Annotated in this window: 47 protein-coding genes and 1 pseudogene (2 of these 48 cut by a window edge); 21 read left to right on the top strand and 27 right to left on the bottom strand. The window is 64.8% G+C overall.

Translation table 11 applies throughout. From position 1 onward, the window contains the following. The 3 genes from ACM43_RS09390 to ACM43_RS09380 all read right to left on the bottom strand — a co-directional run. Positions 1 to 307: the start of a pyridoxal-phosphate-dependent aminotransferase family protein gene (locus ACM43_RS09390; RefSeq protein ID WP_271539804.1), read on the bottom strand. Its footprint begins 881 nt before the window's first position; only the first 307 of its 1188 coding nucleotides appear in the window; its start codon is at positions 305 to 307; the stop codon falls past the left edge of the window. 106 nt (positions 308 to 413) lie between these two features. After that, entirely contained in the window at positions 414 to 1139 is a 726-nt protein-coding gene (locus ACM43_RS09385) for a thermonuclease family protein (RefSeq protein ID WP_271539803.1), read from the bottom strand. Positions 1140 to 1297: 158 nt separating this feature from the next. Further along, positions 1298 to 3028 (bottom strand): hypothetical protein, encoded by a 1731-nt coding sequence (locus ACM43_RS09380; protein WP_271539802.1) that lies wholly within the window; start codon positions 3026 to 3028, stop codon positions 1298 to 1300. Positions 3029 to 3448: 420 nt separating this feature from the next. Between ACM43_RS09380 and ACM43_RS09375 the strand changes: the two genes are divergently transcribed. Then, on the top strand, positions 3449 to 4297 hold the full coding sequence (locus tag ACM43_RS09375; RefSeq protein WP_157287219.1) for a caspase family protein: 849 nt from the start codon (positions 3449 to 3451) through the stop codon (positions 4295 to 4297). 117 nt (positions 4298 to 4414) lie between these two features. On the opposite strand, the gene ACM43_RS09370 is transcribed toward ACM43_RS09375, so the two are convergent. From ACM43_RS09370 to ACM43_RS09355, 4 genes are all read right to left on the bottom strand, one after another. Then, positions 4415 to 5308, bottom strand: a complete 894-nt coding sequence (locus tag ACM43_RS09370) for an efflux RND transporter periplasmic adaptor subunit (protein WP_271539801.1) — start codon at positions 5306 to 5308, stop codon at positions 4415 to 4417. A 200-nt stretch (positions 5309 to 5508) separates the two neighbouring features. Then, complete coding sequence (locus ACM43_RS09365; RefSeq protein ID WP_271539800.1) at positions 5509 to 5679, bottom strand: hypothetical protein; 171 nt, start codon at positions 5677 to 5679, stop codon at positions 5509 to 5511. A gap of 68 nt (positions 5680 to 5747) precedes the next feature. After that, complete coding sequence (locus tag ACM43_RS09360) at positions 5748 to 6875, bottom strand: lactonase family protein (protein ID WP_271539834.1); 1128 nt, start codon at positions 6873 to 6875, stop codon at positions 5748 to 5750. Positions 6876 to 7016: 141 nt separating this feature from the next. Continuing rightward, entirely contained in the window at positions 7017 to 7148 is a 132-nt protein-coding gene (locus ACM43_RS09355) for a hypothetical protein (protein WP_271539799.1), read from the bottom strand. A gap of 147 nt (positions 7149 to 7295) precedes the next feature. Here ACM43_RS09355 and ACM43_RS09350 point away from each other — a divergent pair, with 147 nt between their 5' ends. The 3 genes from ACM43_RS09350 to ACM43_RS09340 all read left to right on the top strand — a co-directional run bounded on the left by ACM43_RS09350 (position 7296) and on the right by ACM43_RS09340 (position 10193). Beyond that, on the top strand, positions 7296 to 7472 hold the full coding sequence (locus ACM43_RS09350) for a hypothetical protein (RefSeq protein ID WP_271539798.1): 177 nt from the start codon (positions 7296 to 7298) through the stop codon (positions 7470 to 7472). 98 nt (positions 7473 to 7570) lie between these two features. Next, entirely contained in the window at positions 7571 to 7693 is a 123-nt protein-coding gene (locus ACM43_RS09345; RefSeq protein WP_256375387.1) for a hypothetical protein, read from the top strand. 319 nt (positions 7694 to 8012) lie between these two features. Then, on the top strand, positions 8013 to 10193 hold the full coding sequence (locus tag ACM43_RS09340) for a PAS domain-containing sensor histidine kinase (protein ID WP_271539797.1): 2181 nt from the start codon (positions 8013 to 8015) through the stop codon (positions 10191 to 10193). On the opposite strand, the gene ACM43_RS09335 is transcribed toward ACM43_RS09340, so the two are convergent. Together ACM43_RS09335 and ACM43_RS09330 are read right to left on the bottom strand one after the other, a co-directional pair. Then, complete coding sequence (locus tag ACM43_RS09335) at positions 10168 to 13632, bottom strand: ATP-binding protein (RefSeq protein WP_271539796.1); 3465 nt, start codon at positions 13630 to 13632, stop codon at positions 10168 to 10170. The genes ACM43_RS09340 and ACM43_RS09335 overlap by 26 nt on opposite strands. A 315-nt stretch (positions 13633 to 13947) precedes the next feature. Next, positions 13948 to 16611: a bifunctional diguanylate cyclase/phosphodiesterase gene (locus tag ACM43_RS09330; RefSeq protein WP_271539795.1), complete on the bottom strand. Its 2664-nt coding sequence runs from the start codon at positions 16609 to 16611 to the stop codon at positions 13948 to 13950. Positions 16612 to 17217: 606 nt separating this feature from the next. Here ACM43_RS09330 and ACM43_RS09325 point away from each other — a divergent pair. Together ACM43_RS09325 and ACM43_RS09320 are read left to right on the top strand one after the other, a co-directional pair. Beyond that, entirely contained in the window at positions 17218 to 18279 is a 1062-nt protein-coding gene (locus ACM43_RS09325; RefSeq protein WP_271539794.1) for a LysM peptidoglycan-binding domain-containing protein, read from the top strand. Between the two features lie 179 nt (positions 18280 to 18458). Beyond that, positions 18459 to 19787: a Spy/CpxP family protein refolding chaperone gene (locus ACM43_RS09320; protein ID WP_271539833.1), complete on the top strand. Its 1329-nt coding sequence runs from the start codon at positions 18459 to 18461 to the stop codon at positions 19785 to 19787. Here ACM43_RS09320 and ACM43_RS09315 read toward each other — a convergent pair whose 3' ends face one another. The 3 genes from ACM43_RS09315 to ACM43_RS09305 all read right to left on the bottom strand — a co-directional run bounded on the left by ACM43_RS09315 (position 19788) and on the right by ACM43_RS09305 (position 25569). After that, positions 19788 to 20654 (bottom strand): hypothetical protein, encoded by an 867-nt coding sequence (locus ACM43_RS09315; RefSeq protein ID WP_271539793.1) that lies wholly within the window; start codon positions 20652 to 20654, stop codon positions 19788 to 19790. A 216-nt stretch (positions 20655 to 20870) separates the two neighbouring features. Next, a complete protein-coding gene (locus ACM43_RS09310; protein WP_271539792.1) occupies positions 20871 to 23318 on the bottom strand; it encodes an adenylate/guanylate cyclase domain-containing protein in 2448 nt (815 codons plus the stop codon). A 193-nt stretch (positions 23319 to 23511) separates the two neighbouring features. Beyond that, the gene (locus ACM43_RS09305) at positions 23512 to 25569 is read right to left on the bottom strand and encodes an AsmA family protein (RefSeq protein ID WP_271539791.1); all 2058 of its coding nucleotides are present in this window, start codon (positions 25567 to 25569) and stop codon (positions 23512 to 23514) included. 250 nt (positions 25570 to 25819) lie between these two features. Here ACM43_RS09305 and ACM43_RS09300 point away from each other — a divergent pair, with 250 nt between their 5' ends. Further along, positions 25820 to 26494, top strand: a complete 675-nt coding sequence (locus ACM43_RS09300; RefSeq protein WP_036044931.1) for a Crp/Fnr family transcriptional regulator — start codon at positions 25820 to 25822, stop codon at positions 26492 to 26494. A 71-nt stretch (positions 26495 to 26565) separates the two neighbouring features. Here the strand turns inward: ACM43_RS09300 and ACM43_RS09295 are convergent, their stop codons facing one another. The 4 genes from ACM43_RS09295 to ACM43_RS09280 form a co-directional block, all read right to left on the bottom strand. After that, positions 26566 to 29709 (bottom strand): efflux RND transporter permease subunit, encoded by a 3144-nt coding sequence (locus tag ACM43_RS09295; protein ID WP_271539790.1) that lies wholly within the window; start codon positions 29707 to 29709, stop codon positions 26566 to 26568. Next, entirely contained in the window at positions 29709 to 30638 is a 930-nt protein-coding gene (locus tag ACM43_RS09290; protein ID WP_157287231.1) for an efflux RND transporter periplasmic adaptor subunit, read from the bottom strand. Before ACM43_RS09290 ends, ACM43_RS09295 begins: the two co-directional genes overlap by 1 nt. Positions 30639 to 30796: 158 nt before the next feature. Next, positions 30797 to 31468, bottom strand: a complete 672-nt coding sequence (locus ACM43_RS09285; protein ID WP_157287232.1) for an OmpA family protein — start codon at positions 31466 to 31468, stop codon at positions 30797 to 30799. A gap of 147 nt (positions 31469 to 31615) precedes the next feature. Further along, positions 31616 to 33178: a caspase family protein gene (locus ACM43_RS09280; protein ID WP_271539789.1), complete on the bottom strand. Its 1563-nt coding sequence runs from the start codon at positions 33176 to 33178 to the stop codon at positions 31616 to 31618. Positions 33179 to 33524: 346 nt separating this feature from the next. Here ACM43_RS09280 and ACM43_RS09275 point away from each other — a divergent pair, with 346 nt between their 5' ends. The 4 genes from ACM43_RS09275 (at position 33525) to ACM43_RS09260 (ending at position 36919) form a co-directional block, all read left to right on the top strand. After that, on the top strand, positions 33525 to 34331 hold the full coding sequence (locus tag ACM43_RS09275) for an N-acyl homoserine lactonase family protein (protein WP_271539788.1): 807 nt from the start codon (positions 33525 to 33527) through the stop codon (positions 34329 to 34331). A 180-nt stretch (positions 34332 to 34511) separates the two neighbouring features. Beyond that, on the top strand, positions 34512 to 35348 hold the full coding sequence (locus ACM43_RS09270) for a hypothetical protein (RefSeq protein WP_271539787.1): 837 nt from the start codon (positions 34512 to 34514) through the stop codon (positions 35346 to 35348). Positions 35349 to 35455: 107 nt separating this feature from the next. Then, positions 35456 to 35635, top strand: a complete 180-nt coding sequence (locus ACM43_RS09265; RefSeq protein WP_271539786.1) for a hypothetical protein — start codon at positions 35456 to 35458, stop codon at positions 35633 to 35635. A 270-nt stretch (positions 35636 to 35905) separates the two neighbouring features. Beyond that, on the top strand, positions 35906 to 36919 hold the full coding sequence (locus ACM43_RS09260) for an adenylate/guanylate cyclase domain-containing protein (RefSeq protein WP_271539785.1): 1014 nt from the start codon (positions 35906 to 35908) through the stop codon (positions 36917 to 36919). A gap of 41 nt (positions 36920 to 36960) precedes the next feature. On the opposite strand, the gene ACM43_RS09255 is transcribed toward ACM43_RS09260, so the two are convergent. Then, positions 36961 to 37236, bottom strand: coding sequence for a hypothetical protein (locus tag ACM43_RS09255; protein ID WP_271539784.1), 276 nt, complete (start codon positions 37234 to 37236; stop codon positions 36961 to 36963). Positions 37237 to 37451: 215 nt separating this feature from the next. On the opposite strand from ACM43_RS09255, the gene ACM43_RS09250 reads away from it, so the two are divergent. After that, positions 37452 to 37856 carry a VOC family protein gene (locus ACM43_RS09250; RefSeq protein WP_157287005.1) on the top strand — a complete coding sequence of 135 codons (405 nt, stop codon included), beginning with the start codon at positions 37452 to 37454 and terminating at the stop codon, positions 37854 to 37856. Positions 37857 to 38030: 174 nt separating this feature from the next. Here ACM43_RS09250 and ACM43_RS09245 read toward each other — a convergent pair whose 3' ends face one another. From ACM43_RS09245 to ACM43_RS09230, 4 genes and pseudogenes are all read right to left on the bottom strand, one after another. Further along, the gene (locus tag ACM43_RS09245) at positions 38031 to 38387 is read right to left on the bottom strand and encodes a hypothetical protein (protein ID WP_244941474.1); all 357 of its coding nucleotides are present in this window, start codon (positions 38385 to 38387) and stop codon (positions 38031 to 38033) included. Positions 38388 to 38468: 81 nt separating this feature from the next. Further along, positions 38469 to 38552, bottom strand: a pseudogene (locus tag ACM43_RS38575) (MarR family winged helix-turn-helix transcriptional regulator); the annotation flags it as partial. A 107-nt stretch (positions 38553 to 38659) separates the two neighbouring features. Next, complete coding sequence (locus ACM43_RS09235) at positions 38660 to 39379, bottom strand: class I SAM-dependent methyltransferase (RefSeq protein WP_404546385.1); 720 nt, start codon at positions 39377 to 39379, stop codon at positions 38660 to 38662. A 90-nt stretch (positions 39380 to 39469) separates the two neighbouring features. Continuing rightward, entirely contained in the window at positions 39470 to 40012 is a 543-nt protein-coding gene (locus ACM43_RS09230; RefSeq protein ID WP_271539781.1) for a MarR family winged helix-turn-helix transcriptional regulator, read from the bottom strand. A gap of 111 nt (positions 40013 to 40123) precedes the next feature. On the opposite strand from ACM43_RS09230, the gene ACM43_RS09225 reads away from it, so the two are divergent. The 5 genes from ACM43_RS09225 to fahA all read left to right on the top strand — a co-directional run bounded on the left by ACM43_RS09225 (position 40124) and on the right by fahA (position 45853). Then, positions 40124 to 41782 carry an FAD-dependent oxidoreductase gene (locus ACM43_RS09225; RefSeq protein WP_271539780.1) on the top strand — a complete coding sequence of 553 codons (1659 nt, stop codon included), beginning with the start codon at positions 40124 to 40126 and terminating at the stop codon, positions 41780 to 41782. Positions 41783 to 41789: 7 nt separating this feature from the next. After that, positions 41790 to 42050, top strand: a complete 261-nt coding sequence (locus ACM43_RS09220; RefSeq protein ID WP_271539779.1) for a DUF2783 domain-containing protein — start codon at positions 41790 to 41792, stop codon at positions 42048 to 42050. Between the two features lie 18 nt (positions 42051 to 42068). Beyond that, entirely contained in the window at positions 42069 to 43025 is a 957-nt protein-coding gene (locus ACM43_RS09215; protein WP_271539778.1) for an MBL fold metallo-hydrolase, read from the top strand. A 2-nt stretch (positions 43026 to 43027) separates the two neighbouring features. Further along, a complete protein-coding gene (gene hmgA, locus ACM43_RS09210; RefSeq protein WP_271539777.1) occupies positions 43028 to 44374 on the top strand; it encodes a homogentisate 1,2-dioxygenase in 1347 nt (448 codons plus the stop codon). 210 nt (positions 44375 to 44584) lie between these two features. Continuing rightward, positions 44585 to 45853 carry a fumarylacetoacetase gene (fahA, locus tag ACM43_RS09205; RefSeq protein ID WP_271539776.1) on the top strand — a complete coding sequence of 423 codons (1269 nt, stop codon included), beginning with the start codon at positions 44585 to 44587 and terminating at the stop codon, positions 45851 to 45853. A gap of 116 nt (positions 45854 to 45969) precedes the next feature. Here the strand turns inward: fahA and ACM43_RS09200 are convergent, their stop codons facing one another. Further along, complete coding sequence (locus ACM43_RS09200; RefSeq protein WP_271539775.1) at positions 45970 to 46281, bottom strand: DUF1272 domain-containing protein; 312 nt, start codon at positions 46279 to 46281, stop codon at positions 45970 to 45972. Between the two features lie 74 nt (positions 46282 to 46355). Then, the gene (locus ACM43_RS09195; RefSeq protein ID WP_036016121.1) at positions 46356 to 46835 is read right to left on the bottom strand and encodes an Lrp/AsnC family transcriptional regulator; all 480 of its coding nucleotides are present in this window, start codon (positions 46833 to 46835) and stop codon (positions 46356 to 46358) included. 121 nt (positions 46836 to 46956) lie between these two features. On the opposite strand from ACM43_RS09195, the gene hppD reads away from it, so the two are divergent. Further along, on the top strand, positions 46957 to 48075 hold the full coding sequence (gene hppD / locus ACM43_RS09190; RefSeq protein ID WP_271539774.1) for a 4-hydroxyphenylpyruvate dioxygenase: 1119 nt from the start codon (positions 46957 to 46959) through the stop codon (positions 48073 to 48075). Positions 48076 to 48244: 169 nt separating this feature from the next. Here the strand turns inward: hppD and ACM43_RS09185 are convergent, their stop codons facing one another. The 4 genes from ACM43_RS09185 to ACM43_RS09170 all read right to left on the bottom strand — a co-directional run bounded on the left by ACM43_RS09185 (position 48245) and on the right by ACM43_RS09170 (position 53391). Next, a complete protein-coding gene (locus ACM43_RS09185) occupies positions 48245 to 49357 on the bottom strand; it encodes a CaiB/BaiF CoA transferase family protein (RefSeq protein ID WP_271539773.1) in 1113 nt (370 codons plus the stop codon). A 307-nt stretch (positions 49358 to 49664) separates the two neighbouring features. Then, on the bottom strand, positions 49665 to 50465 hold the full coding sequence (locus ACM43_RS09180; protein WP_271539772.1) for an FAD binding domain-containing protein: 801 nt from the start codon (positions 50463 to 50465) through the stop codon (positions 49665 to 49667). 13 nt (positions 50466 to 50478) lie between these two features. Beyond that, positions 50479 to 52821, bottom strand: a complete 2343-nt coding sequence (locus tag ACM43_RS09175; RefSeq protein WP_157287013.1) for a xanthine dehydrogenase family protein molybdopterin-binding subunit — start codon at positions 52819 to 52821, stop codon at positions 50479 to 50481. A gap of 84 nt (positions 52822 to 52905) precedes the next feature. Continuing rightward, positions 52906 to 53391 carry a (2Fe-2S)-binding protein gene (locus tag ACM43_RS09170; protein WP_225143293.1) on the bottom strand — a complete coding sequence of 162 codons (486 nt, stop codon included), beginning with the start codon at positions 53389 to 53391 and terminating at the stop codon, positions 52906 to 52908. Between the two features lie 691 nt (positions 53392 to 54082). Between ACM43_RS09170 and ACM43_RS09165 the strand changes: the two genes are divergently transcribed. The 3 genes from ACM43_RS09165 to ACM43_RS09155 form a co-directional block, all read left to right on the top strand. After that, positions 54083 to 54532 (top strand): SRPBCC family protein, encoded by a 450-nt coding sequence (locus ACM43_RS09165; RefSeq protein WP_271539771.1) that lies wholly within the window; start codon positions 54083 to 54085, stop codon positions 54530 to 54532. A 413-nt stretch (positions 54533 to 54945) separates the two neighbouring features. Next, complete coding sequence (locus ACM43_RS09160; RefSeq protein WP_063822491.1) at positions 54946 to 56661, top strand: PQQ-dependent methanol/ethanol family dehydrogenase; 1716 nt, start codon at positions 54946 to 54948, stop codon at positions 56659 to 56661. Between the two features lie 167 nt (positions 56662 to 56828). Then, positions 56829 to 57671, top strand: partial view of a c-type cytochrome gene (locus ACM43_RS09155; protein WP_271539770.1) — the 5' portion only. It continues 345 nt past the right edge of the window; 843 of the gene's 1188 nt are visible here — the first part of the coding sequence; the start codon lies at positions 56829 to 56831; its stop codon lies beyond the right edge, outside the window.

Raw genomic sequence — 57671 nt, 5'->3', positions numbered from 1 at the left:
TCAGCGCCGCCGCGTTGCCCCAGCCGATCGCAAAGCGTCCGCTCTCCAGCACCAGCACCTTGTCGCCGCGCGACAGCACGTTGCTCAGCGCCGCTTCCCAGGCGCCGTGACCGTTGGCGATGTAGATGTAGGACTTGCCCTTGGTCGCGAACAGCTTGGAGATGTCGCTGAGCAAGCTCTCGGTGAGATCCAGCATCTCCTTGGCGTAGATGTCGATCGCCGGACGGTGCATTGCCCGCAGCACCTCGTCGGGCATCGTGGTGGGCCCGGGGATGGCCAGAAACTCCCGGCCCGCGCGAACGGTCATTGCTGTCGGTCCTTATTGCCAGAGAACAGGATGGTGGGTCGCTGAATCATGGTTCTACGCGGCGTCGCGCCTCGAGAAAAGCGCGCAAAACGCAGGTTCGGGGCTCTTATCTCTTGGTCTCCCGGCATCCGGCCGCTTCGGCCTCTTCAACCGAGCAGAACCAGCGGGTGCCCTTGCTGATTTTCATCTTGATCTGGGTGTACCAGCGGCTGGTCGGCTGGTGATAGATGCACTCGCCGGCGCTGTTCACGTTGCCCTTGATGGTGCAGTCCGGCGACGGCGCGACCGGCCCCGAGGCCGAAGCGAGCAGCACCGCGTGCGCGCCGTCCGGCGGCTTGGTCGCGCCGAGGATCGCGGTCTTCTTGTTGCGCTCGCGCCAGTCCCACGGCGCGATGAAGGCACCCTGCCACATGCCGGCTTTTGCCTCGCGCGCGGCCTTTTCATCCGCCTCATAGTCGCGCGACATGCGGGTGTAGGCCAGCGCCCAGCCGTTGCGCACCAGCCATTTCTGGATGTCCTCGCCGCCAACCTCGCAGCGCGCCACGGCGCGGCCGCGTCGGTCGACCGATCTCGGGTGGCAGATCCAAGTCTTGCCCTCGGCGTATCTGGCGAGCTCATCGCGGGCCGCAACGCCGCAAGTCCAGCGCTCGGTCTTGGTGTTGAGGCAGAGCTGATCGATTGCAGGCGCGTCGATACCGCCGAGCCGGATCCGCGTGGTGCCGATCACCACGGCATCGCCAGCGCGGACCTTTGCCGTGCCGGTGATCTCGGCGGCATCCGCCAGCGAAGGGATGGCGAACAAAGACAGCGCAATCAGGACCTTTCGCAACATTCCCCGTCCAGTTGTGATGAAAATCTCGATAGACGGCGCAATTGTGGTCGGCTTTTGGCCGCGCGGCCAGCGCATGCCGAACAGATAGGCTTTCAACTTCCTGTCATTGGGCGGGCGAGTTGCGAAGGGTGAGTGGCAAATAGGGCGAGTGCCATTCGCTATTCGCCATTCACCATTCGCCTTCGGGCCACCGCCAGCCCCATCAGCACGAACGCCGAGGTCACCTCGGGCCCACCGACCAGGATCCGCGTCGGCGTCTTCATCTTGTTCCATTCATAGGCGCGGAACGGGCCGCGGCGGCCGCCTTCGCCGAGCCCGGCGACGATCACGTTCAGCGCCGGTGCGAAGGCGCGCGGGTCGGCGCCGAGATGGCCGAGCGCGATCAGCGCCAGCGCGGCGTCGAACACGTTCATCTCGGCCGCCATCAGCTCGCCCTTGACGTAGGACAGCACGCGGTGGCGGATGAAATCGAAATCGCCGGCGGGATCGATCGCGGCCTGCGCCGCCAGCGGCAGCGCCAGGAAGGCGGCATAGCAGCGGCCGAAATAGGCGCTGTAGAGCTCCGGCAGATAATAGATGTGCGAGCGCGGATTGGCGAAGGCGCCGCTCGCGGCGAGGCGCTTCTGGAATCCGATGATGCGATGAACGGTGGCGAGCCGCGACGGCGTCTCCAAAACCTTCCAGCGCTCAAGGTTGCGGAAGCTGACCTCGAGAATGTCGAGATTGAGCGTCGGATCGAGATCGTTGCCGTAAGGGCGCTCGCCCTTAAGATTGTCGATCCAGGTCGCAACCCCGCCCTCATAGTCGATATTGTCGTTGAGCGGCACGGTCACGCGCGGTTCGTTGACGCCGGCGCGCACCTGATAGCCCGCATAGAAGTCCAGGAGCGGCTGGTCGATGATGGCGTCGGTACAGCCGGCCTGCGTCGCCGCGGAGATCGAGCACGCCGTGGTGTCGCAATCCGGCACGTAGATGCCGAAGCCGAGATCCTGCTTGATCTGCGCGAAGTAACGGGAGAAGCGCGGATGCGGCGCCGGCGCCAGTGCGGTGACGACGTTGAAGCGCGCGCCGCCCAAGCCCTCGACCTCCTCGCGACTGATGTTGACGCAGAAATCGACCATGTCGGCGATCGCGCGCTCCGCCGCGACCTTGTCGGCCGGGGAGGCGAGCCCGGTCTCGACGAAGCCGAGCAGGGCCTCGATGAAGAACGCGTCGTAATAGGCCGAGCGGTGGCGGATCTGCACCGGCTCCCACATCGGCTCGGCAATGCCTTTCCAGGGCGGATTGACCACGGCGCGCGCGGGCGAGCGCGCGATGAAGACGCGGGCGAGGTTGAACAGCAGCGAGGAATTCTTGTAGCCGCGCGCGTTGAGGCCCGTGAGCGCCATGATCAGCTCGCGGCCGCGGACATCAGGATCGCCGACCAGGTTGAAGGCGGCGTAGGTCGGCAGGAAGCCGTTGCGGCGGTACGAGCCGAGCAGATGCTGCGCGCAATCGCGGATCACGCCGTCGATCTCAGCGCTCTGCGGCATGGTGGCGGTGAACGGCACCGGCGGCGGCCTGGGATGGTCGAGCGCGATGCTGTCGACGAGATCGGCGATCGGTCGCCCGACCGCCGCCCAGTCGGGCTCGGCCTCGTCGCGGGCTTGGGCGAGGGCCGCGCGCAGCCGCGTCAGCGTCCCCTCGTCGCGCAGTTCGGGCAGGCCGGCGCGGCGGAGCAGGATCCGCAGCGCGGGATTGCCGAGCGCGGTCCTGTAGAATTTGGCCAGATGCGGATCGCCGCGGGCCGTATCCGACAATACGGGATCGCAGACGTCGTAAAGCGAGGGGCCGTCCTTCCGCGCCGTCAGCGCCCGGCAGGCGGCGCCGGCAAAATAATGAAAGCTCATGAAATACCTGGTCGCGGGGGCCTTGGTCGGGGACATCAGGCACGCTGGCATCTGCGCGCCACCCCCTGCAAGTCGTTGAAAAGGCTACTCGGATTCGCAGGAAATACAAATGTGACGAACGTCACGGAAAAGCCGGCGCGAGGGCTGCATGGTCGATCCCCGGAATGCTACCGGGAAGCCATCAAAGCAGGACTTGAGCTAGGAGAATTAGCTAACACATTCAGCTACTTAGTTCAAATTTTGGGCAATCTATTGCCCCAGGGCCTATATCCGGTTAAGGGTTTGTTTGGTGCGGCGCCGCAAATTGCGCGCAATTCGGGGGCACTTCCCCGGCCAATCCCTCAAACCTAAAGACGCTATCGCGCTACTCAAACAGTGTGCGCGCGCTTGGATGGTCTTTGGCACAGGAAACGAAGCGAGATGAATGTAAAGCAGCTCGACCTTTCCAGACGTACGATCGCCCTCGCCGCGGCCCTCATCGGCACGGTGTCGCTGGTGATCGGCGCCCATGCTGCTCTCAACATGCGTGCGATCGATGCCGCCAAGGCGGTCTCGACCGACCAGATCACCGGTTCGATCGGCCAGACCTCGCGCCTCGCGCTCGTCATCGGCAATGGACATTATCCCGACGCCAGCGCGCCGCTGACGCAGTCGATCAACGACGCCCGTGCGTTGTCCTCGTCGCTGCGCAAGAACGGCTTCGACGTCGACATGGTGGAAGATGCGACCCGCGACGACATGGTCCGGGCCGTCAACCGCCTGAAGTCCCGGATCACCCGCGACAGCGTCGTCATGCTGTTCTTCGGCGGCTACGGCGTGCAGGCCGGCCGCGAGAGCTACATGCTGCCGGTCGATGCCGTGATCTGGAAGGAAAACGACGTCCGCCGCCATGGCGTCTCCATCGACGGCGTGCTCGACATGATGAAGGAGCAGGGTGCCAAGGCCAAGCTGGTCGTGGTCGATGCCTCCCGCCGCAATCCTTACGAGCGCCGCTTCCGCTCCTACAGCCACGGTCTCGCGCCGATCAGCGCGTCCGACAATGCGCTCATCCTCACCTCCGCCTCGCCCGGCAAGGTCGTCGACGACGGCAAGGGCGAGCACAGCGTGCTGGTCAGCGAGTTCCTCAACAACCTCAGCAAGCCCGGCAGCGCCGAGAGCGTCTTCAACAAGACCCGTCTCGCCATCTCCCGCGCCAGCGAAGGCGACCAGGTCCCGACCGTATCGTCGTCGCTGCTCGAAGACGTCCGTTTCGGCGAAGCCGGCGGTTAGTTTTCGGCTCTTGTAGGGTGGATTAGCCGAAGGCGTAATCCACCGCTTCTCTCTCGTCAGCTTGGAAAGCAAAGAGGTGGGTTACGCCTTCGGCTAACCCACCCTACGACGTGGCCGCTACTTCGCCGCTTCCGCGCTCGCCATCACGGGACGCACCGGATCGCCTTCGCGCAGCAATGCGCCGGCGCGGGCGACGACGACATCGCCCTCGTTGAGGCCGTCGCGGACCTCGATATTGCCGCCCGACATCAAGCCGACCTCGACACGCTTGGTCTCGACCCGGTTGCGGCGGATCACCTGCACCACGGTGCCGGCGGACGAATATTGCACGGCCGTCAGCGGCACCGCCACGTTGCAGCTCTGCCCGGTCTTGATCAGCGCGCGCCCACTCCCATTCAGCAGCAGCCGCTTCTGCGAGGAGATGCCGATATAGACCATGCCCTGCTGGATGTTCGGCTCGACGGTCGGTCCGATGCGGCGCACCTTGCCGCTGATGTCGCCGCCACCTGGGATCCGCACGGTGGCCTGCTGATTGACCGCGAGCTTGCGCACATCGGTGGTGGCGACGAGGCCGACGAGGTCGTACTCGCTGCGCGCCACGATCGTGAACAGCGCCTCGCCCTTGGCCGAGGCGAAGTTGCCGATCTGCGCGGTCGAGGTCGCGATCACCCCCGCCACGGGCGCGGTGACCTGAAGCGTGCCGCCTTCGGGCAGCGCCAGCCGGGCCAGCACCTGGCCCGCGGTGGTGGTGTCGCCGGCTTCCGCCAGCACGTCCGTGACCTTCAGGCCGGGCCGCTCGGGCCGCACCGAGGTTTCCTCGCGCGCGATGATCGTGCCGGTGGCTTCGACGACGTCGGAGAAGCAGGATTTCGCGACCTTCAGCACCGTGACCGCCGGCCCCTTCGGCGCGTCGTCATCGGCGGCGCCGGCCGGATGGGGGCTGAGGACGAGCAGGCCGGCGACGGCTGCGGGGCACAGGTTTCGAACGACGGCGCGGGGCAAATGACGCATCGGAAATTCCAATTGGGTAAATTCCACTTGGGCTACGCCTCCAATCGATAGCAGATGGCCGCCGCCTGCACTACGGCCGCGTCGTCCCGAAACAGGACGCTGCGCCGCCGCAGGCATCGCGGCAAGTCCTTGATGACAAGTCTTTGATGAGTCGCGGGATTGGAGAACAGGTTCGCTCCGAAGAGCTCGCGCGGGGGCCGTCAGCGGCGCCGGTCACCCACCGGCTTGCCACTGGCCCGCTCGATCAGATGCAGCCGCGTGCAGGCCGGACAGGACACCGACACGTGCGTGCGATCGCTCGGCTCGTCGGTAAGCCGATGCTGCACGTTCAGGCCCGTCTGGGGGCATTTGAAGACAATCTGCCGGTCCATGACCGAGATATGACGTCAAGCTGGACCGCGCGAAATTACGGATGTTTACGTAGGTCGACGGCCGCCCCTCACGGCAGTTTCAGGAATTCGACCCAGTTCGGCTTCTTGCCGGTGGGGTAGGATTTCAGCTTGGCCAGCGCGCCGCTGCCCTGGTCGATGGCATGGACCGTCATGCTGTCGGAGAGTTCGCCGACCGCGGCGAGGTAGCGGCCGCTGGGATCGACCTGGAAGCCGCGCGGTTGCTTCTCGGTCGGCACGCTGCCGATCGTGGTCAGCTTGCCGCTCGAGCCGTCGACCTTGTAGGCGGTGAGCGTGCTGGTGGTGCGCTCGGAAGCGTAGAGGAAGCGGCCGTCCGGCGTGATGTGGATGTCGGCCGCCCAAGGTTTTCCCGAAAACCCTTCCGGCAGCGCGGTGGTGCGCTGGATCTCGTCCCACACGCCGTCCCTGGCTTCATAAGTGAAGGCCGCGACGTCGCCGTTCAGCTCGTGGAGGAGATAGACGAACTTGCCGCCGGGGTGAAACACGAAGTGCCGCGGCCCCGATTTCTCCGGCACCTTGTACGCCGGCGGATCGTTCGGCGTCAGGGTGCCGGCCGTGGCATCGAATGCGAAGGCCAGCACCTGATCGGAGCCGAGATTGGTCGCGAATGCGAAGCGGTTGTCGGGCGATGGCAGGAAGGCGTGGGCATTCAGCCCGGTCGGGATCACCTGCTTGGGCTCGCCGGCAACGCCGTTGCCAAGCAGCGGATTCAGCGCGACCTTGTTGCCGCCATAGGAGGCGCTGAACAGGTACTTGCCGCTGCGATCGATGGCGATATGGGCCATGCTGTCGGCGAGCGGTCCGTTGCCGAGATGGCTGAGCTGGCCCGTCTTGGGATCGATCGCAAAGCTCACTGCGAGATAAGGCTGCGAGCGGATTCCGGCAATCAGCGTACGGTGATCGGGCGTGATCGCGAGCGGTGTCGAGGAGCCCGGCTTTTCGACGCCCTTGAAGGCGGCCGTCTGCACGAGCGTCATCTCGCCGCTCTCGCTCATCTTGAACACGCTGATGTCGTTGCTGTCGGCGTTGCCGACATAGACGAAGGTTTCGGCCATACCGGCACAGACTCCAGAAATGAGGGTAAGAGAAGCGAGCAGGGCGGCGGCGATCGCAGCGCGTGGCGCGCGCCATGCGATGGGTCGGATCGGTCTCGGCATGGATCTCATCATGGGCTCCTCCTGAACGCCGGCTCACGGCATTGTCGTTTTTGCCACGAGGATAGCCGGCGGAGCGCCGCCGCACCAAAATCCAGTTGGGATCGATCGATGCCGAAATCGTATCGGTAGCGGGATGCCGGGTCAGCGCACCGCCACGGTTCGGGAGGGCAGATGCAATCCGGACGGCTGGTCCGGTGGGCCGAGCATGGTCCACACGGTGACCGCGACCAGGGCGGACGTCATGAGGGTCCAGAGGATGAGTCGTTTTCGCATAAGGCCAATCCATCGGTGCAAGCCGCGAGGCCAAGGGCCGCGTCAGCGATCCTGCACTGCAAAGAGCGGCGGTTCTATGAGGCCGTTCACAGGGCGAGACAGCCGATGCCGTCGCGAACCAATGCCGTGCGAACGCATTGAACCGGCATGCCCCGCGCCAACGATCTCGAAGGCAAGCCCGACATGGGCGGCAAGCATGGCGGTCAAGCCGGCCAGCCCAAGCCTCCGCCGCGCCCGCACGAGGGCGAGCGCGACGCGGACATCGTGGCAAAGCGCCACACCGGCCAAACCGATCGGGCGGCGCCGCCGACCAAACCAAAATAGTACCTTGCCGCCGCCCTCGCGGCAGGCCCCGCGCCGGGAACGGCGGCATCGCTCTGCCGTTAGCTCGGGGCGTCAGAGAGGGAAAGGGAGGCTGGCTCGTGTTTTGGATCTGTTGGAACACCGCCTGGTCGCTGATCATCAGCGGCATCTGGGTCGCCACGATCGTCAGCCACCCCGATTCCGAATTCGTCGAAGTGCAGGCCGCCAGACGGCAGATGTGAGCGTGCCGCCCTTGTCCAGGCGCGTCCCGGTTCACGTCATGCTGCCGGGCATTGCGGTGCGCGTGATGCAATGTTGACCAGGGTCCGTCGGCCGGAGTTCCCGACCGTCTCAGCGAGGCGATGACCGCGAGCTCCGAGGTTTGATCCTATCTGTCCCTCGGGGGAGGCCCGACTGTCGAAGCGCCGTCTCGCGGACGCTTTGACGGCATTCGGCGCCGCCAGGTCTCAACCAGCAGTTGGCAGGCCTTGGAACGCTCCGGGCTTCCATGCGTTCAAGCTCATTGCGTAGGCGCCCGCCTGCGGCACGTCGGGGCTAAGTATGTCGAATGTCGAAGAATTTCCGCTTTCTGCCCGCAAGCTGACTGAATTCGAGGCCCTCGTGACCGCGGCTCCTGCAGCGCTCGAGGCCATCCCCGGCGCCGTCTATGTCTGCGATAGCGAAGGCTGGATCGTGACCTATAATGGCGCAGCCGCGGAATTGTGGGGAAGGACTCCCGAGCTTGGCTCGGTCGAGAAGTTCTGCGGGTCGCACCGTCTCTACAAGATGGACGGTACCCTGCTTCCCCATTCCGAGTGCCCGATGGCCACGGCGATCCGGCTCGGGCTCCCTACACGCAACACGGAGGTCACGGTCGAACGACCTGACGGCTCGCAGATCACCGCGCTCGTGAACATCCGTCCCCTGCGCGATCATGCCGGCCGCATCCAGGGCGCAATCAACTGCTTTCAGGATGTTTCAGATCGCAAGAAGATCGAACAAGAGGTCCGCGCGAAGACCAAGGATCTCGAGGACTTCTTCGAGAACAGTGCGGTTGGGCTCCACATCGTGGGTGGCGATGGCATCATTCGCCGGGCCAATCAGGCCGAGCTCGATCTGCTGGGCTACAGCGCCGAAGAATATATCGGTCACCACGTGGCCGAATTTCACGCGGACGCCCCCATCATCGGCGACATTCTTCACCGGCTGTCCTGTGGCGAAAGGCTCGACCGCTATCCCGCCCGCCTGCGCGCGAAGGATGGCTCGATCAAGCACGTACTGATCACCTCGAACAGTCGTGTCGAGGACGGCAAGTTCGTCAGCACGCGCTGCTTCACGACTGACGTCACCGAGCTGCACGTGGCCGAGCTGGCGCGCGAGGCGAGCGAGACTCGCCTCGCTGCAACCTACCAGGCCGCCAGCGTCGGCATCGCCGAGGCGGATGAACATGGGCGGCTGCTCCGGGTCAACGATTACCTGAGCGAGATCACCGGGCGATCCCGTGAAGATCTGCTGGCGATGAGCTTTTCCGATTACACCCATCCCGACGATTGCGCCGCGGACCTTGCGCTCTACGAGCAACAGGTGCGTGGCGAGATTCCCAGCTATACCTATCGCAAGCGCGCCCTGCGCCCCGACGGCAGCGTGCGTTATCTCGAGATTTTCAGCTCTTCAGTCAGGGACAGCGCGGGCCGCTTCCGTTACGGCGTTCGCGTCAGTCACGACGTCACCGAAGCCAAGCGTTTACAGGATCGGATCCGCGAGAGCGAGCAGCATATGCGCGATCTGCTCGAGGCGCTGCCCGCCGCGCTCTACACAACCGACGCAAAAGGTCGCATCACTTTCTACAACAAGACCGCCGTCGAGATGGCCGGGCGCACGCCGCTGCCCGGCGACGAATGGTGCGTGACCTGGAAGCTCTATTGGCCGGACGGCACGCCCCTGCCGCACGACCAATGTCCGATGGCGATCGCGCTCCGGGAAGGACGGCCCGTGCGCGGCGTGGAAGCTGTCGCGGAGCGACCGGACGGCACGCGCGTACCGTTCATTCCCTATCCGACGCCGCTCTACGATTCCGACGGCAGGATGATCGGTGCGGTCAACATGCTGGTCGACATCACCGAACGCAAGCGCGCGGAAGTGGCGCAAGCGCTTCTGATCGACGAGCTCAATCATCGCGTCAAGAATACCCTGGCCACGGTGCAATCGCTTGCCAGCCAGACCGCGCGCCATACCAGCAGCCTGGACGACTTCAAGCGAACCTTCGAGGGACGGTTGCTGGCGCTCTCCCGTGCGCATGATCTCCTGACCGAGCGCAAGTGGCAGGACGCTCCGCTCCAGCGGCTCGTCGAGGACATCACGGCGCCCGTGGCCGAGGATGGCCGGATCAGGATGGAAGGTCCACACGTCGCGCTCAATGCGCGCTCGGCGCTCAGCTTTACGATGGTTCTCAACGAACTCCTGACCAATGCGACCAAGTACGGTGCCTTGTCGGCGCCGGATGGGACGCTCTCGATGCGATGGACCCTGCGGAATGGCGGGCACGGCACCATCCTCGACTATGAATGGGTGGAAACAGGAGGCCCGAAAGTCATGCCGCCCGTGCGCCGCGGCTTCGGCACGCGGCTGATGGAGCGCTGTGTCGAGGCGGACCTCGGCGGCGAGTTCGATCTCGCCTTCGAACCCGGCGGCGTGCGCTGTCGCATGTCGATGCCGGTCACGGGCACTGTCGGATCGAATTGATTCGCGCGATCCATGGCTGATCTCTGGATGACAGCATATCGAGCTCGTTTGCTAGCGCCATGGCTTCTTTCACGTCTGGCGTGACGAGCCCTTCACGGAGCCTGCCGACAACAGGCACAAGCAGGTCCACCGCCTGCTCAAGCTTGTCGGAATCTCGCCAGAGGCGGGCCAGGCTGACGGCTGTCCGCAGCTCCCAGGAGCGGGCATTCTGTCCGCGCGCGACTTCCAGCGACTGCACGAACAACTCCTCGGAGTCGGCCGCTGGTCCGGCATGGGCCCGGATGAACTCCCCTTGCAGGCGGTAGATCTCCGCCAGATAGAAGTGATCGCCCGTCCTCTTCGCGACCGTCAAGGCACCATCGAGCGCGCGCAAGGCCGCTTCCGACAGACTGGCCCTCGCATAGCCTTGCGCGAGGAGGCATCTGAACCAGCAACTGGCGAGCCAGGAATTCTGCGCCTCATAACCCTCGACGCCCGTGCGCATTTCGCTCAGACCTGCATCCATGTCCCCGAGCTCAGTCAGCGCCCATCCATGCAGAATGGTGGCCTGTTGCTTCCAATGCAGAAAGCCGTGTTGCGATGAAATGGTCATCGCGCGGCTGGCATAATCTCTGGTGCCCGTGACGTCGCGCAGATGCTGACAAAGGTATGCGCCAAACACTTGCGCGAATGCCAGCGTAAAAGGATGGCGCATTTGCTCGGCATCGGAAATCGCCTGCTCGCTGTGCTGCCGCGCGGTGTCGGGCTGGCCCAGGAACCATAGCAGGTATCCGAGGTACGACATCGACATGACGCCTGGATTGAGGAGCCTTTCCGCCGAACCGCGATGCAGAGCCGGATCATCGAGTTGGATGGAGCGACGAAGATGATGTTGCGCCGCCAGAAACCGCCCGCGGTAAAGCATGGTCGCCGCGATCGACCTGTGGGCCTCCACGAGGTACAGGGTCTGCTTCGACAGCAACTCGCTCGGACGTTCCCGTTTGGCGAATTTCAGGAGTGCGGCACTCAGACCGTGTGCCTTGGTCAGGTCAGCCCGAATGAAGTGGTGCATCCAAAGCCCTCTTATCGCCGCAAGCACCTTGTCTTCATCATCGAGCTGCCGTCCGAGCTCGAGGCCTCGGGCAAAATTGTCTTCCACCTCCTGTGTGCCGTAACCTTTGGCAGCGATCAGCGCGTTACCCAGCGCAATGCGAAGCTCCAGCTCCATTTCATCGCGGTCGGGCATCTCGGGACTGCCGAGGACGACCGCTAGGCCACGGCGCAGATGGCCGATCGCTTCCAAATAGGCTCCCAACCTTGCGGCGTGCCTGCCGGCCTTGATCCAGGAAGCTGCCGCCGGCTGGCTTTGATCGGATTCGGTCAGATGATAGGCGAGAAGCTCCGGCTCGCGCTCGGTCTTTTCCGGATAGTTCTGAGTCAGCACCGACGCGATCCGCGCGTGGAGCCGTCTCCTCTCGCTGCGCAACAGGCTCGCATGCGCTGCATCCTGGATCATCACGTGCTTGAACGAGTAGAGCGCATCCGGCGGATGTCCCAGCCGGACGATCAGCCCTGCCTCCTCAAGGCGATCGAGCGCCGCCTCGATCTGGTCGGCTGGTACGGAGGCGACAGCGTTCAGCATCTCGTAGGAGAACTGCCGGCCGATGGTGGCTCCGATCTGTGCGACCCTCTTGAACGGGCCCAGCCGATCCAGACGCGCCATCAGCGAATCCATCAGCGTCGCCGGGATTGCCAGCGGTCGCCACGAACCGGAGAGCACATAGTTTCCGCGTTCCTCGGTCAGAAGGTCGCTTTCGAGAACGGCTTTGGTCAGCTCCTCGACGAACAGCGGCACGCCGTCGGTCTTGACGATGATGTCCTCGACGACTTCCTTCGGCATTTTGCGGCTGCCGGCAACCCGCTCGACCAAGGTCGTCCGCTGCTGCCGGCTCAGCCTGTTCAGCACCAGCGTCGTGATGTGAGAGTGAGCGCTCCAGCTCGGCTTGAATTCGGAACGGCAGGTGATGACGACGAGAATGGGCGTGTACTGGACCCGCTCCACCAGCAGATCGATGACCTCCCGGGATGTCGGATCGATCCAATGGGCGTCCTCGAAGGCGATCACCAGCGGCTGATCGTGCGCGAGGCCCAGGAGATGATTGATGAGGGCGGAGACGATGGCGTCCTTTTGCTGCTGCGGCGACAGATCGAGCGGAGGATAGCGACCTCCGGTCGGGATCGACAGCAGCGCCGCAAAGAGCGGCGTCATCTGCTCGATGTCGCCGTGCGCGGCCGCAACGGTCCGCTCAAGACTCGACAGAGATGAGGCCGAAGCATCGTCGCGGTCGAGGCCCAGGGCAAATTTGAGCTGCTCGATTAAGGGATGGAACGCCGTCGAGCTGTAGTAGGGCGAACACTGGAACGAGACATGCCCGTGCCGATCCCCCGCAATCCGCACGAAGATTTCCTGGACGATGCGCGACTTGCCAATGCCCGGTTCCCCGAACAGCACCACGACCTGGCCGTCGCCCGCCTTGGCCTGCTCCCAGCGGCCGAGCAGAACCGTGATCTCGTCGTCGCGATTGACGAGTGGCGTCAGCCGGGAGCCGATGGCTGCGGCAAAGCGGGTCTCCACGCGCGACGGCCGAACCACATGCCACGCCTGTGTTCTTCCGGCTATGCCCTTGAGTGCATGGACCCCGAGATTGCGATAGTCGAACTTTCCCTTCAACAGCGACTGCGTCGACGACGAGATGACCACCCCGTTCGGCGGCGCCAGGCCCTGCAATAGCGCCGCCAGATTGACGGTCTCGCCGACCGCGGAATCGCGCTCCTCGGTCCCCTGGCCGACCAAGTCGCCCACGACCACCAGTCCCGTCGCGATGCCGATCCGGACGGCGGGCGCATGGCTGAGCGCACCCAGCGGCTCGATCGCAGGCGCGGTCGACAATGTCCGCACGATCTCGAGACCAGCCCGCACCGCTCGCTCGGCATCGTCCTCATGCGCTTTCGGGTAGCCGAAATAGACCAGGATGCCGTCGCCGACGAAGCGGGCGGCAAATCCTTCATAGTGTTTGACCACACCGACGCAGATTTCGCGAAAGCTCGCGATCATGTCACGCACGTCCTCGGGATCGAACTGTGCGGAGAGCGCGGTGGAATCGACCATGTCGCAGAACATCGTGGTGAGCTGGCGACGTTCCGCAACGATTGCCGTAGCGGGCAATGTGTAGCCCGCGGCTGGCGCGGCCATTCCGGAAAGGGACGCCGTTGCACGCTGAAGCCGCTTGCGGTCTCCGAGCGGCAGTCCAATCTGTGCCAGATCCGACTCGGTCAGGTGGGGCAGGATGTCGAGACCGATGCGATGGCGGACGAAGAGGTCCGTGTATTGGCTGAGCCCAACGCTTTCAAGCCAGTGTCTCAGACGCTCCGTCCCCGTCCTCGACTCATCATTCGGCATGCAGAAATCCCTGGTTCAAATTGCGCTGAACGGCTCCGAAATGCCTGTGGTTTGCGCTTGGATTGGGACTCGATGCGACTCTTCGTTGCGGCGGCCAATGAAGGCAAACCATCGGTATTTTGAGCGTTTCTCGCCCGCCCTCTCGAAAATAAGGCGGATCGGCGGCTCACCATTTCGACGAGCCAGGTGCGCAGAATTCAATGAATTGATAGCTGTCGGTCGCTGATTGTCAAATCGCCGCACGACCTCGAACCAAACACTCAGCGGCGCCGCTCTCCTCGCAGCGGACATCCGGGCCAGACGTGGCGTCGCCGGCTAGGCCGCGACCGCCTGCGCCGCCAGCAGCTGCTTCAGCTTCGCCGCCGGTACCGCCGGGCTGAACAGCCAGCCCTGCATCTGGCTGCAGCCGAGCTGGCGCAGCACCTCGGCTTGCGCTTCGGTCTCGACACCTTCGGCGGTGGTCGCCATATGGCGCGCGGCGGCCATGTGCACCACGGCCTGCACGATTGGCGAGGAGTCCTCGGACTGACCGATGTCGCTGATGAAGCTGCGGTCGATCTTGATCTTGTCGAACGGGAAGCGGTGCAGATAGCTGAGCGAGGAATAGCCGGTGCCGAAATCGTCGAGCGCGATGCGCACGCCGAGCTCGCGCAGCTGCTGCAGGATCGCCAGCGCCTCCTCGTCGTCGCGGATCAGCACCGTCTCGGTGATCTCGAGTTCGAGCCGTCCCGGCGCGAGCCCGGACTCCGCGAGGGCGGCGGCGACCTTGAGCGCCAGCGTGCGCGAGCGGAACTGGACCGGCGACACGTTGACCGCGATGTGAATCCGTCCCGGCCACGAGGCTGCCTCAACGCAGGCCTGCTTCAGCACCCATTCTCCGATCTCGCCGATCAGGCCGGTGTCTTCGGCGACCGGGATGAACTCCGCCGGCGATACCATGCCGCGCTCGGGATGGCGCCAGCGCAGCAACGCCTCGCAGCCGGTGACGACATTGGCGGTGAGGTCGACAAGCGGCTGGTAGTGCACCTCGAACTCGCCGCGTGCGAGCGCCTGGCGCAGATCGAGCTCGAGCTGGCGGCGCTGCCGCACCTTGGCGTCGTATTCGGGCACGAACAGGCGGAAGGTGCGGCGTCCCTGCGACTTCGCCGCATACATCGCCAGATCGGCGCGCTTGAGCAGATCGTCGAGATTGTCGCCGTGGTCGGGCGCGATGGCGATGCCGATGCTGGCATCGGTCGGAATCTCCTGTCCCCTGCAATCCACCGGCGCGCGCAATGCCTTGAGGATGGTTTCCGCCAGTGCCGTCAGCTCGGCCGGATCGGAGGTGCCGGCCTTGACGATGGCGAATTCGTCGCCGCCCAGCCGCGCGACCATGTCGTTGCCGCTGACGCAGGCGCGCAGGCGGTTCGCCACCTGGCGCAGCAACTCGTCGCCGACCTCGTGTCCGAGCGAGTCGTTGACGCCCTTGAACTCGTCGACGTCGATATAGAGGATCGCGAACGGCTTGCCCTGAGCGAGCTCGGCGACGCGGCGTTCCAAATGCCCGCGCAGCAGCACGCGGTTGGGCAGATCGGTGAGCGCGTCGTAATGCGCCAGATGGGCGATGCGCTCGTCGGCGCGGATGCGCTCGGTGACGTCCTCATGGGTGGCGAGCCAGCCGCCGGCAGCGGCCGGCTGGTTCTTGATCTCGATCAGGCGGCCGTCGGCGGTTTCGACGATCGCGCTCTTGGTGCGGCCGCTATTGCTCAGGATGTCGTCGCAATAGGCCTCGACGTCGCCCTCGAACGAGCCGGTGTCCCGGCGGTGCCGGATCACGTCGCGGAAGTGGACGCCGGGCTTCACCACAGCGGCCGAGAGCCCGTACATCTCGACGTAGCGGCGATTGCAGACGATCAGCCGCTCGTCCTGATCGAACATCAAAAGGCCCTGCGTCATCGTGTTCATCGCGGTGTCGAGCCGCTGCTTCTCGAGCGACAGGCGATGCGTCACCTGGCGGAAGATCAGAAAGAGCGTGAGCACCAACAGGCCAATCGACAGCGCGGCAATGGTGACGAAGAATTTCGTCTGCGTTCGCCAGGTCGCCAGCGTCGCATCAAGCGACTTGGTCGCGACCACGACCAGCGGCTCGCCGGTGAGCAGGCGCGAGGCTACGATGCGGTCCTTGCCGTCGATAGGGCTTGCGAGCTGGGTGGTGACGAAAGTGCGCTCGAACACCGCCATTTGCTCCGGCGTGCCGGTGCGGAAGTTCTGCCCGATCATCGCCTCGACGTGGGGAATGCGGGCGAGCAGCTGGCCGTTCTGGTGGTGCATCGCGATCGAGGAATCCTCGCCGAGCCCGGTCGAGGCGAAGAAGGATTCGAGCTGCTCGGGCGCGATCGCGCGCGACACCAGCCCGAGGAATTCGCCGTGCGGGCCGGAGATGCGCCGCGCGAACACGATCGCCGGTCCGTTGCCGAGCCGGCCGGGCACGACCTCCACTTCCTCTTGCGCAGCCGGATCGTCCTTGAGACGGTTGAAATAGCCGCGATCGGCGATCGAGACATCGGCGACCGGCCATTGCCGCGACGAGTTGATCAGCACGCCCCTGGCATCGAACACATTGGCGCCGGCGATGTCGGACCAGCCGCTGGCTTTCGCGCGCAGCACCTCGTGCACGGCGAGCGTGCCCATCTCGCTGCGGAAGATTTCGGCGGAGGCGATGCCGTGGCTCTCGAGCTCCGCGATGATGCTCTTCTGCAGCACCGCAAAGTCCTCGAACTGGCGGTCGAAATGCCGGGCGAGCATGCGGACGGCGTTTTCCAGGCTGTCGCGGCCGCTCTCGATAGCATTCTGCCGGAAGCGGTCGACGGTGAGCGCGGTGCCGATGGCGGTCGCGAGCATCAGCACGAAGCCGCCGGCGATCAGCCACGTCAGCGGCGCCCCGCGCCAACGGCGGAACAACGCACGCGTTCGTGCGGTCCATCGGATCGATGCGCCCATCCAGCCCTCCCGTGGGATGCAAGATGCAGCAAACCCGACAAGACCCGGTTACCATTGACGGTTAGGAAAATATGAATCGGAATGGAATCAGAGAGTTGGTTCCATCGCACAGGCGATCGCGGCAATACCGCAGCATGTCAGCGCTCGATTGCCCACTTCAAGGCTTCCGCGTTGGTCTTGGCGAACATCTCCGGCCCATCGAACTTGCCGGTCTCTAGGTCAGCGGCATTTCCAATGCGCCGGCCCCTTCGCCGCGACGCTCTTCATGTACTGCTCGAGCTTGGTGGCGCCGTCGGCGAGGTGAAGGCGAGATCGGCATCGTCGCAGAGCGTGAAGCCGGACGGCGGGCAGGAGGCAGCTCAAGCGAGTGAACGGGCAGCGTCACCACCAACGCGAGTGATCGCGCGGCACGGGAGAATACGGTCACGGGAGGAATTCCCTTGAAGAAGGCCGCGAACCGGCCTTGATGCTTGGACACCCGCATGGTTGCGCCGGTTGATCCGATGCGCCGGACGGGGGTCTAATCCGATCGACAGTCTTGCTGCGGCAGCCAAATCGGCGCACCTTGCCGGCCTCGGCTGATTTGCCACCTAAGGTCCTTTTCAGATGATCACCGCCTCCAAGGCCTTCATTGCCTTCTGTTTGCTCGCGCTGGTCGGCACCGCGCTGGTGATCGGGCCGACCGAGCTGCGCCGCCTGCTGCCTGATGGACCGAAGGTCACCGTCGCCGCCAAGCCGGAGGCCAAGGTCGAACCCCAAGCCGGAGCCAAGGTCGAGCCCAAGTTTGAAGCCAAGGTCGAGCCCAAGGTCGAGTTCAAGCCTGAGTCCAAGCCAGAGCTGAAGCCGGAACAGCCGAAGCTCGCCGACAGCGCGCCGCCTGCACCCGAGCCGAAGGCGGGCGCGCTGGCCGAGACCCAGAAGCAGGTGGCCGCGCTCGGTGACCTCGTGCTGGTCAAGCCGCCGGCGCCGGCTGCAGATGCCGGCCCCCGTTTCGACGTCGCCCGCATCGACGATCACGGCGAGGCGGCGGTGATTGCCGGCCGCGCCACGCCGGGCGCGCGGGTCGAGCTGATGCGCGACGGCAAGCCGCTCGACAGCGTAGTCGCCGACGCCTCGGGCCAATTCGTGATGACCCCGCCGCAGCTGCCGGCCGGCTCGTATGACCTGACGCTCCGCGCCAGGGCGCCGGACGGCACGGTCACCGAATCCGGCCGGACCATGCCGGTCACCATCGCCGCGGCGGCGCCGCCGCCCGTGCGCACGCCGCCGGTTGCGAAGCAGGAGGCCAAGCCGGCCGAGAAGCCCGACGACAAATCAGATGTCGTCGCCGCGCTGCCGTCGCCCTCGCCGCGGCTGGCGTCGGTGCCTGAGAAGCAAGGGGCCCGGCCAAAACTGATCGGAGCACCTAAACCAAGGACTCTCGCGCATGCGCCGGCGGCCACCGCGGTCGCATCGGCCTCGCCGGCAGAGGCGCTCACCGCCGCGCCGGCCGAGGCCGGCGGCAGCCGGATCATCGCCCGCGGCGACAGCCTGTGGGCGCTCAGCCGGCTCGCTTACGGCGACGGTTCCCGCTATGCCGTGATCTTCAACGCCAACCGCGACAAGATCCAAAACCCTAATCTGATCTATCCCGGCCAGACCTTCGTGATGCCGCAAAAGGCCGAGTGACACGGCACGGCCGGCGCGTTGCGACGCATTGTCCTGTGTCTCTCTGGAACATTCGGTTCCCTCGCGCGTCTTCGTGATGCGACGCATTGCGCACTTGGCGCGGGTGGGAGGGCCAAGACGTGGCCGAACAAGTCGTGGCCAAACAAGACCTGGCCAAATTGGTCGTCAGGTCAACGATCATGTCGGGACGCATGGGATTGGCACTGGCTGGCGCGATCCTGGTGGTTGCAGCAGTGCTGCTGCCTGACAGAGCCGAGGCGCAGTTCGGCTTGCGCGGCGGTCCGGTCGGGGTTGCGCGCTTCGCCGTCGGCCACGTGATCGGCCTGTCGCGCCTGCGCCATTCCCGCATGGCGGTGCGCGGCGGCCGCTACCGCTCCGCGGCGCTGAGGTCGCAGGACCCGCGCGGGGCCGACCGCAGCCAGCTGTCGAACCCTTACGTGATGCGTGCGGCCCTCACGGCGCAGGCTGCGCTGGCGGGCTGGCAAGGCGGCCGCCGCCCGCAAGGCTGGTGGCGTCATCCCGATGGCAGCTACGGCTGGGTCGGCCCGGTGTTTTGGCCGTTCGCGCATGACGATCTCACCAATGCGATCATCTTCGGCGACACCACCAGCCTCTCGCTCTACGGCTACGGCGACATCTATGCCGCGCTATTCACACCCTATGCCGCCACCGAGCTTGCCGCCTACACCGTGCCGCAAGGCCGTCGCGCGCGAAAGGTCCCGACCGCGGAGACGCTGTGCGAGGCCAGCGACACCGGCGGCCTGCCGGTCGAGCGCATCGCGAGCGCCGTTGCACCGAACGAAGCTCAGCGCACCGCGCTCGACGAGCTCTCATCCGCCTGGCTTGCCGCGCGCGACACCATCCGCACCGCCTGCCCGGCGCAAACCCCTGCGAATGCGGCGGAGCGCCTCGGCCTGATGCACGAGCGTGTCGAGGCCATGATCAAGGCCATAGACACCATGGAAGCGCCGTTGTCGAAATTCGTCGGCCTGCTCAATGACGACCAGAAAGCCCGCCTCAACGCCCTCGCCAGCGAGCGTCGCGCCGTGCTGGCGTCCTATCAGTCCAAAAACGCTGACAAGAACGATATCAAGAACGCGAGCAAGAACGCTGACAAGAACGCTTCCAAGGACGCGCAGGCGGCCAAGGCATGCCAGGCGGACTACGATCCTCTTTCCGACGAGAACGCCCAGCGCCAATACGAGCAGCTGATCCAGCAGCAATGGCCCGCCGCCGACATCGCCACCACGCTCCATCTCGATGAGGTCGCCCGCGCCCGCTTCGAGGTGCTGCAGGACACCACGCTCCGCACCATGCAGACGCTCAGCGCCTGTCCGACCGAGCCCGCCGCAACCCCGCAGGCCCGCCTCGTCGCCGTGAAGGCGCGGCTGCAGACCATGCTGCAAGCCGTCGGCGCGATCAGCGACGCGCTCGACGATTTCCAGGCCGACCTAAGCGACGAGCAAAAGGCCGGGTTCGAGGCGATCGGGCCGAAGCGGGGGGCGTGATCACCCGCACGCCCAGTCGAACTTCATATCCCTGAAATCCAGCTGCGCGTTGCCGCCGCCGAAATTGTAGCCGCCGAAATATTCCTCGAACTCGATGTAGAACGGGCTCATCTCCGGCACGGCTTGGCACGGCCGCATGGTGCCGCCGAGATGGTTGTGGGCGTGATCCCTGGCCCAGTCGTGCAGGCGGAAATTGTCGCGGCTAGGGGCGCCGCCGACATAGTAGTAATATGGCTGATACCCGGTCGGCGGATTTTTGCGCACGTACTCATCCTGCGGGCCCTTGCCGGCGTTGGGATCATCAGCGCGCGGCGACAGCGCGATCGCGCGCGTCTCGCCGAGATCGGCGCGCGGCGGGGTTGCAAACATCTTCTTGGCGTAAGCCGGCGCGGCCTCGAAGAAGGCGCTGGCGCCGCCGACGTCGAGCCAGCGCGGCCGCTCCACTGTTGCCAGCGCAAGCGGCGCCGGCGGTGTCGCGAACGCGCCGTCATATTCGGCCCTCGTCAAGAGCAGCGCGGCATATGCGTAGTCGAGAATGTCGGTCATGCGCGACAGGCGCGGATGCGCCGGCCGTGCCAGCACCGCCTCGCGAATCTCAGGATCGTCGGGCGCGCCGCCGTCGTTGTGATCGGGCGCCGTGGCGAAGAACGACAATGCGACGATGTCATCGCCATGCACCCGACAATCCTCCGGCAGCAGAAGCGTGAAGCCGTGCATCAAGGGATAGCCGGTGACGGGATCGAGCGGCCATTGCTCGGATGCAATGCCCGGCGGCAGCCCAAACACCCAGCCCTGGTCGCGCGACCGATCCGCGGGCCGGTCCAGCATCTGCAAATCATAGGCACGCGAAGGCAGCGGAAATGCCACGGCTCGTCTCCATCCGGATTCAGCCTCGCCGTTGAGGCGAGGGTTGGTCGCGGGGAGCAGGGATGTGGTTCGGGGAGGCGTTGAGGATGCTGCCAATCGGCCGGTGTTTTGCCCGACGTGTCAAATCGCGCGGCACGCGGGCGAAGCCTGCCGTAAGTCATTGATCCCAAAGGCCCGCCTACTGTGCATGGGGTTGTTTTCGCAGTTTTGTTTCGGCTACCCCCTCCGCCGCACCGCCGTGGCATCCAACACGTTCTCCACCTCTTCGCGCCAGCTCAATATCTCCATCGCGAGCACGGGGTGATTGAAGCCCTTGAGCTGGAGATCGTCGAGGGCGCGGGCTTCGACCCATGGCTCGACCATGCCGTAGACGCGGCGGCTGACCACGATCTGGTTGGGCTTGGCCTCGCTGCAGAGGCGGGAGGCGAGGTTGGTGACGCTGCCGATCGCGGCATATTCCAGCCGCTGCTCGAAGCCGACCTGGCCGAGCGTGGCATAGCCGAGCGCGACGCCGATGCCGAAGCCGAGGCTATGACCGCGGTTGCGCCAGCGCTCGGTCAGGGGGCCGATCGTGTCGCGCATCTCCACCGCCATCTTCACAGCGCGCTTGGTGTGGTCCTCGAACTGGATCGGCGCGTTGAACAGGATCATCACGCCGTCGCCGGCATATTTGTCGAGCGTGCCCTCGTACTTGAAGATCAGCTGGCCGAGCGCGGCGTGATATTCGCGCAGCACGTTCATCGCTTCTTCCGGCTCGGTAGCTTCCGTGAACGCGGTGAAGCCGCGCAGGTCGCAGAACACCACCGTGACCTCGCGGCGTTGGCTGGTGAGCAGCCCCTCCGGGCTGTCGGAGGAGGCGATCAGCTGTGCCACCTGCGGCGCCAGGAAACGCTCGAGCTTGCGGATGCGCTCGATCTCGCCGAGCTGGGTCTTCACGCGCTCCTCCAGCGACTTGTTCCAGTCCTTGAGCTGCTCGGTCTGCTCGCGGAGCTTGTCGGCTTGCGCGCGCACGGTCGTGTTCGCCGCCTCCAGCGCGTGGCTCTTGTGGTCGACCTCGCTGAACAGCTGCGCATTGCGCATCGCCAGCACGGCCTGGTTGGCGAAGGTGCGCATCAGGCCGATGATGCTGGGCGCGAACGCCCCGGTGGCGCGGCGCAGCACCACGAGCGAGCCCAGCGTGCCCTGCTGGTCGATCAGCGGCACCACCAGCACCGAGTTGAAGCCGGCCGCGAGCGCGGCCTCGCGCAGCGGCTGCTCGGCGGCCTGCCTGAGCTCGGCCAGCGCGATCGGCTCGCCGCTGTCGGCGGCATCGCTCAGGATGTTGCCGCCTTGGGCGATGGTGACATGCGCGCCCTCGGCGGATTTGTCGATGCCGTTGGCCTCGACCAGGTTGAAGCGGCGCGCCTCGGCGTCGAAGCCGTAGATCAGCACCGCGTCGGCACGGGTGATCTCGATCGCGCGGGCCGCGATGGTCGCAAGCACCGCGTTGAGATCGAGCGAGGAGGCCACCGCGCGGCCGACCTCCTCCAGCACCTTGAGCTCGCGGATCGACTGCGCGAGATCGCGGGTGCGCTCCTCGACCTTGCTCTCCAGGTTCGAATAGGTCTCCTGGATCTGGTCGGCCATGCGGTTGAACTGCCCGGCGAGGTCTTCCAGCTCGTCGGAGGTGTGCACGTCGATGCGGTGGCTGAAATCGCCTTCGCCGAGCCGGTAGGCACCGTCGCGCAGTGCCGTGATCGGGATGATCATGCGGCGGGCGAGCAGCGTGCCGGCGAGGATCGCGACCATCAGGCCCATGCCGATCAGAAGCGCGATGCGCACCAGCTGGTCGCGGATCGGCATCAGGGCCTGCGTGGTCGGTTGCTCGAACAGCACGCTCCAGCCGAGCTTCGGCACGATGCTCGCGGCGCTCATCACCGCATGGCCGTTGAAGTCGGTCCCGGACGTCTCGGCTTCGTGGCCGGGCGCGATCGCGGCTGCCACCTGCGGCAGCTTGGAGAGGTCCTGGCCGATCTCGGGCCCTTTCGATGACGTCGCCAGCACGCGGCCGCGCGGATCGACGACATAGGCGAAGGCGGCCTTGCCTACTTGCGCGTCGGACAGGAAGTCGGAGAGGAAGCCGAGATCGATCTCGGCCACGGTGACGCCGGCATTGAAGCCGGAATGCGCCACCGAGATCGACATCAACGGCGTCCGGTCGGCGAACCAGGCCGGCGCGTAGGTGACGCCACGGGCGACGGCGTCGGTGAAGCGCACGTCGCGGGAGAGGTCGGCATTGCCGCCGGTCGTGGTCGATTGCCTGGAGACGCGCAGCACCTCGCGGCCGTCGCCGTTGAGCTGGAACAGCTGGTTGACGACCGAGACCTGGTGCAGCAGAGAGGCATAGTCGGCGCGGCGCTTCTCCAGCGTGTCCTGGCTCGCGCGCGTCACCCAGCTGATCTGGCGGTCGAGCTCGGAAATCGCCTGCTCGATGCGCCGGGCGGCTGCCTGCGCCTTGTCCTCCAGGCCGTCGGTCAGCTGTGTCCGCGTCGCGCGGTAGGAGATCCAGGTCTCCATCGCCCCGTTGACGGCGAGGACGAACACGACGAGGCCGACGAGGGAGACGACGTATTTGGCGAACAGGCCCTCGCGCAGAGATCGTGTCTTGTCGTTCGCTCCTGCCATCCCGATCCTCTCGCGCCGCCACTGACGCCGCGCGCTGTGGGCCGTACAGGCCCCTTCCAAGCCGTTCTACCACAATTTGGACCGAAGGGCCGTCACGCGGCCGGCGGACCGGCCGGTGTGGTTACCCCTGTGGTCTCCTGGGCAGGTGGACCGGCGGCGATTGTCGCAGCCGGATCCGTTCGAAGGAGGGAGCTTATCGATTGAAGAGCTGCCGCAGCACGTCGTTCATTGGCTGACTGTCCTGCTGCGCGGCCGGTGGGTCCTCCAGGGCTGGGGCCGCCGGCGAGGCCTGCGGCGCCGGCGTCGAGGGCGTTGCCGGCAGGCTGCGGTTGCGCCCGGTGCCAGTGCCGCTCCCCGCGCCGCTGGAGAGACCCTGCTGGATCAGATTGCCGATCGCTTCCCCGAGCGGGCCGCCGAGCAGATTGTTCTGTCCCGGTTGCTGGCCTTGCGGATTGGCATTGCCGGTTGCATTGCCACTGCCCGGCGCGGCAGTGGCACCCAGCCCGAGGCTGCCCAGGATGTTGCCGAGCCCGGCGCCGTCGGGACCGAACAGGCCCTTGCCCATTTCGCGCAGCTTGGCATAGGCGGCGTCGGGATTGTCCAGCATGCCGGCCATATCGGGGTAGATCCGCGGCTGCGACCAGGAGCCCTGGATCATCACGGGAATGCCGAAGCCGACCGGCTCGGAGGTGCGGCCCTGGCCTTCGGTCGTCATCACGAGCTTGGGCTCGACGCGAAAGCCCATCATCTTGGTGTCGAGCGCGATGGTGCCGGCGCCGGTGACGCGCACCAGCGGCCCGATCAGGTTGAGGTCGGTCGTCACCGCCTGACCCTTGTCGATGCGGAAGGAGGCCGAGAGCTGCGACAGGTCCGTGCTCTGCTCCTGACTCGGGTCCTGGTTTCCGTTCTGACTTCCTTGCCAGCCGGACAGCGTGCTCGTCGTCAGCGAGCGGATCATCTGCGCGACATTGATGCCGCGGATGGCGCCGTCCTGGAAATTGACGAAGGCCGTGCCCTGCATGTTCGCCATCAGCGCGCGCTGGCTGTTGCCGGCGCTGCGCAAGGCGAGCTTGGCCTGCAGCTTGCCGTCGATGCGGTCGAACTCGGCAAGGCCCTGGAGCAGCGGCAGCGCGCGCACGCCGACGAGATCGGAATGCATGGCAAAGCTCGGCGCGCCGGTGGTCGCGTCCAGGATCACCTCGCCCGAGACCTGGCCGCCATAGGCGCCGAGATTGGCCGTGCCGGCCTTCAGCACGCCGCCGGCGAGCTTGGCGTCGAGCGCCAGCGGCGCAATCCGCGCATCGCCGATCACGGCCTCGTTGGCGGAGATCCGCACCTGCGCATCGACATAGTTGAGGCCGGAGACGTCGATCGGCGCATTGCTCCAGGGCTGCCCGGACACGCCTTCCGGCGATTTCGCCAGCGGCATCGCGAACCGCTGGAAGTCGAGATCGACCTTGACCAGCGGCTTGCTCGCGATGTCGACGGAAGCCCAGCCGTTGAAGGCGCCGTCGCCGAGCCTGCCGTTCACGCCGTTGATCATCACGACATTGCCGCTCAGCCGCATCTCGGCCTGGCCGGTGAGCTGGGATTTCAGCACGCTGGGCATGTCGATGGCGAAATCCACCTGAAACACCGGCCGTTCGGCCGGCGAGGCCGCCTTGATGTCGAACTTGGTCGGGTGATCGCCGACGCGCGCGGTGCCGGTGATATTGACCTTGCGGTCGCGGTCCAGGGTCGCGTCGGCGTTGATGGCGCTGATGCGGCCCTCGACACGGTCGCGCAGGCGCGAGAATGCCACTTCGCCGTCGGTGATCTTGATGCGGTCGATGGTGGCGCCTTTGGTGTCGAGCGCGAGCGGCTTCGAAGGGGCGGTTGCATTCGGCAGGCGTTCGCGGAGCAGCGGCTGGTAGAGCACGGGATGGGTGACGACGAGCTCGCTGATCTCGGGCCTGCCGGACCACACGCTCGCGAGCGACATGTCGGCCTGCACGCGATCGATCGTCAGGCGCGTGATGCCGCTGCGGTCCTTGGGGTCGGCCAGCGTGAGGTCGTTCAGCGTGACGTTCAGCGTCGGCCACAGGCTGATCTTGGTGGTGCCGTCGACCGACAGCCGATAGCCGGTCGCACTCTCGACGCGCGAGGCGATCGTCGAGGTCAGGAAGCCCGAGGGGATCCCGACCACGAGCAGAAGTGCGATCACGACGATGACGGCGGCCAAAGCCCCGCCGACGAATTTCAATGCTCTCATCTCGACTTTCCAGCGACGGACAATCCGCGCCGAACCCGGCCGATCACCCGTCCTTTGCGCCCGGAGTTTATCCCCGGACGGGAAGCGGCTCCAAGCGCGTAAAAATAGTCAGGGGGTGCTGCAAAGTTATGTGACTTATGACACACTTCTCCAGCGCGGTTTTACGCGATCCTGAGGTTGATGGTTTCAAGCGATTTGCCAAGACGATTTGCCAAGAGACGATGACCAGGACGTTCACAAGGACATTGACATGAGCAAGCAGGCCGAATTTGCGGTCATCCTGAAGATGAACCCGATGTTCGCCGATCTCGGCGCAGACGAGCTCCAGCGGCTGTCCAATCTCTGCCACACCCAGCATTTGGCCAGCGGCGAGGTGCTGTTCCAGAAGGGCGATCCCGGCAATGCGCTGTTCGGCGTGCGCCGCGGCCAGGTCCGCATCGAGACCGGCGCCGCCGACGGCAGCCGGCTGACGCTGAACTTCATGGGGCCGGGCGACCTGTTCGGCGAGGTCGCCGTGCTGGACGGCCAGAACCGGACGGCGGACGCGACCGCGGGCGAGGCCAGCGAATTGTTCGTGCTGCGGCGCGAAGACTTCCTCGGCTTCCTCGAGCGCGAGCCCAAGGTCGCGATCAAAATCATCGCGCTGCTCTGCCAGCGCATCCGCTGGCAGAGCGAGCGCATGGAAGAATCCATGCTGCAGCCGCTGCCGGTGCGGCTGGCGCGGCGGCTCTGCGCGCTCGCCGCCGATTTCGGTTCCGAGGTCCACATCTCGCAGGAGCAGCTCGGCGTCTTCGTCGGCGCCGCCCGCGAAAGCGTCAACCGCCAGCTCCAGGCCTGGCGCAAGGAAGCGATCCTCGATCTCCAGCGCGGCCGGATACTGCTGCGGAACATGACCAAGCTGACCGCGATCGCGCGGAACGAGTAGGGGCTTGTTCGCGGCGCTCATCATCGCACCCGACAGGTGACGAAGGTCGGCCGGTCGTAAGCCGCTTAACCCTACTCCGCCGCGGGCCGCGCGACGCTCGTTGGCGCCGGCCTGGCTTCCGCCGGCGCAGCTCCATGATCCATCTCCGCATCCTCGCTGTGCACGATCAGCCGCTTGGCGAAGCGCCAGATCAGGGCGCCGAAATCGTCCATCACCATGAACATCGCGGGCACGAACACCAGCGACAGGAGGGTCGAGAAGATCAGGCCGCCGATCACCGCGAGCGCCATCGGCGAGCGGAATTCGCCGCCGGCGCCGACGGCCAGCGCGCTCGGCATCATGCCCGCGGCCATGGCGATCGTGGTCATCACGATCGGACGGGCGCGTTTCATGCCGGCGTCGATCATGGCCTCCTCGCGCGGCGTGCCGGCCTTGATGGACTCGATGGCGAATTCCACCAGCATGATCGCGTTCTTGGTGACGATGCCCATCAGCATCAGGATGCCGATCCACACCGGCGTGGTGAGCTGCTTGCCGGTGACGAGCAGGGCCGCGATCGCGCCGCCGATCGAGAGCGGCAGCGAGAACAGGATGGTGATCGGCTGCAGGAAGGTGCCGAACAGCAGCACCAGCACCGCATAGACCATCATCAGCCCCGCCGTGATGGCGGTCGCAAAGCCCTCGGACAATTCGTTCAGGCTTTCGGCATCGCCCGAGGGCGAGACCTTCACGCCCTTCGGCAGGGTCTTCATGACCGGCAGGTCGTAGATCTTCTTGGTGGCATCGCCGAGCGCGGCGGAGCCGACGAGGTCGGCGGCAACCGTCGCCTGCCGTTCGCGGTCGTAGCGGCCGATGCTGGTCGGACCCTGGTCGAGCTTGACGTCGGCGATGACCGAAAGCGGCACGCCGCCCTTCTCGCCGCGCTCGCCGAGCGGCACGCGGAGCTGCTCCAGCGTCTTCAGATCGCCGCGGGCGGCGTCCTCGAGCTGCACGCGGATCGGCACCAGGCGGTCGCCGACGTCGAACTTGGCGAGTGCCGGTCCGACGTCGCCGATGGTGGCGACACGGATGGTCTGCGACAGGCTTTCGGTGGAGACGCCGAGCCGTGCGGCGAGATCGGCGCGCGGCTCGATGCGCAGTTCGGGGCGCTCCAGCGAAGTTTCGGAGATGACGTTGGCGATGGTGGGAATGCGCTTCATCTGCGTCGCAAGCTCGCTCGCGACGTTGTTGACGATGTTGGGGTCGACGCCGGTCACCACCAGCGAGATCGCGCGCAGGCCGTTCTCGTCCAGAAACCAGAAGCGGATGTCGGGAACGTTCTCCAGCTCCTGGCTGATGGAGAATTCGAGCTCGCGCTGGGTGATGTCGCGGCTGTCCTTGGGTGTGTAATTGATGATCAGGGCGGCGCGGCGCACCTCCTGGGTGCCCGGCGGGACGCGGCCGCCGTCGACGAAGATGCTCTTGACCTCGGGCCGCTTGCGCAGGCGCGCGACGATGTCCTCGGTGACCTTCTCGGTGTAGGCGAGCTGGGTGCCCGGCGGCAGCTCGAGCGCAAGCAGCGATCGCGCGCTGTCCTGGGCCGGCAGGAAGCCCTGCGGCAGCAGCGTGATGCTCCAGATCGAGGCGGCGAAGACGCCGAGCCCGATCAGCACCGTGATGAAATAGTGCTTCACCGACCAGGCAACGATGCGATGATAGGAGCGCAGGATGGGACCGGGCGGCGGCTCCTCGTGCGTGCTGTGCTTGAGGAAATAGGCGGCCAGCACCGGCGTGACGAAGCGCGCGGCGAGCAGCGAGAAGAACACCTGCACCGAGACGGTGATGCCGAACTGCTTGAAGAACTGTCCGGCAATGCCCGACATGAAGCTCGCAGGCGCGAAGATGGCGATGATGGTCAGCGAGATCGCGATGACGGCGAGGCCGATCTCGTCGGCGGCCTCGAGCGCGGCCCGGTAGGGCGACTTGCCCATGTTCATGTGCCGGACGATGTTCTCGATCTCGACGATGGCATCGTCGACGAGAATGCCCGTCGAGAGCGTGATGGCGAGGAAGCTGACGAGGTTCAGCGAGAAGCCGAGCAGGTCCATCGCCCAGAACGCCGGGAAGATCGACAGCGGCAGCGAGATCGCGGCGATGATGGTGGCGCGCAGGTCGCGCAGGAACAAGAGCACGATGATCACGGCGAGGATGGCGCCTTCGAACAGGGTCGAGATCGCCGCGTGGTAATTGCCGTTGGTGTATTCGACCGAGGTGTCGATCACCTTCAGGTCGACGTCGGGATAGGCCGCTTTCAGCGCGTCGATGCGCTTCTGCACGGCCTCGGCCACCTTCACGTCGCTGGCGCCCTTGGAGCGCTTGATGCCGAGCGCGACCACCGGCTCGCCGTTGAAGCGGGCGAAGGTGCGGCGGTCGGCGATGGTGTCGGTGACGGTGCCGAGATCGTCGAGCCGGACCTCGCCGCCGCCGAACAGCGGGATCATGGTGCCGGCGAGATCGCCAAGGGTCTTGGCGCCGGCGAGCGTGCGGATCGCCTGGTCGTTCTTGCCGATCTCGGCGCGGCCGCCGGCGACGTCGACATTGGTGCCGCGCAGGCTCTGGCTGACATTGACCGCGGTCAGGCCCATCGCCTGCAGGCGATCGGGATCCAGCGAGACCAGGATCTCGCGCTCGACGCCGCCGATGCGCTCGACCTGGGCGACGCCGCGCACGCCCTGCAGCGCGCGCTTGACCACGTCGTCGACGAAATAGGAGAGCTGCTCCGGCGTCTTGCCGGGCGAGATCGCGGCATAGGTCACGATCGGCAGGCCGATGACGTCGACGCGCTGGATCAGCGGCTCGGTGACGTTCTGCGGCAGGTTGGAGCGCACGCGCGTCACCGCGTCCTTGACGTCGTTGAGCGCGCGATCCGTGTTGGTCTCGAGCGCGAACTGGATCGTGGTGACCGACAGGCCGTCGGTGATCGACGAAGTGATGTGCCTGACGCCCTCGACGCCGGAGACCGCGTCTTCAACCGTCTTGGTGACCTGGGATTCCAGTTCTGCCGGTGCGGCGCCGAACTGCGATACCGCCACCGAGATCACGGGGATGTCGGCCGAGGGCAGCCGTGTGATCGCGAGCTTGGTGAAGGACACCCAGCCGAGGACCAGCAGGATGATCGAGAAGACGACCGACGGGAGCGGATTGCGGATCGACCATGCCGAGATATTGAGAGCCATCAGCGTACCCGCGTGCGATCGAGTTCATCGGCGAACATGGTCTTGATCTGGTCGCCGTCATGGAGCGAAGAGCCGGCGTCGGCCACGACGATTTCGCCGACCTGCAGCCCTTCCAGGATTTCCGTCGCGCTGTCGGACGACAATCCGACCCGCACCTTGCGTGTCTCGACGACATTGCCCTTGACGACCTGCACCGTGAGGTGATCGATCGCGGTCTTCGGGATCGAGACGCCGCAGCTTCGCTTGGCGTCGATCGAGGCGCGAGCGAACACGCCGACCTTGAGCGAGGGGTTGTTGGCGACGCTGATGCGGACCCGCCCGAGCTGCGTGGTGCGGTCGATCTCTGGCGCAACCAGCCGGACCCGCCCGATCAGATCGGGCGCATCGTCGCGGCTGATCCGCACGGTGGCGCCGGAGGTGAGCTTGGACATGTGCACCGCCGGGACCTGGGCGTCGAGCTCGATCTCATTGTTGACGGCGATGCGGAACATCGGACCGGCCTGCGGCGAGGCCGGCGCGCCGACGATGGTGCGGACCTCGGTGATGAGGCCCGGCGCGGGGGCTTTCAGCGAGATCGGGCCTTGCGGGCCGGGCCGCTGCGGCTGGCCCGGAATCTGCGGCGGCGCAGTGAGGCGCGCCAGCTCCTGGTTGTCAGCGACGATTGTGCCCTCGGTGACCAGGAGGTCGGTGACCCTGGAGCCTTCCTGATCGGCAACGACCACCGCCTCGCGGCGCGGTACGAAGAAGCCGGTCACCCGCACCAGATCGGAGAAGCAGGCATTGGTCGACTTCGTCACGATGACGAGCGCCTCGCTTTGCGTCTCCTTCGGCTCAGGACGCTTGCGATGCTCGAACAGATAATAGCCGATGCCGAGCGCGGCGACGAACAGCACGGTTCCGGCCGGCTTGAGATATTCAGTCAAATTCATCGGCGGATCATCCTGACCTGGCTCACGGCCATCCGCGCGAGGCCCAAACGGAGCGCTTTTCTGACATGAAGCGGCGTCCCGCAAGGCTGCGGGACGCGCTTTGGAAACGAGACCTTACACGACATCACGACTTGTCACTGGCAATGGATTCGTCGTGCTCACTTCGATGCGGTGGTCTTGTTTTCCATGTTGACGACCTGCACGCGCCGGTTGGCCTCCGCCAGCGGCTGGTTCGGGTCCTTGAGCTTGCTCTTGCCGTAGCCGACGGTGACGAGATCGGTCGCGGAAATGCTGTACTTCTCGACCAGGTAGCGCTTGATCGAATCCGCGCGACGCTCCGAGAGGTCCTGGTTGTAGGCTTCGCCGCCGGCGGCGTCGGTGTGGCCGGCAACCACGAAGGTCGAGCCCTTCAGGTCCGGGCTAGTCAACGCGCGGCCGAGCGCCTGCACCGAGGGCAGCGACTTGGCGCTGATATTGGCGGAGTTGTAGTCGAACGTGATCTCGAGATCGATGTTCGGCTTGTCCTTGGCCGCGGAGGCGATTTCCTCGCGCTCGATGGACGACAGCGACCGCGTCGAGCGGCCGCGCACCGACTGCAGCAGCTTGGTCTCCGCGGCGTTCGGTGCGGTTTCGGTCTGCGGACCGATCGAGAGGCCGCGGGTCAGGGGCTTCTTCGGCGCCGGCGCCAGCGCGCGGACGATCTCGTCCTCGGTGACGTTCTTGCTGTTGCCGTCATCGCCCGCATATGTGGCCGAGGTCGGCAGCGACAGCGCGGCGCCGACGGTGATGATGGACAGAATCGCGGTAAGCCAATTTGCAGCCGATCTCATTCCCAGTCCCTCCTGCGCAGCCAGCTCACGTGCTCTCAAAATTCAAGCAACACGCCCCCGAAAAGGCCTGTTGCGGCATCCGCCCATTGGTCTTCCCAGGGCTGTTCAAGGTTCGAGCCTTGGACGGGGGCCCAACTCAAAAAAATACTAGCGCACTCCGTAGCTTGCGAATTCCTGAACGATGTTCGGATCCATCGCCTTGGCATTGGCGATGTCCAGCGCCCCCTCCTGGGTCGAGCCGTTGCGTTGCTTGGCGAGGCCGCGTCCGTAGAGCGAGGAGGTCAGGCGTGGGTTGATCTTCAGGGCCGCGTCGAAATCGGCGATCGCATTCTTCACCGCGCCCGACTTCAGATTGACGAGCCCGCGGCTGTCCAGCGCATCGACGAAGTTCGGCCGCAGCCGCAGCGCCTCGTTGCAATCCTTCAGCGCGGCCTGGAGGTCGCCGACCACGGTGCGGGTCCAGCAGCGGTTGTTGAGGGCCTCGACGTCCTTCGAATTGATCCGGAGGGTGTCGTCGAAATCCTTGATGGCGAGGCTGTAGGCGCCCTTGCTGGCATAGACCTGGCCGCGGCGGTACAGCGCGTTCACGTCGTCAGGGTTGGCGGCAATCTTGGCGGTCAGGCTCTTGATCGTGGGATCGTCAGCCAGGGCGGCAGCGCTCGGCCCACCGTCCGTGCTCGGCGCGGGAGCGGGATCAACCGGCTTCACCGGCGGTGGCGGCGGGGGCAGGGCGGCCTCGATCTGCGGCCTCGGCGTGGGAGCAGGCGCGGGCGCCGGTGCCGCGACTGGAGCCGCAGGTGGCGGAGGCGCAGGAGCGGGAGCTGCAGCCGCGCTGTCGGCCGGCTTCGGCGGCGGCGGTGGTGTCGGCGGTGCGGGAGGGGCGGGCGGCGGGTTGTTGGCGACGACAGCCGGCGCGGCGGGAGGCGCGGGCGGCGGCGTTGCCGGACGCGATCCGCCGGCGCCCGGAATGAAGGAGAAATCTTCGGCCAATGACGAGGAAATCCACGGCACCTGCTCGCCGCGCGAGGCGCGGGTGACGCCCATCTTGGTGCGGTTCAGCGTCTCCTCGGCCATCAGGTCGGGAACGCGGATTTCCTTCAGCAGCTCCTGGACGAACAGGCTGCGGTCGCCGCCGGCGTCCGAGACCACCGAGGCCAGTGCCGCCGAGTACATCACCAGCGTGCCGTTCGGGGCGATCACCGGGGTCAGGCCCGCTGAGAAGCTGCGGAACCGGCGCTCGAACGGGTTGCGCCTGGACGCATCGACCAGCGCGATCTTGACGCCGGCGCCGCGGGTGTTGAGCTCGCCGAGGACCGTCTCGAGGCTGAAGCCATCGCGGCGCACGTCGGACTCGGTCCAGATCTGCGCATCCACCGGCAGCAAATAGCTCTGGCGGGCGGACTGGATGCCGAAACCCGAGAAGAACACCAGCGCGACCGAGCCCGGCTTGATTTTGCCGTAGAGCTTATCGAAGGCACGGCGCATGGCGTCGCCGGTCAGATTCTCGCCGAGCTCGACCGAAAAGCCGTCGCGCTTGAGCTCGTCGGCGACGGCGCGCGCATCGTTGATCGGTTCCTTCAGCGGGGCATCCGCATCCGGATATTTGGCGTTGCCGATGACCAGCGCAAAACGGTCGCCGGCCGCAAGCGAGGGGGCCGTCGGGACGAGCGAGATCAGCAAGGGCAGAAGAAAAAAGAAGCGAATTTTCATAATCAGCGCGGTCCAGCCAAAAGGCGCCGTTCCAGCTTGCGCCGCGGCGACCTTAACTTACGCTTACCTCATTATCAAACCGGGGACGGAGGGCGTCAACCGCTTGGAGATACGGCCTTATCCCGATGATGGACCGCAGCGGATGGGCATGCCGCGAGAGGAATGGATGGGGTTGTCATGACGGTCCTCGGTACCTCGATGCTGTCGGCGGACCTTAGCGCAGCCAGGGCGGGTGAAGACGTGATCGATCTCACATTGCAGCCTCGCCTCCGGGTTTGACCTTTCCTGCCGGTGGTGGCTTGGTGTGCGCGATCGTCCAAGATCCAACTCTAAAAAAAGCGAGCCCATGGGAAACGTCTACGAGATCTACGCCCTGCGCTATGCGACGATGTCGCCGCGCACCCCCCACATGAACTTCCTCGTGCCCGACCCGCATGACAGCGCGGCGCAGGACCTCGATTATTTCGTCTGGCTGATTCGGGGGCACAGCCGCGACATTCTGGTCGATACCGGCTTCAACGCCGAGGAGGCGAGCGCGCGAGCGCGCAAGCTCACGCTCAATCCCGTCGATGCGCTGGAGCGTTTCGGCGTTGCGGCGTCAGCCATTCGTGACGTCATCGTGACGCATCTGCATTACGACCACGCCGGCAATCTCGACCGCTTTCCCAATGCGCGCTTCCATCTGCAGGAGCGCGAGATGGCCTACGCGACCGGGCGCTGCATGTGCAACGGCCTGCTGCGCCACCCCTTCTCGGTCGAGCATGTCACGCTGATGGTGCGCCACGTCTATGGCGAGCGCGTCACCTTCTATTCCGGCGACGGCGAGGTTGCTCCCGGCGTGACCGTGCACCGCGTCGGCGGCCATTCCGATGGCTTGCAGGTGGTGAAGGTCGAGACCGCGCGCGGCTCCGTGGTGCTGGCCTCCGATGCCGCGCATTACTACGCCAATCTGCAGCGCCGGAGCCCGTTCCCGATCGTCTACAATGTCGGCGACATGGCGCAAGGCTGGGACACGATCGAGCGTCTCGCGGGTCATCCCGACAGGTTCATCCCCGGCCACGATCCGATCGTGACCGAGATCTATCCGCGCGCCAGCGATGAGGTCGATGCCTGGGCGCTGCATTTGCCGCCGACGCGGTCGTTCGCGACGTGACGATATCGTCACTTTGGAGACAAAGGTGGTCACCCGCCTTCCCGGCCTCACGCCGACCCCGCGCCGTCGCGGCCGTGCCTGACCTGGTCCGTCCCTCGTGGTGACGGCGGCGAAGTAGGTTTCGGCAAGTGAGGATAGCGACTTTCGTCGCTCGGGACGATGTAAAGCATCGGCCCGGGGATGCGCGATCGTGCACGCCGATTGACGTATTCATTTGTCATTTCTAGGTTGTGCCTGACATTCACAACGGTGTTCGGCGTGCTTTCAAAACTCAAAAACCTTGCTGCCGACGCCATGAAAGGCGCCAGCGGGCATTTCTCGAAAGCTTCCAGGGCAATTGCCGACTTGGCCGCGAGTCTCGCCGGCCGCGCCGCGGCCGCCGCTGATCTAGGCCGCATTCTCGATATCATCGAAATGGTCCCTGGCGTCAGTTTCGAGAAGCCTGAGCCTAATGCCGATTATCTCAGTACGCTGCTGGTTGCGGTGCAGATGGGCGAGCTTACGCTGGCCGTGCACTACCGCCAACAAACCGAAGCTGGCGTCGTGCGCCTGCATCCCGTCACAACGGCTGAGGCCAATGCACTGACCGGTTCGGACGACAAATTTTCCTCGATGATCCTGATCGACGGTGAGAACGACAAGCCTGCCATCCAGATGCTGATGAATACCGAGCATCTGGCAGAAAATTATCGGTACGTCACCGCCGACACTCTGGTCAACGCATTGGCTTTCCCGATCGAGAATGTCAAAGGCGGTTTCATCATTGCCAGGCCGTTTCGTTCAATCGCGCGACCGATCGCAGGATGGCTGCTCAACATCATTTTCGACCAGGGTGAGAAGCTACATCGCCGTTTCCGTGGCAACCGCGCCGAAGGTCGGCCCCAATCACCGTCGCTATCAGCGGAGGAGGCAGCCGGCGCGGCGAGTGTCTCGATCACGCCGGAAGACAGTGACGTCCAGGCTCGGGTCTCCGATCGAGCCATCGACGACCAGCCGCGGAATGATGGCGTGAATTGACTGAACAGCGTCGAGGGCCGCGCGCTCTGTGGTCTCGTCTCATCGCCACACGCTTCCCCTGGGATGTGCATCGGGCGCGTGAGTGCGCCCAGGCGTGCCGGGTCCCAGTGCTCTACATCGAAGCGGCCCATCGGCTCGCGGATCTGGATCGTTTTGCGGCGCTGTGTCCGCAACTGGTCACGGCCAAGGCCGTCGGCTCGGGGCATTTCCTGTCGCTGGAGGTGCCGGAGCAGATCAACCCGATGATCGATCGGTTTATCGCGCTCTACGTGCGAAGACACGGGTAAGCGTAATCGCTGCCGGGCAGTGCGGCGATCGACCGCCTCACTCACGCCGTGGCATCACGATAGCCAACGCACCAGGCGACAGAGCAGATCGTTCACCGCGTCCGCTTCGAGAGTAGAGCAGACCTGGCCTGTCTCGAATGCCCCGAAGCTGCCAATGCTCCGCATTGTGAAATTGCCGATCAAGGCTCAAATTGATGTAGGCTGAACGGCGCGAAGCGACGTGATACTTGTTCTGCCCCCGCTGACTGTGGAAGCGACATGCGGAGATCGTTGGCGCCCACTATCGTATTGGCTGCAATAGGATTGCTTGCGGGCGGCATCTATCGTTACATTGTCGACGACCCGAGCGAAGCTACGCTTGCAAACTACCTCCGCAGCGGCCTGCATGGGATGGGTGTCGCACTCGCGGCTTGGGCGGTTCACCTCCATTTCACCTCGCGCAGCAGCGCGTGGGTGACGAAATGGCTCGTCGGCGAACTGCTCGTCAAATCTGTCGTCATGGCCATCGTGGTCGCGGCGGCTGCGATTGGGCTGCAAGCCGCACTCTATGGACACCGGATTGACGCCGCGTGGCTCGCGGCGGGCCTGCCTCGCATCGTCGGCGTCGCTTTCTTGATGTCAATGCTGATCAGCTCGGCCTACGAATTGATACGGCTTATCGGCGGCCGTGTTCTTCTCAGCGTCGTTCTCGGCCGATACCGGCGTCCGACGCGTGAAGAGCGCGCGCTATTGTTTCTCGATCTTGTAGGCTCGACATCACTCGCCGAGTCGATGGGCGAGTTGCGAATACAGGAGCTTCTCACCCGCGTCTTTTTCGACATTGACGAAGTCATCCTCGCTCATGGCGGCGAGGTGCACGCCTACGTCGGGGACGAGGTTATCGTTACATGGCGGGTGACTGCCAATCTGTCGGCGCGGCGCTGTATCGGTTGCTTCTTCGCCATCCAGGACAGGATTGTCGACCACGCCGCTTTCTATGTTCGCGAATTCGGCATAGTGCCACGCTTTCGCGGAGGAATGCACGCCGGCTTGGTGGCGATCAGCGAATGCGGCGATTCACGCCGACAGATTGCCTATTTTGGCGATACCGTGAACGTCGCGGCGCGGTTGCAGGAGCATTGCAAGGAGATCGATCGACCCCTGCTCGTTTCAGCCGACCTGTTGCGCTTGGCGAACCCTACCGCCGACCTTGTGGTCGAACCATTGGGGCCAACGCGGTTGCGCGGACGCCGCGCGCCAATCGACGTGCTCGCCGTCGAGCGCCGTCCGTTGACCGACGCGTGAGCCTTCTTGCTCAGTAGCAATACGAAAGATTGAGGTGAACTCTAGGTCTTCGGCTGCCTGATGAAGCCAAAGTAAAGGCAGACCAAGAAGAGAATGAAATGGACGACGGAACGGCCGCCGCTGACCAGCGGTGTCTCGACGAAGTCTGTTCCCAACAGAGGCACAGAAACTTCGGCGACAAAGAGATAGAACAAGCTGCCTGATGATACAAAGAACGCGCCTGCCAAGAATTTGCGAAATTCCCTGTTTCGCCACGCGAAAAAGAGGCTTCCGACGGCCATGATGAGGCCTGCGGCGACGTAGAGGACAATGATCATGTTTTCCTCACGGGATCAGGCGCGGTCCACAAAACTTAGTTGGTCGCCAAATTCAGAAGCGCCAGATGCTCTGCCCAGTGGTTACATGTAGGTCGTTCCCCGGCGACCGGTCGGCATCTGCTGCACTGCGCAAGTCCGGAGTTGGCCCATCATGCCGCTATCCGGTCAGCACGGCCCTACAAATGACGCCCCGACGAACTCAGAAGGAGAGAAGGATGCTAGAAAAAGCGAAGGTCGCCGCCCGTCTTCCAGCCAAGGATTTAGATCGGGCGCGGGCGTTCTATTCCGAGAAACTCGGGCTCGACCCGGTCGAACAGCGCGAAGGTGGTCTGCGCTACGTCTGCGCAAGCGGAGAGTTTGCAATATTCATCTCGGCCGGAGTGCAATCCGGCACGCACACGCAGATGGGCTGGGAAGTCGAGGACATCGAATCGACGGTGCGGGAACTTCGTGCAAGGGGAGTAAAGTTCGAGGAATACGACTTGCCCGGCCTGAAGACCGTTGACGGGATCGCCGAGATAGCTGGGAATTACGCAAGCAAGGGCATCGGTGAGAGAGGCGCATGGTTCCGCGACAGCGAAGGCAACCTTCTTGGAATTGGGCAGCCTATTCGAGCTTGACAGGCAGGAGTGCGTCGAAACGAATAGCTAATCTGGCCAGATGTTCGCCTCCTGGCCAATTCTGACCTTCGATCAGAGTGCAGCGAGGTCTGCTTTCTGAAGCTGACCCGAACAGCGCGATGCGAGCGGGCCAACGGCTTGCCCAGCGGCCCTCGCCTGGTTCGTTCGTGGCTCCTACTCGATCGTTGCATTCACCGTCATGACCGATCGGCCCGAGCCGTATGGACCCTTTCCTTCACCATAGATGGCGAACGTATCGTTGCCCTTGTAGCCGGATGCCGCGGTATACCTGAACGTCGTGACGTTGACCTGTCTGAGCGTCCCGTGCGCGGGCTTCCGGGACACGCCCGAGCGATGCATCGCTCCCGGAATTCGCATCGGGAAATTGCACGTTTCGCCCGACCTGACCGCGAAGTAGGCCGTCATGTCCACGCCAAACACGGATGGATTGCCGGTGACCCTGCACTCGGAGATGGCGAAGGCCGTGGCCGGCGTCAGGCTCACGACAGCAGCGAGAGCTAATATCCGCATGCGCGTCTCCCGTCGGGATCAAGCGGCAATTGATCTCTAGGGGTCGGGGATGACCATTGATATGAATCAACATATCGTCCGCTAATACGCCTGCTTTGCATCCGCCTCTTCGCTGGTCTGGATCAGATCGAGGCTCTGCTCGGTCTTGCCGAGCAGAGCTCGTAGATGGGTTGAGCCCTTGCGAAACCCATCGATCCATCCGCGATGACGCATGATGGGTTTCGCAAGGGCTCAACCGATCCTACGCGCCGAGACGGGCGGCGGACGCGATGTCAACGAGCACCGGCAGGATCCGGGCAAGCAACGATGTCGCGAGGAGATTTTCGAGCCGCCAGCTCCGGAGGAGAGAATACTGCGAGGTATCCTCCGTCCCCTGCGAGCTTATAAGTGGCGATCTCGCGATAGTCGAGGGCGGCCAACTCGCAGCGCAAGAGCTCAATTGGCGTGCCATGCTTCGAGGTCGGAAGCTCAAGATCGACAATTCCGACCCGCGCACCTTGCTTCAAGGCGGGCGCGAGATTGTAGAGGAAGGCATACGGTTGGGTTATCTCGTGATACATATGCACAAGGATTGCGGCGTCCAGCGAGGAAGCGGGCAGACGCGGGTCGTGTGGTTCGCCGAGCGCGAATTGCACGTTCGTCAACTTCAGAAGTCTTGTTCGCCTGGCGAGTTCGACGAGGTAATCCCGCGTGACGTCCTGGGCAACGACAGAGCCGGCGGGGCCGACGAGGTGCGAGAGCCTGACCGTGTGGTAGCCGCTGCCTGCTCCAATGTCGCCGACTGTCATACCTGGCTTCAGTTCAAGAACGCGCGCGATTTGACCGGCCTCATTGAGGGCGTCGCGGCGCTCTTCGGCGGAGCGGCGCGGGCTGACGATCCGCGCGACAGGACGCTGGGGTGAGGGAAACTCGTTTGCAGCGACTCCAGGGGGAGCCAGATGACCTATGTCAGCGGCGTGTGCGCGAGTCGCGGCAAACGCCACAAGTAGCATCGCAATATACGTTGCTGCCGTCACGGTCCTACCTAGCTTTCTCAACCGGACTCCCAAAAAGCTGACGTCTGCGCCCTATGGGTGGGCGCCCTAATACGCCTGCTTCGCATCCGCCTCTTCGCTGGTCTGGATCAGATCGAGGCTCTGCTCGATCTTGCCAAGCAGGGCCGAGAGCTGCTTGCGCTCCTGCGCGGAGAGGCAGGCGAGGATCTCGTCCTCCCGCCGCAGCAATTGCGGGAACAGCTCCTCGTAGAGCGCGCGGCCCTTTTTCGTCAGTTGCAGGCGGAATTCGCGGCGGTCGGCTTCGTTCTCGACCCGCTCGATCAGGCCGTCGCTGAGCAGCGTCGTCACCGCGCGGCTGATGGTGGATTTGTGAGTGCGGGTGCATTGCGAAATGTATTGCGCGCTGCAGGCATCATTGCGGAAGCCGAGCGTGGCGATGACGCGCCAGGCCGGAATGTCGAGGCCGTGGCGCTCCTGATACTCGACCGACAGCGCGGAACTGACTTCCGCCGCGAGCCGGTTGAGGCGGAACGGCACGAACTTGAACAGATCGAGCCGCGGCTTTGGCTGCGCCGAAGCCTCGTCGGCCGCGCGCGCTTTGAGCGCGATGTCGCTGGATGTCCTCGCCAAGGAGAGCGCCTCCGAATTCCAGTTGACGGCCGGCCGGCTCCGGTCCAGAATAGTTGCACGTGAGACTATCTAGCAGATCGATCCTGTCCTGACCAGAGCCGAGGTTCGTGTATGGCGCCGGCCAATACCCCTCACGCCAACACCCTGAACGCCAAGACCGCTCAAGCCAAGACCCAGTTCGGCTACCGCCGTCACCCCGATCAGGACCGCCCCGGCTCGAGCCCCGCGGCGCATCCGATCGTGATCGTCGGCGCGGGCCCGGTCGGGTTGTCGCTGGGGATCGACCTTGCCCAGCGCGGTCAGCGCGTCGTGCTGCTTGATGATGCCGACCGCATCGGCGAAGGCTCGCGCGCTATCTGCTTCTCGAAACGCTCGCTGGAATATTGGGACCGGCTCGGCGTCGGCGACCGCATGGTCGAGAAGGGCGTGGTGTGGAGTGTCGGCCGCATCTTCCATGGCGAGTCGCAGCTCTACCAGTTCAACCTCCTGCCCGAAGACGGTCACAAGCGGCCGGCCTTTATCAATCTCCAGCAATATTACGCCGAGGCCTATCTGGTCGATCGCATCAACGAGCTGCCGGAGATCGACCTGCGCTGGCGCAACAAGGTGACAGCGCTCGAGCAGCGCAACGATTCCGCGCTTTTGACGATCGAGACGCCCGAGGGCGCCTACCGCCTGAATGCGCAATATGTCGTAGCCTGCGACGGTGCGCGCTCCTCGCTGCGGCAGATGGTCGGGGCGGAATTCGCCGGCCAGGTGTTCGAGGATCAGTTCCTGATCGCAGACGTCAAGATGACCGCGGAATTTCCGACCGAGCGCTGGTTCTGGTTCGATCCGCCGTTCCATGCCGGGCGTTCGGCGCTGCTCCACCGGCAGCCCGACGATGTCTGGCGTATCGATCTCCAGCTCAATCGCTATGCCGATCCGGTCCTCGAGAAGAAGCCGGAGAACGTGCGGCCGCGGATCGCGCGCATGCTCGGCCACGACAAGTTCGAATTCGAGTGGATTTCGCTCTACAAATTCCAATGCCGGCGGATGGACCGCTTCATCCATGGCCGCGTGATCTTCGCCGGCGATTCCGCGCATCAGGTCTCGCCCTTCGGCGCGCGTGGCGCGAACTCGGGACTCGAAGACGCGGAGAATCTGTCCTGGAAGCTCGACCGCGTGCTGCGCGGCAAATCGCCCGCGGGCTTGCTGGAGAGCTATCATCTCGAGCGCAGCATGGCGGCCGACGAGAACATTCGCGAATCCACCCGCTCGACTGACTTCATGGCGCCGAACTCGCATCAGGAGGCGCGGCTGCGCAAGGCGGTGCTGTCACTGGCCAAGGAGACCGAGTTCGGCAAGCGCATGGTCAATGGCGGCAGGCTGTCGGTGCCGTGCAGCTATCACTCGCCGCTGTCTTCGCTCGACGCGGAGACGTGGCGCGGCGGACCTTCGCCCGGCTGTTCGATGCTCGACGCGCCCGTCACAACGCGGGCCGGCGAGCAGATCTATCTCACCGACGCCTTCCGCAGGGGTGGAACGGACTTCACCTTGCTGTCGTTCAGCAATGGCGCGCCGATCGATGCGCCGGAGGGTATCAAGGGTATCCGCATCGGTGCCGACGGCGGATTTGCCGATCCATCGGGCATGGTCGCCAAGCGCTACGGCGCCGAGCCGGGCGCCGCCTATCTGCTGAGGCCCGACGGTTATGTCGCGGCGCGCTTCCGTCATCCGACGCGTTCGGCGATCGCGGCGGCGCTGGCGCGAGCCGAAGGTTTGTATTGAGGTTGGCATGCCGCTCTCCACCAGCTCGAACTTCGCGCGCCCCGACGATGCGTTCCGTGCCATCGTCGAGGCGCATCGCGGCCTGACCGAGGAGCAGAGCGCCGATTTCGACGCGGCGCTGGTTCTGATCCTCGCCAACCATATCGGCGACATCGACGTGCTGCGCGAAGCGATTGGACTCGCCAAGCGCCGCATGATCGACGGCCAGCAGCAACAACAGCAACAACAACAGCAACAACAACAGCAACAACAACAGCAACAACAATAGCCCTGTAAGGACGAATTCATGGCGAAAAACTTCGCATCTACCGGCGATCTCTCCGAGAAGAAGATCACCTTCTCCGAGATCGGCACCGATCTCTATGCCTTCACCGCCGAGGGCGATCCCAACACCGGCGTGATCGTCGGCGACGATGGCTGCCTCGTGTTCGACGCGCAGGCGACGCCGGCCATGGCGAACAAGGTGATCGAGCGGGTCCGCACGGTGACCGACAAGCCGATCAAATATGTCGTGCTGTCGCACTATCACGCCGTTCGCGTGCTCGGGGCCTCCGCCTACAAGGCACAAGGCATCGTCGCCTCGCAGGAGACTCATCGGCTGATTGCGGAGCGCGGCCAGCAGGATTGGGATTCCGAGTACGGCCGCTTTCCGCGCCTGTTCCAGGATGCGCAGAGCATTCCCGGCCTGACCTGGCCGACGCTGACCTTCGAAGGCGAGATGACGATCTATCTCGGCAAGCGCGAGGTGCGCCTGATGCAGCTCGGCGCCGGCCACACCTCGGGCGACATCGTCGGCTGGGTGCCGGATGCGGAGGTGATGTTCTCGGGCGACCTCATCGAATATCACTCGGCCTGTTATTGCGGCGATGCGCATTTGCGCGAATGGCCGATGACGCTGAACGAGATCCGCAACTTCAATCCGAAGGCGATCGCGCCGGGCCGCGGCGATGCGCTGAAGGGCACCGCCACGGTGCGCGAGGCGATCGCGATGACGCGCGACTTCGTCACCTCGCTCTATGGTGCCGCCGAAATCTCGGTCGCCAGGGGCCGCAGCTTAAAGGAATCGATGGCGGCGACGCGCGAGATAATGGATCCGAAATTCTCGAGCTTTGCCATCTACGAGCACTGCCTGCCGTTCAACGTGTCGCGCGCCTACGACGAAGCGTCCGGAATCGACGACCCCGTGATCTGGACCGACAAGCGCGATCAGGAAATGTGGGCCGCCTTGCAAGGAGGAGGATAGTCATGAACATCAATACCTCGCCTGATCAGATCATCCGCAGCTCGGCCCAGGTGACGCCGGGCTACATGTCCGGCTTCGGCAACTCTTTCGAGACCGAGGCGCTGCCGGGCGCGCTGCCGATCGGGCGCAATTCGCCGCAGCGCTGCGCCTACGGACTCTATGCCGAGCAGCTCTCGGGCTCGCCCTTCACCGCGCCGCGCGGCAGCAATGAGCGCTCCTGGCTCTACCGCATCCGCCCCTCCGTGAAGCATTCCGGCCGCTTCGAGAAGGTCGACGCCGGGCTGTGGCGTTCGGCGCCGTGCCATGAATACGACCTGCCGATCGCGCAACTGCGCTGGGATCCGACGCCGCTGCCGAAGGAGGAGGTCACCTTCATTCAGGGCGTGCAGACCATGACGACGGCGGGGGATGTGAATACGCAGGCCGGCATGGCCGCGCATGTCTATCTCATCACCAAGTCGATGGTGGATCAGCATTTCTACGATGCCGACGGCGAGCTGATGTTCGTGCTGCAACAGGGCAATCTGCGCCTCGTCACCGAGTTCGGCCGAATCGATGCAGAGCCCGGCGAGATCGTGGTGATCCCGCGCGGCGTCAAGTTCCGCGTCGAGATTCCGAATGGGCCGGCGCGCGGCTATCTCTGCGAAAATTACGGCGGCGCCTTCACGCTGCCGGAGCGCGGGCCGATCGGCGCCAATTGCCTTGCCAATGCGCGCGACTTCCTGACGCCGGTGGCAAACTACGAGGACAAGGACACGCCGACCGAGCTCTACGTGAAATGGGGTGGCTCGCTGTTCAAGACGGCCCTGCCGCATTCGCCGATCGACGTCGTCGCCTGGCACGGCAATTACGCGCCGTACAAGTATGATCTGCGCACCTTCTCGCCCGTCGGCGCGATCGGCTTCGACCATCCCGATCCCTCGATCTTCACGGTGCTGACCTCGCCCTCGGAGACCGCGGGCACCGCCAATATCGATTTCGTCATCTTCCCGGAGCGCTGGATGGTCGCGGAAAACACCTTCCGTCCGCCCTGGTATCACATGAACATCATGAGCGAGTTCATGGGCCTGATCTACGGCGTCTACGACGCCAAGCCGCAGGGCTTCGTCCCCGGCGGCATCTCCTTGCACAATTGCATGCTGCCGCACGGCCCCGACCGCGACGCCTTCGAGCACGCCAGCAACGGCGAACTGAAGCCGGTGAAGCTGACCGGCACCATGGCCTTCATGTTCGAGACCCGCTACCCGCAGCGCGTCACCGCCCATGCGGCGAAGTCCTCGACGCTGCAGGACGATTACGCCGATTGCTGGAAAGGCCTGGAGAAGCGCTTCGATCCGACAAAGCCGTGATGCCTCTTACCCTCCCCTGGAGGGGGAGGGTCGCTACGCATCCAGCGAAAGCGGAATGCGTAGCGGGGTGGGGTGACAGTCTCTCCGCAAGGAAAACTGCCCGAGTGGAGAGATCACCCATCCCGTCTCATATTTCGCTGCGCTCAATATGAGCCGACCCTCCCCTCCAGGGGAGGGTGACACCCTCACCGCTGCGCCCACGGGAAACCAATGCCCCACCCCAACGACCCCAGCCTCCGCTCCTTCATCGCCGTCGATCCCGGCTCGGACTTCCCGATCCAGAACCTGCCATATGGCGTGTTCTCGACAAACGACGAGCGCGCACCGCGCCTCGGAGTAGCGATTGGCGACTACGTGCTCGATCTCTGGGAGCTTGAGCAAGATGGCGTGATCAGTGCGGGCGATCCCGGCACATTTGCTGTAGGACTAAACGCCCTGATGCATCTGGGTCCAAAGGTTTGGTCGAAAACCCGCGCGCGCATCAGCGAGCTGTTGCGGCACGACAATCCCGAGCTTCGCGATAACGAGCAGTTGCGCTCGCGCGCTTTCGTTCCCATGCGCGATGCCAAACTGCACATGCCCTTCACCGTCTCCGGCTACACCGACTTCTATTCCTCCAAGGAGCACGCCACCAATGTCGGCGTGATGTTCCGCGGCAAGGACAATGCGCTGCAGCCGAACTGGCTGCACATGCCGATCGCCTATAACGGCCGCGCCTCCACCGTGGTCGTCTCCGGCACCAAGGTGAAGCGGCCGCGCGGGCAGCTGAAGCCGCCGAATGTGGAGCTGCCGAGCTTTGCGCCGTGCAAGCGGCTCGATTTCGAGCTGGAGATGGGCGTCGTCATCGGCCAGCCGTCGCCGATGGGCGGCATGCTGAGCGAGCAACAGGCCGAGGAGATGATCTTCGGCTTCGTGTTGCTCAACGACTGGAGCGCGCGCGACATCCAGCAATGGGAGTATGTGCCGCTCGGTCCGTTCCTGGCAAAAGCGTTCGCGACCTCGATCAGCCCCTGGGTGGTGACGCGCGAGGCGCTGGAGCCGTTCCGCTTGAACGGGCCGGAGCAGCAGCCGGTGCCGCTGGATTATCTCAAGCAGACGAGGCCGCAGAACTACGATGTCGCGCTCGACGTCTCCTTGCGCGCCGCCGGTGCCAATGCGCCCGCCAGCATCAGCCGCACCAATTTCAAGTACATGTACTGGTCCTCGGTGCAGCAATTGATGCACCACGCCTCCTCAGGCTGCGCCATGAATGTCGGCGATCTCCTAGGGAGTGGCACCATCTCCGGCCCGGAGAAGAACCAGCGCGGCAGCCTGCTCGAGATCAGCTGGAACGGCACCGAGCCGGTCGAACTGCCCGGCGGCGCCAAGCGCTCGTTCCTGGAAGACGGCGACAGCCTCGTCATGCGTGGCTGGTGCCAGGGCAATGGCTACCGCGTCGGGTTCGGCGAGGTCGAGGGAACGATCGTGGCCGCGGAATAGCCGAAGGCGCCGCCACAACCTCCGTCATTGCGAGCGCAGCGAAGCAATCCAGGAATCCCTCCGCGGAGACAGTCTGGATTGCTTCGCTGCGCTCGCAATGACGGCGTGGATGGAGCCTACCGCCTCTCCGGCGGCACGTCGCGCACCCGCGCACAATGCGCCGCGACGTCCTCCATGCTGTACTTCAAATGCACCCGCTTGTCCGACGGCGCCTGCTTGGCGGTGCATACGCCCGGCCGCCATTCCTGCGCCGGCCTGATCGGGCGCGGGGCGAAGCCGCCGCCGCAGTTCGGGCAGACATTGAACAGCTTGGTCTCGACGCAGTCCGCACAGAACGTGCATTCATAGGAGCAGATCCGCGCATCCGTCGCATCAGGCGGCAGGTCGCAATCGCAATATTCGCAGTTCGGTCGCAGCTGCAGCGCCATGTTGAATCTCCGCAACGAGAGTTGCGATCATCGCAGATCGCCTAGCCAGCGCGAATGCCATAGTTCCCTCGATTTCAGCCGGGCTTGATCTCCTTCAGCGGCAGCTTGGAGCTCTCCTTGAGCCTATCAAGCACGATCGAGGAGCGCACATGCGCCACGCTCTGGTGCGGCATCAGCACGTCGTTGACGAGGTTGGACAGGCCCTTGAGATCGCGCAGCACGGCTTTGAGCACATAGTCGGCATCGCCCGTCAGCGAATACGCCTCCTGGATCTCATCGATCCGGTTCACCAGCGCGCGAAAACGCTTGGAATTGTCCGGCGAGTGGGTCGCCAGTCCCACCTGGATGAAGGCGATCACGCCGAAGCCGAGCGCCTCGCTGGAGAGGTCGGCGTGGTAGCCCGCGATCACCTTCTCCTCCTCCAGCCGCATCCGCCGCCGCGAGCATTGCGAGGCTGACAGGCCCGCGAGCTCGGCGAGCTCCTGGTTGGTGAGGCGGCCATCGTCCTGAAGCGCGCCGAGAATCCTGAGGTCGAAGGCGTCAACAGAAATCATGCGTATTTCATCCATTTCATGCACGGATCGTGCATAGAATAGCCAAAGCCCGTCTCGTTTGCACGCTCATTGCATGACCCATGAAGGATAGTTCCTGTCAGCAGCCATTCGGGAGAACACCATGGGACCGTTTCCGCACGATGCACCGCCGGCCACGATCACTGCCGACAACCCGATGGGCACCGACGGCTTCGAGTTCGTCGAATACGCGCATCCCAATCCGGAAGAGTTGCACGCGCTGTTCAAGCTGATGGGCTATGCGCCCGTCGCGCGCCACAGAACCAAGAAGATCACGGTCTATCGCCAGGGCGACATCAACTATCTCGTCAACGAGGAGCCCGGCACGCACGGCTATGAGTTCGTCGCCGCGCACGGCCCCTGTGCGCCGTCGATGGCGTTTCGCGTCGTCGATGCCAAGGCGGCCTATGACCGTGCCATTGCGCTCGGCGCCGAGCCGGCCGATGTGTCATCGACGCAGAAGACGCTCGACGTGCCCGCGATCAAGGGCATCGGCGGCAGCCTGCTTTATCTCGTCGATCGCTACGGTGCCAAGGGCTCGGCCTATGACGCTGAGTTCGAATGGCTGGGCGCGCGCGATCCCAAGCCGCATGGCGCCGGCCTGTTCTATCTCGACCATCTCACCCACAACGTCCATCGCGGCCGCATGAATGTCTGGGCCGGCTTCTACGAGAAGCTGTTCAACTTCCGCCAGATCCGCTTCTTCGACATCGAGGGCCGCGCCTCCGGCCTGTTCTCGCGCGCGCTGACCAGCCCCGACGGCAAGATCCGCATTCCGATCAACGAGGACGCCGGCGAGTCCGGCCAGATCGAGGAATATCTGCAAACCTATCGCGGCGAAGGCATCCAGCACATCGCCTGCGGCTGCCGCGACATCTACCGCACCATCGAAGGTCTGCGCGAGGCCGGCCTGCCGTTCATGCCGTCGCCGCCCGATACCTATTTCGAGAAGATCGATACGCGCCTGCCCAAGCATGGCGAGGATGTCGCCCGGCTCAAGAAGAACGGCATCCTGATCGACGGCGAGGGCGTGGTCGACGGCGGCCAGACCAAGGTGCTGCTGCAGATCTTCTCGGCCAACGCGATCGGCCCGATCTTCTTCGAGTTCATCCAGCGCAAGGGCGACGACGGTTTTGGCGAGGGCAATTTCAAGGCCCTGTTCGAATCCATCGAGGAGGATCAGATCCGGCGCGGGGTGTTGAAGGTGGGAGACGCGGCGTAGGGCGCGGCCGTCACGCACACTGCTGTAGGGTGGGCAAAGCGAAGCGTGCCCACGTCCTGCCCAATTGATGCGAAGACGTGGGCACGGCGCTTCGCGCCTTTGCCCACCCTACGCGACTGTGGTTATGGATCCCGGGCTCGCGCTCGCGCGCCCCGGATGACCGCGGAAATTACTTCAGCGCCTGCCACGCCTTCATCACCGCCCCGATCTCCGCCGCCTCCGGCTCGCGCGCGGCCGAGGGCGTGCGCGAGAACCGTGGCGCAGGTGCCGGCTGCTTCACGCCGTGACGCTCGATGAAGACGTTGCGGGCGACCATGTGCGGATGCTGTGTCGCCTCAGACATGGTCAGCACCGGCGCGAAGCAGATGTCGGTGCCTTCCATGATCTTGCACCAGTCCTCGCGCGTCTTGCTCTTGAACACGGCCTTCAGCTTCTCCTTCAGCGCCGGCCAGGCCTTGCGATCCATCTGCGCGTCGAAATCGGCGTCCGTCAGGCCCGCATGCTCGCGCAGCAACGCGTAGAATTGCGGCTCGATCGAGCCGATCGAGACGAAGTGCCCGCAGGCGCATTCGTAGACGCCGTAGAAATGTGCGCCGCCGTCGAGGAAGTTCTGGTTGCGCCCTTCGGTCCAGCGTCCCATCGTGGTCATGTCGAAGAAGAACGACATCAGCGAGGCCGCGCCGTCGCACATTGCCGCGTCCACCACCTGGCCCTTGCCCGATTTCTGCGCTTCCAGCAGTGCTGCGAGCACGCCGACGACGAGATAGAGCGCACCGCCGCCGAAATCGCCGACCAAATTGAGCGGCGGCACCGGCGCTTCCTCAGTGCCGATCGCGGCGAGCGCGCCGGTGATGGAAATGTAATTGATGTCGTGGCCGGCGGCGTTGGCGAGCGGGCCCTCCTGGCCCCAGCCGGTCATGCGGCCATAGACCAGCTTCGGGTTGCGTGCGAGCACGACGTCCGGCCCGAGGCCGAGCCGCTCCATCACACCGGGGCGAAAACCCTCGACCAGCGCGTCCGCGCTCGCGAGCAGATCCAATACTTGCGCGATCGCCGCCTTGTCCTTGAGGTCGAGCTCGATCACCTTGCGGCCGCGCCCGGCCACCGACTTCATGCTCTTCTTGGCGCCGACGCGGTCGAGGGTGACGACGTCGGCGCCCATGTCGGCCAGCATCATGCAGGCGAACGGACCGGGCCCAATGCCGGCGAATTCGACGATGCGGAAGCCCGAGAGCGGGCCGGAAGCGCGGACGGAGGAGGTGGAGGCTGGTTTGTCGAGCACGTTGTTGTTTCCTCGGGTCGCGGGCGCATGCCGGCGTCGGCAATTGCCTCTGACGTTTCTTCTGTTGAGCGAGTTAATCGGCCGATTAACTTTTCTCGCCTTCACGCCAGCGAGGCAAGCGGTTTTCATGCCGCACGGCCAAAATAAAGCGGCGCGCACCGAAGTGCGCGCCGCGGAAAATTTGCGTGGAGACGCTAGAGCATGATCCGGAAAAGTGCGTAGCGGTTTTCCGAAAAGATCATGCTCAAACAATAACCTAAAGCGCGATGACAATTTATCCTAATCGCATCGCGCTTTAGCCGAACCGTCAGCGCGCAGCGGCGACCGCGCGTTGTGCCATCACCTTGATCAGATTGGCGCGATACTCCGCCGTGCCGTGGATGTCGGCCAGCAATCCGTTCGCCGAAATCGTCACGCCGTCGATCGCTGACGGCGACCAGTTCGTCTTCAGCGCCGCTTCGATCGCGCCCACCCGCATCACGCCGGTTTGCGAAGCGCCGGTGGCGGCAACGCGAACCTCGCCCGACTTGGTCTGCGCCACGAACACGCCGGTGAGCGCGAAGCGCGAGGCCGGATGCCGCATCTTCTCGTAGCCTGCCTTCGCCGGCACCGGGAATGACACGGCGGTGATGATCTCGCCGTCTTCCAGCGCCGTCGTGAACAGGCCCTGGAAGAAATCATCCGCCGCAATCGACCGCTTGTTGGTCTTCACGGTGGCGCCGAGCGCGAGCAGCGCCGCCGGGAAATCCGCAGCCGGATCGTTGTTGGCGATCGAGCCGCCGATCGTGCCGCGATAACGCACGGCGGGGTCGCCGAGCACCGAGGTGAGATAGGCGATCGCGGGGATCGCCTGCTTCACATCGGCATTCGTCATGATGTCGTAATAGGTCGTCGCCGCCTTGATGGTCAGCGTGTCGCCCGACAGCTCGACGCCCTGCAGCTCCTTGATCCTGCCGAGGTCTATGACGTCGGAGGGACCTGCGAGGCGCTGCTTCATGACCGGCAGCAGCGTCTGACCGCCGGCGAGGAACTTCGACTCGCTGCCTTTTGCGAACAGGCTGGCGGCCTCGTCGACCGAGGAGGCGCGATGATAGGTGGTCTGGTACATCTTCGGTCCTCCCTTAAGCCGCGTGGATCGTGCGCCACACCCTGTCCGGGGTTGCGGGCATTTCCAGGTTGTTCTTGCCGATCGCATCCGTGATCGCGTTGATCACGGCCGCCGATGCGCCGATCGCGCCGGCCTCACCGCAGCCCTTGATGCCCAAGGGATTGCCCGGGCAGAGCGTCGTGGTGTGAGACAGGTTGAACGACGGCACGTCGTCGGCGCGCGGCATGGCGTAGTCCATGAACGAGGCCGTGACCGGCTGGCCGTTGGCATCATAGATCGCATGCTCGAGCAACGCCTGCCCGATGCCCTGCACAAGGCCGCCATGGACCTGGCCCTCGACGATCATCGGGTTGATCAGCCGGCCGAAATCGTCGGCCGCGACGAAGTTGACGAAGGAGGTCTTGCCGGTGCCGGGATCGACCTCGAGCTCGCAGATATAGGCGCCGGCCGGGAAGGTGAAGTTGGTCGGGTCGTAGAAGGCGCTCTCCTTCAGGCCCGGCTCCATCCCATCAGGCAGGTTGTGCGCGGTGTAGGCCGCGAGTGCGACCATCGGCAGGGCGATGGCCTTGTCGGTGCCTGTTACCTTGAACTCGCCGTTCTCGATGACGATGTCGGCCTCCGACGCCTCCAGCGCATGCGCGGCGATCTTCTTGGCCTTGGATTCCATCTTCTCCATCGCCTTCAGGATCGCGGTGAGACCGACGGCCGCCGAGCGCGACCCGTAGGTGCCCATGCCGAACTGCACCTTGTCGGTGTCGCCATGGACGATCGAGACCTGGCTGATCGGCACGCCAAGGCGTTCCGCGACGAGCTGGCAGAAGGTGGTCTCGTGACCCTGGCCGTGGCTGTGCGAGCCGGTGAGGATCTCGATGGTGCCGACAGGGTTGACGCGCACCTCGGCCGATTCCCACAGGCCGACGCCGGCGCCCAGGCTGCCGACCGCCTTCGACGGCGCGATGCCGCAGGCCTCGATGTAGCAGGACACGCCGATGCCGCGCAGCTTGCCGTCGGCTTTCGCCTTGGCCTTGCGGGCAGGGAAGCCGGCATAGTCGATCGCCTTCATCGCCGCATCGAGAGAAGCGTTGAAGTCGCCGGTGTCGTAGGCCATGATGACAGGCGTCTGGTGCGGGAACTGGGTGATGAAGTTGGTCCGGCGCAACTGGGCCGGATCGACGTTCAGCTGCCGCGCCGCCGTCTCCATCAACCGTTCGATCAGATAGCTCGCCTCGGGCCGGCCCGCGCCGCGATAGGCGTCGACCGGCGTGGTGTTGGTATAGACCCCGATCACCTCGGCATGGATCGCCGGGATGTTGTACTGGCCCGACAGCAGCGTCGCGTAGAGATAGGTCGGCACCGACGACGAGAACAGCGACATGTATGCGCCGAAATTGGCGTAGGTCTTCACCTTCAGGCCGATGATCTTGTTGTTGGCGTCAAAGGCCATCTCGGCATGGGTGATGTGATCGCGGCCATGCGCGTCGGTGAGGAAGGCTTCGGTGCGGTCGCCGGTCCACTTGACGGGACGGCCGACTTTCTTCGAGGCCCACAGCGCCACCATCTCCTCGGGATAGATGAAGATCTTGGAGCCGAAGCCGCCGCCGACGTCGGGCGCGATCACGCGCAGCTTGTGCTCGGGGGCGATGTTGTAGAACGCCGAGAGCACGAGACGCGCGACGTGCGGGTTCTGCGACGTCGTATAGAGGGTGAAGTGCTCCTCGGCGGTGTCGTAATCGGCGATCGCCGCGCGCGGCTCCATCGCATTCGGCGCGAGGCGGTTGTTGGTGACGTCGAGCTTCACCACATTGGCGGCTTTCGAGAAGGCGGCATTCACCGCGCCCTCGTCGCCGATCACCCAATCATAGACCTGGTTGCCGGGCGCCTCGGGATGAAGCTGCGGCGCGCCGGGCTTGATGGCGGCGTGCATGTCGGCGACCGCGGGGAGCTCCTCGTAGTCGACCACGACGGCTTCCGCCGCGTCGCGCGCGAGATTCTTGCTGTCGGCGATCACGACTGCGACCGCCTGCCCGACGAAGCGCACCGTCTCCGGCGCCATCGCCGGCCATGCGCCCATCTTCATCGGGCTGCCGTCCTTGGAGGTGATGGCCCAGCCGCAGATCAGGTTGCCGACCTTGTCGTCGACCAGTTGCTGTCCGGTGAGCACGGCGACCACGCCCGGCATCTTCAGCGCCGCGGACGAGTCGATCTTCTTGACCTTGGCGTGCGCGTGCGGGCTGCGGATGAAATAGGCATGGGTCATGCCCGTCAACTTGATGTCGTCGACGTAACGGCCCTTGCCGGTAATGAAACGCTTGTCTTCCTTGCGCACGACGCGTGCGCCGATGCCTTCAACACCCATGTCTGGTCCTCCCGACCGGAAATTTCCTTGATCGCGCCGTCCAACGACGGCTGCGACGGTTGTTCTTGTTTCGAGGCGCGCCGCTTACTCGGCCGCCTGCGAGACCTTCATGCGGCCGGCGGCGTCCAGCACCGCCTTGACGATGTTGTGATAGCCGGTGCAGCGACAGATATTGCCTTCGAGCTCGGTGCGGACGGTCGCCTCGTCGAGCTGTCCACCATGGCGGTGCACGATGTCGATCGCCGACATGATCATGCCCGGCGTGCAATAGCCGCACTGCAGGCCGTGATTGTCGCGGAAGGCGGCCTGCATAGGGTGCAGTTCGTCGCCCTTGGCGATGCCCTCGATCGTGGTGACGTTGGCGCCGTCGGCCTGCCCCGCCAGCATGGTGCAGGATTTCACCGCGCGGCCGTCCATGTGCACGACGCAGGCGCCACATTGGCTCGTGTCGCAGCCGACATGGGTCCCGGTCAGGTTGAGGTGATCGCGCAGGAGCTGGACCAGCAGCGTGCGGTCCTCGACATCGACAGCAACGGCCTTGCCGTTGACCGTCAGTTTGACTGTAGACACTTGAAGTCCTCCCAAAGTTATTTTGATTGGTTCTAATTAGAGACAGCGCAAACGAAACTTTGCAACTGGGTTTTTGCTGAACGCGGTCATGGAAGGGTCATCGTGGTGACGGTCGCCGATCTGCGATTCGGCCACGACGTCTCGTGCCGCCGCCATCACGTGCTGCGACATTGTGGGAGACACACGGAACGTCGCAGCTAGCATCTGCGATGGCGTGCTCGCTGCCGCCGCAATAGGCGCGTGAGCTGGTCGCGCGTGCCGTGGTCATCTCGCCGCTTGCCCTGGACCTAGGCCCGGTCGGGCGTCGTTCCTCCCTTGAATGCCGTGCTCGTTGCGCGAATAGGAGCATGCGCCCCCGCCTTTGTAATCGCGATCTTGGTAGTAGGACGAGACAGCTTAAGCCATTGATTTTGCTTACGGCGATGCAGCGAAGTGCCGCCGTCAAGCCGCGTCGGCCAGGACAGTCCACTCCGTCATTCCGGGGCCCGAGCGGAGCGAGGGAGCCCGGAATCCATCGGGTCGCAGAGTCCGCGGGGAAATGGATTCCGGGTTCGCGCCAACAGGCGCGCCCCGGAATGACATCGCGTGAATGAGAGGTCCGAAAAGCAGGACTACTACTTCCTGGCGATAGATCGCAGCCGCCCGTCCCCCTAGTCGAGCCGTACAGGCAACGGCAACAAGGGTGGAAGCGATGCAGATGAACGACAGTCAGCGGATCCCGGCGTCGAAGGCAAAGGTCTGGGCCGCGCTCAACGATCCCGAAATTCTCAGGCGCTGCATTCCCGGCTGCCAAGCGCTCGAGATGGCGTCGCCGACCGAGATGACGGCGACCGTGGTGCTGAAGGTCGGTCCGGTGAAGGCGACGTTCAGCGGCAAGGTGACGCTGACCGATATCGATGCGCCCAACTTCTATCGCATCGTCGGCGAAGGCGCCGGCGGCGTCGCCGGCTTTGCCAAGGGCGGCGCGAAGGTCAGGCTGGAGGAAGAAGCCCCTGATGTCACCATCCTGCACTACGAGGCCGACGCGCAGATCGGCGGCAAGCTCGCGCAGCTCGGCTCGCGATTGATCGACTCGACGTCGCGAAAACTCGCCGCGAGCTTCTTCGAAAGTTTTGCCGGCGTGGTAGCGCCATCATCGTGATCGATGCGCGATGCCGCCTGAATTCGGAGATGCAATTCCAGGTGCCGTAGGGTGCGCAAAGCGAAGCGTGCCCACGACTCTTCATGATCGAGAGAGGTGGTGGGCACGGCGCGCGAGAAGCGCGCCTTTGCCCACCCTACGGCAGTGAACGCTGCGGCTTCCGCTCGCGGCGCGATGCTGCCTAAGTTCGATGACGCATTTCGAACAGCAAAACAAGGGCAAGACGCAAGGCGCGACAACGAGATGAGCGGCGAAAGCCGCCGATGATTTGCACTACTACCTTCCGCCTATACTAAGCGCGAAACGGCGATGCTGTAATTTCGAACGATGGCTCGCAGGCGAACTGCGCATCACGAGCGCAGTGCGCTCAGGCGCCCAACGAGGCGTGCACAACAACATCGCGGAGGGAATACATGACCTTTGGAACGAAGGGCTTCTTGGCCGGCATCTCCATGATTGCGATGCTCGCCGCCGTTACACCGGGCGTTCGCGCCAACGATTCGGTGCTCAAGGCGCAATCCGATTCGAATCAATGGGCCGTTGCCGGCCACGATTACGGCAACACGCGCTTCAGCCCGCTCAAGCAGATCAACACCGAGAACGCCGGCAAGCTGACCCTCGCTTACTCCTTCTCGCTGGCGTCGCTGCGTTCGAACGAATCCTCGCCGATCGTCATCGGCAACACGCTCTACGTTTCGAGCTCGTGGGGTCCGAAATACGTCTATGCGCTCGATGCCGCGACGGGGCAGCGCAAATGGACTTGGGAGCCCGATATTCCCGAGGACGTGCTGCAATACGCCTGCTGCGACGTGAACAGCCGCGGCGTCTCCTATGCCGACGGCAAGATCTTCGTCGGCCGCCTCGACGGCAAGCTGACCGCGCTCGATGCCGCGACGGGCAAGTCGCTGTGGACGGCAAAGGTGGTCGACTACAAGCAGGGCTCGGTCATCACCTCGCCGCCGCTCGTCGTGCGCGACAAGGTCATCACCGGTTTCGGCGGCGGCGAATACGGCGTGCGCGGCGCGCTGCTGGCCTTCGACATCAACACCGGCAAGCAGGTGTGGCAGACCTACACCGTTCCGTCCCCCGACGAGCCCGGCGGCGATTCCTGGAAGGGCGACTCCGCCCAGCATGGCGGCGGCGCAGCCTGGCTGGTCGGTTCCTACGATCCGAAGACCGACACGGTCTATTGGGGCACCAGCAATCCGGCCCCGTGGAACACGGCGGTGCGTTCGACCGGCGACGGCAATTTCGGCAAGCTGACCAACCTCTACACCGCCTCGACGCTCGCGCTCGATCCCAACACCGGCAAGATCAAGTGGCACATCCAGACCACGCCGGCCGACGCCTGGGACTATGACGGCGTCAACGAAGCCGTGCTCGCGGATCTCAAGATCGGCGGCAGCACCGTTCCGACGCTGATGAAGGCCGACCGCAACGGCTTCTTCTTCGTCGCCAACCGTGAGACCGGTAAGGTGTTGTCGGCGGAGAAATACGTGTTCTCCAACTGGGCCAAGAAGTGGGACGTCGCCACGATGCGCGCGGTCGAGGATCCCGACAAGCGTCCCGGGCCGGGCCATCCCGCCAAGGACATCTGCCCGAACCTGATCGGCGGCAAGAACTGGCAGCCGATGTCGTTCAACCCGCAGACCGGCCTCGTCTACATCCCCTCCAACAACGTCTGCATGGACTGGTCGGTCAGCGACGTCACTTACAAGCGCGGCGTGTTCTATCTCGGCGCCGAATTCCCGACCAAGGAAGGCCCCGGCGGCTTCCTCGGCGAGCTCGTGGCCTGGGATCCGGTCGCGCAGAAGAAGGTCTGGTCGATCAAGGAAGACCTGCCCTTCAACGGCGGCACGCTGACCACCGGCGGCGGCCTCGTGTTTGCCGGCAACATCCATGGCGACTTCCGCGCCATCGATGCGAAGTCCGGCAAGGTGCTGTGGAGCAAGAATCTCGGCTCCGGCATCGGCGCAGGCCCGGTGACCTATCAGGTCGACGGCAAGCAATATGTCGCCATCGTCGTCGGCCGCACCGCTGCGCTGCCTGCGTTCCTGGGCGAGGTAGGAAAGAAGATGACGGCCGCAGCCCCCGAGGGCGGCTCGCTCTTCGTGTTCTCCGTCCAGTGACAACTCGCGCGCGTATCCTCGAGGTGACGGGATACGCGCGCGCTTTCTCCGGACTTTAGCTGCGGCATCGGCCGATGCCTGGTGCCGCCGCGCCTGGCCCAACAAGCTCCGGCGCAACAACGGCAACGCCAAGAGAAACGTCAAGCGAAACGCCAAGGGAGACGAGGATGCGTCCGAATCATTCCGCCACCGGTGCGAGCCGACATCGCGCCATCGCAGCCCTGCTCGCATGCGCCACTGCTGTGCTGATCGTTCCGGCCTCGCAGCTGCAGGCCGACGAGGCGCAGCCGTTCCGTCTCTGCGCCGATCCGACCAACCTGCCATTCTCGAGCGACAGCTCGTCGAAGCCGGGCTTCTACGTCGAGATCGGACAAGCCCTTGCGCAGGCGCTCGGCCGGCCGATCGCCTATGACTGGTACAAATCCTATTTCGGCAAGCGCACGGTGCGGGTCACGCTGCTCGGCAAGCAATGCGACGCCATGATCGGGCTGCCGCGGTCCGCAGATTTCATGGGCCCGGCCGTGATCTTCTCCGACACCTTCGCCAAGGAGGGCTATGCCCTCGTCGCCGCCAAGGAATCTGCGAGGGGCGCGGTGATCGGCGGCATCGACGGCCTCAAGGGCAAGCGCGTCGCCGTGCAGTTCGCCAGCACGCCGCAAAACCTGCTCGCCAGCCGCGACGATATCCAGAAGGTGACGGTGCTGTCGCCCGAGGAGGGCATGCAGGCGCTCGACCAGGGAAGGGCCGACGTCGCCTTCATCTGGGGACCGGTTGCCGGCTGGCTCAACAAGACCAGCTACGACGGCCGCTACCAGATCGAGCTCACCGAGGGCGAGGGCCTGTCATGGGATGCCGCCATCGGCTTTGCCAAGACCTCGACCGAGCTGCGCGACCGCGTCAATGCCGTGCTGCCGCAGCTTCAGGGCAAGATCGGCGAGCTCGCCGTGAAATACGGTTTGCCCGGCGGCGCGCCGGTTCGCTTCGGCGCGGCGCCGACGCCGGTGACGACG

It is taken from the genome of Bradyrhizobium sp. CCBAU 45321 (genome assembly GCF_028128975.1).
Classification (GTDB): Bacteria; Pseudomonadota; Alphaproteobacteria; order Rhizobiales; family Xanthobacteraceae; genus Bradyrhizobium; species Bradyrhizobium yuanmingense.
Note: the sequence above shows the minus strand (reverse complement) of the source record. Positions and strands in the feature narration are given on the sequence as shown.

Excerpts from the sequence above, each read along its gene's own strand:
- ACM43_RS09385 (WP_271539803.1), bottom strand. The coding sequence starts at position 1,139 with ATGTTGCGAAAGGTCCTGATTGCGCTGTCTTTGTTCGCCATCCCTTCG.
- ACM43_RS09380 (WP_271539802.1), bottom strand. The coding sequence starts at position 3,028 with ATGAGCTTTCATTATTTTGCCGGCGCCGCCTGCCGGGCGCTGACGGCG.
- ACM43_RS09375 (WP_157287219.1), top strand. The coding sequence starts at position 3,449 with ATGAATGTAAAGCAGCTCGACCTTTCCAGACGTACGATCGCCCTCGCC.
- ACM43_RS09370 (WP_271539801.1), bottom strand. The coding sequence starts at position 5,308 with ATGCGTCATTTGCCCCGCGCCGTCGTTCGAAACCTGTGCCCCGCAGCC.
- ACM43_RS09365 (WP_271539800.1), bottom strand. The coding sequence starts at position 5,679 with ATGGACCGGCAGATTGTCTTCAAATGCCCCCAGACGGGCCTGAACGTG.
- ACM43_RS09360 (WP_271539834.1), bottom strand. The coding sequence starts at position 6,875 with ATGCCGAGACCGATCCGACCCATCGCATGGCGCGCGCCACGCGCTGCG.
- ACM43_RS09355 (WP_271539799.1), bottom strand. The coding sequence starts at position 7,148 with ATGCGAAAACGACTCATCCTCTGGACCCTCATGACGTCCGCCCTGGTC.
- ACM43_RS09350 (WP_271539798.1), top strand. The coding sequence starts at position 7,296 with ATGCCCCGCGCCAACGATCTCGAAGGCAAGCCCGACATGGGCGGCAAG.
- ACM43_RS09340 (WP_271539797.1), top strand. The coding sequence starts at position 8,013 with ATGTCGAATGTCGAAGAATTTCCGCTTTCTGCCCGCAAGCTGACTGAA.
- ACM43_RS09335 (WP_271539796.1), bottom strand. The coding sequence starts at position 13,632 with ATGCCGAATGATGAGTCGAGGACGGGGACGGAGCGTCTGAGACACTGG.
- ACM43_RS09330 (WP_271539795.1), bottom strand. The coding sequence starts at position 16,611 with ATGGGCGCATCGATCCGATGGACCGCACGAACGCGTGCGTTGTTCCGC.
- ACM43_RS09325 (WP_271539794.1), top strand. The coding sequence starts at position 17,218 with ATGATCACCGCCTCCAAGGCCTTCATTGCCTTCTGTTTGCTCGCGCTG.
- ACM43_RS09320 (WP_271539833.1), top strand. The coding sequence starts at position 18,459 with ATGTCGGGACGCATGGGATTGGCACTGGCTGGCGCGATCCTGGTGGTT.
- ACM43_RS09310 (WP_271539792.1), bottom strand. The coding sequence starts at position 23,318 with ATGGCAGGAGCGAACGACAAGACACGATCTCTGCGCGAGGGCCTGTTC.
- ACM43_RS09305 (WP_271539791.1), bottom strand. The coding sequence starts at position 25,569 with ATGAGAGCATTGAAATTCGTCGGCGGGGCTTTGGCCGCCGTCATCGTC.
- ACM43_RS09300 (WP_036044931.1), top strand. The coding sequence starts at position 25,820 with ATGAGCAAGCAGGCCGAATTTGCGGTCATCCTGAAGATGAACCCGATG.
- ACM43_RS09295 (WP_271539790.1), bottom strand. The coding sequence starts at position 29,709 with ATGGCTCTCAATATCTCGGCATGGTCGATCCGCAATCCGCTCCCGTCG.
- ACM43_RS09290 (WP_157287231.1), bottom strand. The coding sequence starts at position 30,638 with ATGAATTTGACTGAATATCTCAAGCCGGCCGGAACCGTGCTGTTCGTC.
- ACM43_RS09285 (WP_157287232.1), bottom strand. The coding sequence starts at position 31,468 with ATGAGATCGGCTGCAAATTGGCTTACCGCGATTCTGTCCATCATCACC.
- ACM43_RS09280 (WP_271539789.1), bottom strand. The coding sequence starts at position 33,178 with ATGAAAATTCGCTTCTTTTTTCTTCTGCCCTTGCTGATCTCGCTCGTC.
- ACM43_RS09275 (WP_271539788.1), top strand. The coding sequence starts at position 33,525 with ATGGGAAACGTCTACGAGATCTACGCCCTGCGCTATGCGACGATGTCG.
- ACM43_RS09270 (WP_271539787.1), top strand. The coding sequence starts at position 34,512 with ATGCGCGATCGTGCACGCCGATTGACGTATTCATTTGTCATTTCTAGG.
- ACM43_RS09255 (WP_271539784.1), bottom strand. The coding sequence starts at position 37,236 with ATGATCATTGTCCTCTACGTCGCCGCAGGCCTCATCATGGCCGTCGGA.
- ACM43_RS09250 (WP_157287005.1), top strand. The coding sequence starts at position 37,452 with ATGCTAGAAAAAGCGAAGGTCGCCGCCCGTCTTCCAGCCAAGGATTTA.
- ACM43_RS09245 (WP_244941474.1), bottom strand. The coding sequence starts at position 38,387 with ATGCGGATATTAGCTCTCGCTGCTGTCGTGAGCCTGACGCCGGCCACG.
- ACM43_RS09235 (WP_404546385.1), bottom strand. The coding sequence starts at position 39,379 with ATGCTACTTGTGGCGTTTGCCGCGACTCGCGCACACGCCGCTGACATA.
- ACM43_RS09225 (WP_271539780.1), top strand. The coding sequence starts at position 40,124 with ATGGCGCCGGCCAATACCCCTCACGCCAACACCCTGAACGCCAAGACC.
- ACM43_RS09220 (WP_271539779.1), top strand. The coding sequence starts at position 41,790 with ATGCCGCTCTCCACCAGCTCGAACTTCGCGCGCCCCGACGATGCGTTC.
- ACM43_RS09215 (WP_271539778.1), top strand. The coding sequence starts at position 42,069 with ATGGCGAAAAACTTCGCATCTACCGGCGATCTCTCCGAGAAGAAGATC.
- hmgA (WP_271539777.1), top strand. The coding sequence starts at position 43,028 with ATGAACATCAATACCTCGCCTGATCAGATCATCCGCAGCTCGGCCCAG.
- fahA (WP_271539776.1), top strand. The coding sequence starts at position 44,585 with ATGCCCCACCCCAACGACCCCAGCCTCCGCTCCTTCATCGCCGTCGAT.
- ACM43_RS09200 (WP_271539775.1), bottom strand. The coding sequence starts at position 46,281 with ATGGCGCTGCAGCTGCGACCGAACTGCGAATATTGCGATTGCGACCTG.
- ACM43_RS09195 (WP_036016121.1), bottom strand. The coding sequence starts at position 46,835 with ATGATTTCTGTTGACGCCTTCGACCTCAGGATTCTCGGCGCGCTTCAG.
- hppD (WP_271539774.1), top strand. The coding sequence starts at position 46,957 with ATGGGACCGTTTCCGCACGATGCACCGCCGGCCACGATCACTGCCGAC.
- ACM43_RS09180 (WP_271539772.1), bottom strand. The coding sequence starts at position 50,465 with ATGTACCAGACCACCTATCATCGCGCCTCCTCGGTCGACGAGGCCGCC.
- ACM43_RS09175 (WP_157287013.1), bottom strand. The coding sequence starts at position 52,821 with ATGGGTGTTGAAGGCATCGGCGCACGCGTCGTGCGCAAGGAAGACAAG.
- ACM43_RS09165 (WP_271539771.1), top strand. The coding sequence starts at position 54,083 with ATGCAGATGAACGACAGTCAGCGGATCCCGGCGTCGAAGGCAAAGGTC.
- ACM43_RS09160 (WP_063822491.1), top strand. The coding sequence starts at position 54,946 with ATGACCTTTGGAACGAAGGGCTTCTTGGCCGGCATCTCCATGATTGCG.